This is a genomic window from Sphingobacterium sp. UBA6317, assembly GCF_002440385.1.
Taxonomy (GTDB): Bacteria; Bacteroidota; Bacteroidia; order Sphingobacteriales; family Sphingobacteriaceae; genus Sphingobacterium; species Sphingobacterium multivorum.
The window spans coordinates 1-57,671 of the sequence record NZ_DJTD01000045.1 but is presented as its reverse complement, the minus strand read 5'-3'; the positions used below and the strand labels follow the sequence as shown (position 1 = coordinate 57,671).

Annotated in this window: 59 protein-coding genes (1 of these 59 running past the window's edge); 12 read left to right on the top strand and 47 right to left on the bottom strand. The window is 37.7% G+C overall.

The window, feature by feature from the left end:
* From B3E92_RS14845 to B3E92_RS14825, 5 genes are all read left to right on the top strand, one after another.
* Positions 1–752, top strand: partial view of a hypothetical protein gene (locus B3E92_RS14845; protein WP_286897453.1) — the 3' portion only. It extends 469 nt beyond the left edge of the window; only the last 752 of its 1,221 coding nucleotides appear in the window; the start codon falls outside the window, past its left edge; the stop codon is at positions 750–752.
* 1 nt (position 753) lies between these two features.
* Complete coding sequence (locus B3E92_RS14840; protein ID WP_286897451.1) at positions 754–1,221, top strand: three component ABC system middle component; 468 nt, start codon at positions 754–756, stop codon at positions 1,219–1,221.
* Entirely contained in the window at positions 1,218–3,149 is a 1,932-nt protein-coding gene (locus B3E92_RS14835; RefSeq protein WP_286897450.1) for a DUF3732 domain-containing protein, read from the top strand. The genes B3E92_RS14840 and B3E92_RS14835 overlap by 4 nt, the downstream gene beginning before the upstream one ends.
* 137 nt (positions 3,150–3,286) lie before the next feature.
* Positions 3,287–6,547, top strand: a complete 3,261-nt coding sequence (locus B3E92_RS14830) for a hypothetical protein (RefSeq protein ID WP_286897448.1) — start codon at positions 3,287–3,289, stop codon at positions 6,545–6,547.
* 210 nt (positions 6,548–6,757) lie between these two features.
* Positions 6,758–7,990: an IS256 family transposase gene (locus tag B3E92_RS14825; RefSeq protein WP_286897446.1), complete on the top strand. Its 1,233-nt coding sequence runs from the start codon at positions 6,758–6,760 to the stop codon at positions 7,988–7,990.
* Between the two features lie 186 nt (positions 7,991–8,176).
* Here the strand turns inward: B3E92_RS14825 and B3E92_RS14820 are convergent, their stop codons facing one another.
* The 30 genes from B3E92_RS14820 to B3E92_RS14675 form a co-directional block, all read right to left on the bottom strand.
* Positions 8,177–9,085 carry an abortive infection family protein gene (locus B3E92_RS14820; protein WP_286897443.1) on the bottom strand — a complete coding sequence of 303 codons (909 nt, stop codon included), beginning with the start codon at positions 9,083–9,085 and terminating at the stop codon, positions 8,177–8,179.
* Between the two features lie 92 nt (positions 9,086–9,177).
* Entirely contained in the window at positions 9,178–9,795 is a 618-nt protein-coding gene (locus B3E92_RS14815) for a hypothetical protein (protein WP_286897441.1), read from the bottom strand.
* A gap of 75 nt (positions 9,796–9,870) precedes the next feature.
* Positions 9,871–10,482, bottom strand: a complete 612-nt coding sequence (locus B3E92_RS14810; RefSeq protein ID WP_286897440.1) for a hypothetical protein — start codon at positions 10,480–10,482, stop codon at positions 9,871–9,873.
* Positions 10,482–11,288, bottom strand: coding sequence for a DUF4099 domain-containing protein (locus B3E92_RS14805; protein WP_286897437.1), 807 nt, complete (start codon positions 11,286–11,288; stop codon positions 10,482–10,484). Before B3E92_RS14805 ends, B3E92_RS14810 begins: the two co-directional genes overlap by 1 nt.
* A 12-nt stretch (positions 11,289–11,300) precedes the next feature.
* Entirely contained in the window at positions 11,301–12,488 is a 1,188-nt protein-coding gene (locus B3E92_RS14800) for an ArdC family protein (protein WP_286897435.1), read from the bottom strand.
* Positions 12,478–12,642, bottom strand: a complete 165-nt coding sequence (locus B3E92_RS14795) for a hypothetical protein (RefSeq protein ID WP_286897434.1) — start codon at positions 12,640–12,642, stop codon at positions 12,478–12,480. Before B3E92_RS14795 ends, B3E92_RS14800 begins: the two co-directional genes overlap by 11 nt.
* Entirely contained in the window at positions 12,635–13,039 is a 405-nt protein-coding gene (locus B3E92_RS14790) for a M23 family metallopeptidase (RefSeq protein WP_286897433.1), read from the bottom strand. The genes B3E92_RS14795 and B3E92_RS14790 overlap by 8 nt, the downstream gene beginning before the upstream one ends.
* 182 nt (positions 13,040–13,221) lie before the next feature.
* A complete protein-coding gene (locus tag B3E92_RS14785) occupies positions 13,222–15,231 on the bottom strand; it encodes a type IV secretion system DNA-binding domain-containing protein (RefSeq protein ID WP_286897432.1) in 2,010 nt (669 codons plus the stop codon).
* Between the two features lie 11 nt (positions 15,232–15,242).
* Positions 15,243–16,088: a conjugative transposon protein TraN gene (gene traN, locus B3E92_RS14780; protein ID WP_286897430.1), complete on the bottom strand. Its 846-nt coding sequence runs from the start codon at positions 16,086–16,088 to the stop codon at positions 15,243–15,245.
* Between the two features lie 19 nt (positions 16,089–16,107).
* Positions 16,108–17,271 (bottom strand): conjugative transposon protein TraM, encoded by a 1,164-nt coding sequence (locus B3E92_RS14775; RefSeq protein ID WP_286897429.1) that lies wholly within the window; start codon positions 17,269–17,271, stop codon positions 16,108–16,110.
* A 58-nt stretch (positions 17,272–17,329) separates the two neighbouring features.
* The gene (locus B3E92_RS14770) at positions 17,330–17,554 is read right to left on the bottom strand and encodes a hypothetical protein (RefSeq protein ID WP_286897428.1); all 225 of its coding nucleotides are present in this window, start codon (positions 17,552–17,554) and stop codon (positions 17,330–17,332) included.
* Between the two features lie 184 nt (positions 17,555–17,738).
* Positions 17,739–18,353: a conjugative transposon protein TraK gene (gene traK, locus B3E92_RS14765; RefSeq protein WP_165308865.1), complete on the bottom strand. Its 615-nt coding sequence runs from the start codon at positions 18,351–18,353 to the stop codon at positions 17,739–17,741.
* 15 nt (positions 18,354–18,368) lie between these two features.
* The gene (locus tag B3E92_RS14760) at positions 18,369–19,487 is read right to left on the bottom strand and encodes a plasmid transfer protein (protein WP_286897427.1); all 1,119 of its coding nucleotides are present in this window, start codon (positions 19,485–19,487) and stop codon (positions 18,369–18,371) included.
* Positions 19,488–19,501: 14 nt separating this feature from the next.
* On the bottom strand, positions 19,502–20,281 hold the full coding sequence (locus B3E92_RS14755) for a hypothetical protein (RefSeq protein WP_286897426.1): 780 nt from the start codon (positions 20,279–20,281) through the stop codon (positions 19,502–19,504).
* A 3-nt stretch (positions 20,282–20,284) separates the two neighbouring features.
* Positions 20,285–20,956: a hypothetical protein gene (locus B3E92_RS14750; RefSeq protein ID WP_286897425.1), complete on the bottom strand. Its 672-nt coding sequence runs from the start codon at positions 20,954–20,956 to the stop codon at positions 20,285–20,287.
* Entirely contained in the window at positions 20,953–21,609 is a 657-nt protein-coding gene (locus B3E92_RS14745) for a hypothetical protein (protein WP_286897423.1), read from the bottom strand. The genes B3E92_RS14750 and B3E92_RS14745 overlap by 4 nt, the downstream gene beginning before the upstream one ends.
* A 4-nt stretch (positions 21,610–21,613) precedes the next feature.
* The gene (locus tag B3E92_RS14740; protein WP_286897421.1) at positions 21,614–22,276 is read right to left on the bottom strand and encodes a hypothetical protein; all 663 of its coding nucleotides are present in this window, start codon (positions 22,274–22,276) and stop codon (positions 21,614–21,616) included.
* Complete coding sequence (locus tag B3E92_RS14735) at positions 22,269–24,755, bottom strand: TraG family conjugative transposon ATPase (protein ID WP_286897419.1); 2,487 nt, start codon at positions 24,753–24,755, stop codon at positions 22,269–22,271. Before B3E92_RS14735 ends, B3E92_RS14740 begins: the two co-directional genes overlap by 8 nt.
* On the bottom strand, positions 24,739–25,038 hold the full coding sequence (locus B3E92_RS14730) for a DUF4133 domain-containing protein (RefSeq protein ID WP_088162661.1): 300 nt from the start codon (positions 25,036–25,038) through the stop codon (positions 24,739–24,741). The genes B3E92_RS14735 and B3E92_RS14730 overlap by 17 nt, the downstream gene beginning before the upstream one ends.
* Positions 25,035–25,340, bottom strand: coding sequence for a DUF4134 domain-containing protein (locus B3E92_RS14725; protein ID WP_286897417.1), 306 nt, complete (start codon positions 25,338–25,340; stop codon positions 25,035–25,037). Before B3E92_RS14725 ends, B3E92_RS14730 begins: the two co-directional genes overlap by 4 nt.
* Before the next feature lie 44 nt (positions 25,341–25,384).
* Positions 25,385–25,693, bottom strand: coding sequence for a DUF4134 family protein (locus tag B3E92_RS14720; protein ID WP_286897415.1), 309 nt, complete (start codon positions 25,691–25,693; stop codon positions 25,385–25,387).
* A gap of 6 nt (positions 25,694–25,699) precedes the next feature.
* Positions 25,700–26,020 (bottom strand): hypothetical protein, encoded by a 321-nt coding sequence (locus tag B3E92_RS14715; protein ID WP_286897413.1) that lies wholly within the window; start codon positions 26,018–26,020, stop codon positions 25,700–25,702.
* On the bottom strand, positions 26,017–26,346 hold the full coding sequence (locus B3E92_RS14710; RefSeq protein WP_286897411.1) for a hypothetical protein: 330 nt from the start codon (positions 26,344–26,346) through the stop codon (positions 26,017–26,019). Before B3E92_RS14710 ends, B3E92_RS14715 begins: the two co-directional genes overlap by 4 nt.
* A 5-nt stretch (positions 26,347–26,351) precedes the next feature.
* Entirely contained in the window at positions 26,352–26,978 is a 627-nt protein-coding gene (locus tag B3E92_RS14705) for a division plane positioning ATPase MipZ (protein WP_286897410.1), read from the bottom strand.
* A gap of 30 nt (positions 26,979–27,008) precedes the next feature.
* Positions 27,009–28,181: a relaxase/mobilization nuclease domain-containing protein gene (locus B3E92_RS14700; RefSeq protein ID WP_286897408.1), complete on the bottom strand. Its 1,173-nt coding sequence runs from the start codon at positions 28,179–28,181 to the stop codon at positions 27,009–27,011.
* Entirely contained in the window at positions 28,178–28,588 is a 411-nt protein-coding gene (locus tag B3E92_RS14695) for a plasmid mobilization protein (RefSeq protein WP_286897406.1), read from the bottom strand. Before B3E92_RS14695 ends, B3E92_RS14700 begins: the two co-directional genes overlap by 4 nt.
* A gap of 894 nt (positions 28,589–29,482) precedes the next feature.
* On the bottom strand, positions 29,483–30,418 hold the full coding sequence (locus B3E92_RS14690; protein WP_286897404.1) for a toprim domain-containing protein: 936 nt from the start codon (positions 30,416–30,418) through the stop codon (positions 29,483–29,485).
* A gap of 14 nt (positions 30,419–30,432) precedes the next feature.
* Complete coding sequence (locus B3E92_RS14685) at positions 30,433–31,296, bottom strand: hypothetical protein (RefSeq protein ID WP_286897402.1); 864 nt, start codon at positions 31,294–31,296, stop codon at positions 30,433–30,435.
* Positions 31,297–31,311: 15 nt separating this feature from the next.
* Positions 31,312–31,587 (bottom strand): hypothetical protein, encoded by a 276-nt coding sequence (locus tag B3E92_RS14680; protein ID WP_286897400.1) that lies wholly within the window; start codon positions 31,585–31,587, stop codon positions 31,312–31,314.
* Between the two features lie 243 nt (positions 31,588–31,830).
* Positions 31,831–32,103, bottom strand: a complete 273-nt coding sequence (locus B3E92_RS14675; protein ID WP_286897398.1) for a hypothetical protein — start codon at positions 32,101–32,103, stop codon at positions 31,831–31,833.
* A gap of 290 nt (positions 32,104–32,393) precedes the next feature.
* Between B3E92_RS14675 and B3E92_RS14670 the strand changes: the two genes are divergently transcribed.
* A complete protein-coding gene (locus B3E92_RS14670; RefSeq protein ID WP_286897396.1) occupies positions 32,394–32,612 on the top strand; it encodes a hypothetical protein in 219 nt (72 codons plus the stop codon).
* On the opposite strand, the gene B3E92_RS14665 is transcribed toward B3E92_RS14670, so the two are convergent.
* The 5 genes from B3E92_RS14665 to B3E92_RS14645 all read right to left on the bottom strand — a co-directional run bounded on the left by B3E92_RS14665 (position 32,607) and on the right by B3E92_RS14645 (position 36,999).
* On the bottom strand, positions 32,607–33,794 hold the full coding sequence (locus B3E92_RS14665; RefSeq protein ID WP_286897395.1) for a hypothetical protein: 1,188 nt from the start codon (positions 33,792–33,794) through the stop codon (positions 32,607–32,609). The genes B3E92_RS14670 and B3E92_RS14665 overlap by 6 nt on opposite strands.
* 30 nt (positions 33,795–33,824) lie before the next feature.
* A complete protein-coding gene (locus tag B3E92_RS14660; RefSeq protein WP_286897393.1) occupies positions 33,825–34,682 on the bottom strand; it encodes a LytR/AlgR family response regulator transcription factor in 858 nt (285 codons plus the stop codon).
* Entirely contained in the window at positions 34,612–35,715 is a 1,104-nt protein-coding gene (locus tag B3E92_RS14655) for a hypothetical protein (RefSeq protein ID WP_286897392.1), read from the bottom strand. The genes B3E92_RS14660 and B3E92_RS14655 overlap by 71 nt, the downstream gene beginning before the upstream one ends.
* 112 nt (positions 35,716–35,827) lie before the next feature.
* Positions 35,828–36,760, bottom strand: a complete 933-nt coding sequence (locus tag B3E92_RS14650) for a hypothetical protein (protein ID WP_286897391.1) — start codon at positions 36,758–36,760, stop codon at positions 35,828–35,830.
* 101 nt (positions 36,761–36,861) lie between these two features.
* Entirely contained in the window at positions 36,862–36,999 is a 138-nt protein-coding gene (locus B3E92_RS14645; protein ID WP_286897389.1) for a hypothetical protein, read from the bottom strand.
* A gap of 320 nt (positions 37,000–37,319) precedes the next feature.
* Here B3E92_RS14645 and B3E92_RS14640 point away from each other — a divergent pair, with 320 nt between their 5' ends.
* From B3E92_RS14640 to B3E92_RS14630, 3 genes are all read left to right on the top strand, one after another.
* The gene (locus tag B3E92_RS14640) at positions 37,320–38,294 is read left to right on the top strand and encodes a helix-turn-helix transcriptional regulator (protein ID WP_286897388.1); all 975 of its coding nucleotides are present in this window, start codon (positions 37,320–37,322) and stop codon (positions 38,292–38,294) included.
* 167 nt (positions 38,295–38,461) lie between these two features.
* Positions 38,462–38,983 (top strand): MauE/DoxX family redox-associated membrane protein, encoded by a 522-nt coding sequence (locus tag B3E92_RS14635; RefSeq protein WP_286897387.1) that lies wholly within the window; start codon positions 38,462–38,464, stop codon positions 38,981–38,983.
* Between the two features lie 176 nt (positions 38,984–39,159).
* A complete protein-coding gene (locus B3E92_RS14630; protein WP_286897386.1) occupies positions 39,160–39,501 on the top strand; it encodes a hypothetical protein in 342 nt (113 codons plus the stop codon).
* A 28-nt stretch (positions 39,502–39,529) separates the two neighbouring features.
* On the opposite strand, the gene B3E92_RS14625 is transcribed toward B3E92_RS14630, so the two are convergent.
* Genes B3E92_RS14625 through B3E92_RS14615 form a run of 3 tightly spaced genes read right to left on the bottom strand, consistent with a single transcriptional unit; the run spans position 39,530 to position 45,532 of the window.
* The gene (locus tag B3E92_RS14625; protein ID WP_286897385.1) at positions 39,530–40,888 is read right to left on the bottom strand and encodes a RagB/SusD family nutrient uptake outer membrane protein; all 1,359 of its coding nucleotides are present in this window, start codon (positions 40,886–40,888) and stop codon (positions 39,530–39,532) included.
* A gap of 10 nt (positions 40,889–40,898) precedes the next feature.
* Positions 40,899–44,051, bottom strand: coding sequence for a SusC/RagA family TonB-linked outer membrane protein (locus B3E92_RS14620; protein WP_286897384.1), 3,153 nt, complete (start codon positions 44,049–44,051; stop codon positions 40,899–40,901).
* A 17-nt stretch (positions 44,052–44,068) separates the two neighbouring features.
* Positions 44,069–45,532 carry a TlpA family protein disulfide reductase gene (locus B3E92_RS14615; RefSeq protein WP_286897383.1) on the bottom strand — a complete coding sequence of 488 codons (1,464 nt, stop codon included), beginning with the start codon at positions 45,530–45,532 and terminating at the stop codon, positions 44,069–44,071.
* Positions 45,533–46,506: 974 nt separating this feature from the next.
* Between B3E92_RS14615 and B3E92_RS14610 the strand changes: the two genes are divergently transcribed.
* A complete protein-coding gene (locus tag B3E92_RS14610; RefSeq protein WP_286897382.1) occupies positions 46,507–47,205 on the top strand; it encodes a hypothetical protein in 699 nt (232 codons plus the stop codon).
* A gap of 181 nt (positions 47,206–47,386) precedes the next feature.
* On the opposite strand, the gene B3E92_RS14605 is transcribed toward B3E92_RS14610, so the two are convergent.
* Positions 47,387–48,010 (bottom strand): hypothetical protein, encoded by a 624-nt coding sequence (locus tag B3E92_RS14605; RefSeq protein WP_286897381.1) that lies wholly within the window; start codon positions 48,008–48,010, stop codon positions 47,387–47,389.
* 383 nt (positions 48,011–48,393) lie between these two features.
* A complete protein-coding gene (locus B3E92_RS14600) occupies positions 48,394–48,654 on the bottom strand; it encodes a hypothetical protein (protein ID WP_286897380.1) in 261 nt (86 codons plus the stop codon).
* Between the two features lie 220 nt (positions 48,655–48,874).
* Here B3E92_RS14600 and B3E92_RS14595 point away from each other — a divergent pair, with 220 nt between their 5' ends.
* The gene (locus B3E92_RS14595; protein WP_286897379.1) at positions 48,875–49,153 is read left to right on the top strand and encodes a transposase; all 279 of its coding nucleotides are present in this window, start codon (positions 48,875–48,877) and stop codon (positions 49,151–49,153) included.
* Positions 49,154–49,176: 23 nt separating this feature from the next.
* Complete coding sequence (locus tag B3E92_RS14590; protein ID WP_286897377.1) at positions 49,177–49,992, top strand: IS3 family transposase; 816 nt, start codon at positions 49,177–49,179, stop codon at positions 49,990–49,992.
* A gap of 389 nt (positions 49,993–50,381) precedes the next feature.
* Here the strand turns inward: B3E92_RS14590 and B3E92_RS14585 are convergent, their stop codons facing one another.
* From B3E92_RS14585 to B3E92_RS14555, 7 genes are all read right to left on the bottom strand, one after another.
* Positions 50,382–50,702, bottom strand: coding sequence for a hypothetical protein (locus B3E92_RS14585; RefSeq protein ID WP_286775065.1), 321 nt, complete (start codon positions 50,700–50,702; stop codon positions 50,382–50,384).
* Positions 50,703–50,846: 144 nt separating this feature from the next.
* The gene (locus tag B3E92_RS14580) at positions 50,847–51,053 is read right to left on the bottom strand and encodes a hypothetical protein (protein WP_286897376.1); all 207 of its coding nucleotides are present in this window, start codon (positions 51,051–51,053) and stop codon (positions 50,847–50,849) included.
* A complete protein-coding gene (locus tag B3E92_RS14575; protein ID WP_286897375.1) occupies positions 51,050–51,397 on the bottom strand; it encodes a hypothetical protein in 348 nt (115 codons plus the stop codon). Before B3E92_RS14575 ends, B3E92_RS14580 begins: the two co-directional genes overlap by 4 nt.
* 216 nt (positions 51,398–51,613) lie before the next feature.
* Positions 51,614–52,714, bottom strand: a complete 1,101-nt coding sequence (locus tag B3E92_RS14570) for a TlpA disulfide reductase family protein (protein WP_286775063.1) — start codon at positions 52,712–52,714, stop codon at positions 51,614–51,616.
* A 172-nt stretch (positions 52,715–52,886) separates the two neighbouring features.
* On the bottom strand, positions 52,887–54,923 hold the full coding sequence (locus B3E92_RS14565; protein ID WP_286897372.1) for a TonB-dependent receptor plug domain-containing protein: 2,037 nt from the start codon (positions 54,921–54,923) through the stop codon (positions 52,887–52,889).
* A 744-nt stretch (positions 54,924–55,667) separates the two neighbouring features.
* Positions 55,668–56,036 (bottom strand): hypothetical protein, encoded by a 369-nt coding sequence (locus tag B3E92_RS14560; RefSeq protein WP_286775061.1) that lies wholly within the window; start codon positions 56,034–56,036, stop codon positions 55,668–55,670.
* A gap of 72 nt (positions 56,037–56,108) precedes the next feature.
* A complete protein-coding gene (locus B3E92_RS14555) occupies positions 56,109–57,227 on the bottom strand; it encodes a TlpA disulfide reductase family protein (protein ID WP_286775060.1) in 1,119 nt (372 codons plus the stop codon).
* Positions 57,228–57,671: the final 444 nt, after the last annotated feature.

Genomic DNA, 57,671 nt, shown 5'->3' with positions numbered 1-57,671 from the left:
CATTTATAGATCGATTCCGAGGGCTAAAAAGTCAAATATTTAATTCTTTTATTTCAAAAATCGGTTTTGAACTCAATCAGGACGACCTAATATCAAAAATAAAAAGACGTTTACTTGAAAAAATTCATATTAGCGAAAGAATTGAGGATGTTTACAGGAATTTACATTCTGAACTTCGTGATACCAACTATTTTAATGTTAAAAAAGGCGAAAAGAATGTGATAAGTTTTGAGGATTTCAATATAAAATTCGCAAAGTGTTTTAAAGTTGCCATTAGTACAAAACTGCCTATTAGAGAATTACCTTTCATCTTACCTGATAACCCAGAACACCAACACTTTATAAAGCAATTAATTGATATTGGAGATATATCAGAATCTGACAAAGATGAAATAATAGCTTATACAACTCAAATGTTACAACTATTAAATAACCTCAAAGATTGGGAAGAAAACGGAGACTTTCTTTCATCTGATAGAGAAAAACTGAATAAAGAAACCATTTTAATCCAAAAAAACTCTTTTAGAGCTACATATCGAACCATAAAAAAGAAAATTGAACAGGGTTTTACTATTTCAGATTTAGATGACGAAATCAAAACGTCTGCTTTATCTCTGTTAGACGAAATGCGAAAACAAATATTGCAATTTGATGAGACATTATTTTCTATGGAACTGAGTAATGGCCATTTCTATTTACTAACAGAAGAAAAGGGTATAGGTTGGCATATAGATTGGAAAAATCGCTACTAAAATGAAATTAATTTCCGCATCAATTATTAACAATGAGGCTCTAGCGACTGTTGCGTTAGGTTACTTTTTTAAAATTACTGGCTCTTTATCAGCTGCAAAAGCTATCCTTGTACTACCGTTCATTTTTCACCCGCCTACGGTGAGAAAGTTGAGAAACCAATCTCAAAAAAGAAGTTTAGAAGAATTTATTCTAAAAAATCCAGAATGTTTCTTCAGCTTTAATGCGAGGTTTATTGATCAACTTACTATTTCAATTAACGCTATTACAATTTTAGAAAAAATGAAAGTAATTACAATTCTAAGGGATGAGATAAGTTTCAACGACAATTCGAAGTTTCAACCTGAAAATTTTCAACGAAAGATCGGTAAAAGAGCCAGTAATCTATTAACTGCCATTGAGCAACTTTCAGAACTGATGAAGGGACAAAATGAAAATTCTTTGTATTTAAAATTGAAGATTGAATTATGAAATTTCACATTAACAAAATAGTACTTTGGTTTAAAAACAATGCTATCCCAAGGACAATTGATTTTCTACCAAATAAAGTCAACGTAATAACAGGAGGAAGTGGAACAGGCAAATCTAGTATTTTATCAATATTCGATTATTGTATGTTATCTACTAAAGCTAATATTGCTGATGAGGTAATTAATGAGAATATCGCTTGGTATGCTTTGGACTTTAAAATAAACGACAAAGACTTCTTAATCGCAAGAAAAGCACCAACATCGAATATTGGATCCGGGGATATTTATTTTTCGAGTGACGGTACTTATCCTGAAAAATTAGTTAAGAATAATGATATTAAACAAGTTAAGTCTGTTCTAGAAAAGGAATTCGGTATAGACGAAAATTTGAAAGTTCCTTTCGGTGGTAAACATATTTTAGCAGGATCAAAAATTTCATTTCGTTATTTTTTGTTGTTTAATACGCTTTCTGAAGACACTATAGCACATACTAAAGAGTTCTTTGATTATCATTTGTATGACAGAGATAAATATATCGAAGCGCTTGAAAGAATTTTCTACTTAGCAATTGGTGTTGATGATGTAAATAATGTATTGGCCAAAGAGAAAATTGATAGTTTAGAAAAGGATCTTAATAGAATTGAAAAAAGAAAAAAAACATTAGATAAAGAGGAGAAGCTCTTCGGGAAAAAAATAATTCAACTTGTTTCCCAAGCACAAGAATACGATCTAATTGAACGAAAACTTTTTACATTTGAGGAAGGACACGAAAGGTTGAAGCAGCTTATCAACCAGTATCGTACGGCGAACTACTCAAATAATATGCATCAGGTAGATGAGTTGAACAAGCGTAAGCGAACAATATTCAGACAAATACGAAATTTGGAACGTTTCAATCATGAGTATGATCAGTACAAAAAAAATCTTAACGAAGATTATGAAAGTATCAAACCTATTGAATATTTAAATGAAAACTTCAACGATCTAATCCCTACATTGGAAGTTAAAACTTTCTTGAATTCTTTAGAGTTAACAATGCAAACTATCAAGAATGAAATATCAAAGAAGAAACCAATTTCTATAAATGTAAAATCTGAAATCAACGCTTTAAGAAACAAATTATCTAACATAGAATCTGAACTCTCGCTTTTACCTACTTCTACTAAAGATTATACCGATGAGGCTCAAAAATTTATTTTTATAGGCGAACTCAAATCTCAGTTAGCATTTTATGAAAATAAATGGGAATTAGATTTGGAAACATCTGACGAGGAAAATATTAAAGAACAAATCAATGATTTACAAGCAAATATATCCAACACAAATGAGAAAAGGAGAATAATACTTTCTGATCTTGAGGAATTGATACAGAATTATTTTAATTCAGTTGGAGACTCCATGGGTGTATACAAAGAATATAAAGTTTATTTGGATGTTCATGAAAAAAGCCTAAAACTGAGAAAGGCTAAAGAAGTTTTAGCACAATCAAAAATTGGAAGTAAATCCAACTATATGTTTTTACATTTATTTCTGTTTTTAGGACTACATGAACATTTTATAAGTTTAAAGCATAGTTATGTTCCTCAGTTTTTAATTTTGGATCAACCAAGCCAACCTTATTACGAAGGGGCACGTGAGAATACCTTAGATATTGAAGAGATACAAAAGGACGATGATAAAAATAAATTACAGTCAGCATTTAAGTTATTGAATGATTTCATTAGCTCAATAAACAAGGAATATAATACGGACTTCCAAATCATACTTTTAGAACATGCGCCTGAGAGATATTGGAAAGAGATAAATCTAGAGAACTTTCATCTGGTCGAGTTGTTTAGAAATGGAAATGCTTTAATTCCAGAAAGAGGAATTGGAAAAGAAACTATTGACAAAAAAATTTCGGCAAAAAGTGACATGCCTAAAAGCTAAATGTAAAGCACATCACCAAATATTGAGCATTATGGAAACAGAGTTTGCGGCCCATTAATACCAAATTGTTGCGTTGACCACGGCGCTACTGCTTAAAATAACGTCCCAGCTTAATACCAGCCAAACAAATTATCGCGATGAAGATCAAATCACTCAAAGGATTGAGCAATGAACAGGAAAAGATATATCAAGGTCTATGCCAGATAGGTGAACTAATCGGCGCATTCTATCTTGATGGGGTGATGATAGCCCGGAAGGAATGTATGTTACAGACCAAGCTCAACCTGATCGCACATTGTGCCAGGGAAATTGATGGGGGGATCAGAGATGTGTTTGCTCCAGAGAAAATGAAGATAAAAAAGGAGGAGTCCATGGTGGGGAATGAGAATGGGCATTACGCATCTATCCTAGTAGCTCTGGGCTTTACCAATAATACCATCACCGATGAATGGATGGAGGTTGCTGGTCAGTTTCACAAACTAGCTCATCGCTATGGGGTCTGGTTGAAGACCAAAGATCACACCGAAATTTGGGAACTTTGGAAACGTTACGAAAAAATTCTTTATATACTGGCTGGCTCAGTTTATGCTTTTAGGGACCGTATCGATCATCTGTTGAGTATAGAAACGCCTACCAAAGAAATTCTCGGTGCGATGAGAAATCTATTTCGAGATGGACAGAATGAATTCCAGTTCTTTAATTCCCTTAACAAACCAGCTTGGCTCAGACCGATGTTCGAAAATGGTTTTTTTACAATTCTTTTAGATAAACTCCCCTCTGATGGTCAGGGGAGACGGGTACTGCAGGACTGGCTGCCGCTACGCTATCTGGTGGCAATCGCGCCTAAGACCGACAGACACGAATCATTGCTCATTTCGAGAAAAATTCTTGATCCATTGAGAGAACGAGTGCTCTCAGGAGATTTGTATTTTGATTCTCACAGCCTATCCAACTATTGTCTAACCATTGCTCATCTGCAAAACTATGTTTTAACAGGTGCCGATGTGGAGCTGTTAAACTATTGTCAGAATTATTTGCAGCAGCAATATCCAACGCACGAAAACGTACTGATGGAAGACATGCTGAACAGATATATTAGCGAAAAACAATATGATGGGCTGATGTTACTACTGGGATATGCTTTTGGTTTCAGTCATTATGAAGAGCAAATCGAAGGTTTTGAGGACCTGGGAATGACCTCACAGAAAAGAACTGAACCCAATCTTCAGAATACTCTGTATCAATATTGGACCGATGAGAAAATAAAAGAGATAATGACCATCACTGGAATTTCATTATCTCGTCGGCTGGTCGAAATTCTTGCTGCGCTCTATGAATATAGAGTCGACGAACTTAATTTGATACCTTCGGTGGAACCGTCATCACAGACTCCGATGTATGCATACGAGTGGGTAGGTGGCATTGTGAATTTTCTAAGGAGGACTTCGGAGACTTTAAGCTGGGAGGAATGTGAACCTTTGGTACGTGAGTTGATTACTTCTGAAAGGGAAATCTGCATACGTATAGCTATACACCTGATTCGGGTCAACCTTCCGACTTCGGGCGCTTACTTCTCTACCCTAATGGAAGGTTTTAGGCTTTACGGACATTTTCCGGTGCATGAACTTTATCTTTTGATCCATGATATTTCTCCAAAATTGAAGAAAAGGGAACTCGCTCAGTTGTTCAGTTGGTTGGAGAATATCGAATATTCCCATAATATTTATGGAGATAACGACACGACGCAGATTCGTGCCTTTCAGATTCGGAGGTATGCCAATGCATTCCAGCTATCCGATCCGGCATTAAAGGCGATGCTAGTTAGTTTTAGAGCCCCCTTTGATGATATAAACAAATGGGAATTGGATCACGCAGAATTCGACTTCTATTCAACTAGCACGAACGGTTTCGATCTGCCACTTCCTATTTCGGAGTTTGAGACGATGTCGGTAGAGGATCAGCTCAACTATTTGGAGAAGTTCCCTCCGGAAGAAGAAAAATTGGATACTAATGCTAGAGGTCTGGGGCTGGTATTGAACAATACCATTATCAACGATCCAGAGAAATATCACGCTCATCTATCCTCCCTATTTTCCCTAGACAACTTTTATCTCGCAGAAGTACTCGGGACTTATGCGCATGTTGCGAGAAACGGAAATCTTTATTACTGGAAGGAACTTTTGAAACTTATCGATGCAGATATACTAAGTTCACAGGATACCTCATTTCCTGGATCTAGAGACCGTGACCATCTGCTCTATAACGTTGCTGGCCTGCTGCTGGTGATCTCCGAACGGCCTTCCTTTATAGAATTGTCTCAAGAAGATGTTTCTTATTTGATTGAGTTAAACATCAGATTACTATCAACCAACCGTACATTGCCAACTACCCTGATGACCAAATGGGAATGGGAAAGCGCAAGGTTGAACTCAACGGCTGGAAAGGGATACGAGACCGTAAAAAATCTAAACAGTTTATGGAATACTTGGAAGGAAAACAATGGACTGCACCCTTTGTTCAAGGAATTTTTTGAAGGAAAGTTGAAGCGTACGGGGGTCCAAGAACAGGAATTCTCTCTAGCTTTGGGTCATTATTTCCCCTATTTGCTTGCTACAGATCCTGCTTGGTGCCAGCAAGAGAAAGAAAAAATCTTTTCATTAGGTGATCTTGTGCATTTGAGGTTGACTACCGCATCACTGCTTTGGGCTGGCGAAATGATATACGGTAATGTGATCAAGTTTTTGCGTGTCAATGAACTTAATCCTGTTTTCTTAGATCTTTACTCCAACGAGGGTGCGGAAATAGACCGGCTTTGCCGTTACGCACTAACCGACCTCTTCCATTTTAACCAGGATGCGATGGAACATCAGGATTCCCTGATCTATCTGTTATTTGCCCGGGCAAGTTCGGTACAGCTATCTGGTCTCATTCGTGCGGCCAATCAGATGAAATTGGTTCCGAAGCACGTGTTGATCAGGGTTTGGAAAAAAGTTCTAGAAATTGCTCTAGAGGATCCGGCAACCTTTAAAAAAACACTTTCACAGGTTGCCGAATTTGCACTTTTGGGATTGATAGGGAATGAACAACTTGAACTGTTGGAACTTAGCTTGGAATTTTTGGAATCAGGGCCGCTGTCTTATCGCTTGTGCGAAAAGATTGCAGAGAGCGATGCGGACCCCAAACACGCCGCGCAGGTACTTTTGGATATTTGGAAACGGACGCAAATGCAGGTGGCAAATAGCAAAGCTTTGACCGATTTTGTAGAACGGCTATACCAACAGCAGGAATGCAAGGAACTTGCCGACGAAATTGCAAACTATGTGGCCTCTAAGGGTGACGTCGGTCTAAAAGCTGTTTATGACAGAGTTCAAATCGATAGACTTCCAAAGAAAAAATAGCCGAGCCAAGTTGGAGAATACGGTCATCGAGACCATGTAATTCCGAGACGAAATGACTACTTTGAATAAACTATTAAAACTAATCAAAATGAATTGGGACTTATTAACGTAATATTCAAATTGCCAAAATTAGCGAGACTGTAACGTAAACTGTGTCAGAGGAATAATTCAATAAGATTATTTATATTCAATTATTCAAACGACACGGTCATGAAAGAAAAAGACCCATTCGACTTTGAGCGCTTCAAGGCAGAAGCCATGCAAGGTCTTTACGAAGGTAAAAGTTTGTCTCCCAATGATGGCGTCCTAGCGCCGTTAATGAAGCATCTGTTGGAATCAATGATGGATGGAGAACTGGAAAACCATTTGAACGAAGAGAAAGCTTCGGGCAATAGCAACCGTCGAAATGGCAAGACCAAAAAGACTGTCCGTGGCCTTAACACTGGAACATTTGAGCTGGAAACAGGCCGGGATAGATCGGGAACGTTCGAGCCTAAAGTAGTACCTAAGAGACAATTAATCATCACTGAACAGCTTGAGGGACACGTGTTGAGCATGTATGCCAAAGGAATGAGCACACGGGCGATAAGCGAGTTTATACGCGAAATGTATGTAATGGAGATCTCTGCCACAGAAATATCACGTATTACAGAAAGTGTGCTTCCAGCGGTAAATGAGTGGCGTAGCAGGCCTCTTGAAGCTGTTTATCCCTTTATATTCCTAGACTGTATGCACATCAAAGTTCGCCAGAATGGAACTGTTGAATCGAGGGCTATCTATAATATCCTAGGAGTTGGTATGGATGGTAGAAAAGATCTAATCGGTCTTTATAGCTCAGAAAATGAGGGAGCTAAGTTCTGGCTTTCAGTTCTTACAGATCTAAAGCAACGTGGCGTTGAAGACATCCTTATTGCTTGTATTGATGGTCTAAAAGGGTTTCCAGAGGCCATAGAAGCTATTTTTCCAAAAACAAAGATCCAGTTGTGTATTGTTCACCAGACCAGAACAAGTATGCGCTATGTCACTGAGAAAGATAAAAAGCTTGTTATGGAGGATTTAAAGCCAGTCTATAAAGCCGTGAACGAAGAAATAGGTTATGAGAACCTCTTGTCTTTCGAAGAAAAATGGGGCAAGAAATATCCTCTTGCTGCCAAATCCTGGATGGATAATTGGACCAATCTTTCTACTTTCTTTGAGTACGAGGATCAGGTTCGCAAGATTATATACACCACAAATCCGATCGAGGGAATGCACCGTCAGATACGAAAAGTCATTAAGTCTAAAGGAGCCTTCAGTTCCGAACAGGCACTAATGAAATTGATGTATCTGATCATAAAGGACATCTCTAAAAAGTGGACAATGCCAATGCATAACTGGGGCTTGACCATATCCCAACTTTATATTAGATTTGGGGATAGGCTCAAGCTCGAAAGAGGTTTTTAAGTTTTAACCCTATGACACAGTTGGTGTTACACTCCCAAATTAGCCGAGTCGAATGATGATTGTTTTCAGAATCTCCATTGTCCATGGTATCAAAATCTAAAATGTACCAACCGTAAAAGCTCCGCTGAAACATTACATCTTTTCCATTAGAATTTCACTAATACTATCAAGGAAATATTAAGGCTTTTATAACCTTAATTGATGAGTTTCAAGCAAATAAATTGCAAGGGTAGATGCAGATCCTACTGCAAGTTTAGCATGTCGGGGTTGTAAACCTTTAAATTTCCCACCTTTACCGTGTCCACTGCCATATTCATTTCTAATTTCTCCAATTCCCTGAACTACAGAGCACAAACTTCCAAGTATCTGTTTAATAGAAGTCGCTGCTTTTGATTCATTAGATATATCTTCTGGAGTTAATTTTAAGAGTTTTGTGGTTTCTTTCATTAATTTCGTTAAGTCCCAATTTTTATCATAAGATTGCGATCTTTCCTCAAAAATCGACTTACAACATGTTTCTATTAATTCTTTAGCTAAACCTATTGAAATATGAGGAGCATTTTCAATTGAACTTTCCATAAGTGTAATTTGTTGTGAAACATACTGTTCATTTAGAATCAATTTAAGCTCGTTTCCTTTTCTTTCGATTGTTTCTTTTCCCATTAGTTTTTGACGACCAATAAAAATTGGCTTTCCAGAAATTTTGGTCTTTTCAACAATTTCAAAATTGTCATCACTTAAATTGTCATTATATATTTGTAGCATTCTATTTACCTCTGTGCTATCTGCCCTTACGATAGGATGAATCATTTCGCAGAGAAAATTTAGGAAAATAGCATCGTCTCCTCGTAATAAATTAAATCGTTCATCATTGAAAATCCAATTGTCCGTCCAGTCATTAGGATTATTTACTCGATGTTGCCAAATATCCCCTTCTGCATTATCAAATCGGTGGTCATTTGATGGTATATTTTTGAGATCAAAGATTCTACTTAAGAATTCTATTTCATCAAGTCTTCCTGGCCACCATAAATTTTCAACTTGTAAAAAATCAAAAATATTCCTTCTTGTAATCTCAGATATTTGAGTTTCCATAAAACAAACTATAAATTTTAAATGAATATAAAATTTATAATCGAATTCCCGTCTTACAAAAGGTTATCATTTGATAAATCCAATTGCTTCTATTACGACCTACCTCTTTTAATTTGTTCATTTTGTGAATTCAAATTGGTTTGAGCAGTAATATTAGTTTTAGGTTGAGCATACTGACCTTTTTTTAATCCAGATTCCAAAAGGATTTTTTCAGGAATATTTGTATTTAAAATAACTTTATTGGTCCCTAGTTTTGGAATAATTTTATCCCTTATTAAATTCTTAATATGTTCAATCCCTTTAATATTATTTAGGAATTTTTCCATCGAGTGATTGAAAATATAATAAGAATACGAATCATTTGGAATACCATAGGCAATTCCATTTTCCGTTATTTTAGCAAGTTTCTTATTAAATTTTTCGAGGTCCTTTTTCTGTAAATGATCGTAAAGTAGCTCATCTATTTTCTCTTCTAAAGCCGTATTAATAAAATGATCATCAGGTTTCTTAAAAGATTTTGTGTGTTCTTCGGCCTGTTTTATAAGTTCTTTTCCTTTTGCATCTTTATGATAATAATCAGTTGAACCACCATGGCCTGCATTTTTGGCATAACCAGCATGTTTTCCGTTGATATATAAAGACGCTGTGAATGCTTCTGTTTCTTCGCTTAATGAAGGAGAATGTTTAATATTTTTAAGTTCAATATTCATAAAATATAATTTTAAAAGTGAATAAATCCATAAGTTAAAACGCAGATAATAGTCAGCCATCATGGGAACTAAATACTATAAAGCAGTAAATAATTTATGGAAATTCAGGAAGCCCTTAACTGGTTTATGGGTTCGAATGGAAAACCGTTTATTAGAAATCACCTCAAAGTAGTTTAGTGAAAACCTCTCAATCGGTAACTCAAGAGCTTGCCCATGAAATTCTATTTCAATAAAATTCCCGTTGATCGAAATTTTAGAATCAATACCATGCTTCAAAAGGGCAATCTTACAGTCAAAAATTCGTCCTAACAGACTATTTTCAGATATCAGATGAATTTTTGCATTAGGGAACTTACAAATAAGTTCCCTAAAAATCTTTCTATTTGGCAGATTACCTAATGAAGAGAAAGCAATGCCAGACCTTTTTTCAACATATTGTGGAAAAAAATGTGCAAAACACAAAGTATCTGTACAACTCGAGGCTATAAATAAATGAGTTATTGAAATCGGTAATTGATAGTAAGCTGTCCAAATACCTTGGGCAACTTCATCGACGAATCCTGACCTTTTCCAAATTTCCTTTTCCTTAGTATTACATCCATAACTAAACTCTAAACCGTTGTTGGATTCTACAAAAAATGGTTCAAAGAATCGGAATACTTTCTGATTCAGATTATCAACATTCACTAACGGGATGATGAGCGTCCATATCCCCTAGATTCCTGTTTTGGGATATGTTTATCAATTAATTGCTGGATGGTGACATTAGAATCGACTACATTTCCCTTTTGTTTCATATCAGCGACTGCCTGATTATACCCATTAGTATAACCTTTCGATTGAAATTTAGCAGCACGGTTTTTCAGGGCCTGAATTCCCCTATATACCAGATAAGAGATGCCAGCATCAAACAGGATCGAAAGTGCGAGTCTTTTATTGTCAGATTTTAATCCCTGAGGGTTAAGCGCTGTATGCTGAAATTTGGTACCATCAGATAATTCCACAATCTGACCATTTTTAAACTTTTCCTTTTGCTCTTCGGTAAGCGTCTCTGAATTTACCGTTAAAGGAACGTTTACCTTTTCAGGATCATAGGAAATAAACTCTTTGGTCTGTTCATCGTATTCGATGATTATTTTCCTGACCTTGCCTTTTTGTACTTCTTGTTCCTTTGAAATATTGTCAATCTCTCCATTTTGAAGTTTCTGGCTTTCGTTTTCATCGAGAAGCTCATGTGCTTTTGCCACCTTATATATTGGATGAACGTTCAGGCTCACACTTCCATCCTGATTCTTCTTTAGGGATAGTTTCGCATCGATTTCGGGAATAGAAAGCCCATCAAATTTAAGATCCTTAAAATTTTTCATTTCGGTCCTTCTACCCGTAAGAAGTGCATTGATATTGTCCCTGGAAAGAAGTATTCGTCCCTGAATATATAGTCCTAATTTTTCAAGTTCACCAAGGGGAAGTTCGTTGTCTTTAAATTGATTCATGCTATTATAGTATTAACGTTTTAAACCATAAGAAGCTTTTTGAACTTCTTCATTACTATTAGAAATTGCTAGAGATTTTATATCATTGCCGTTTTTGACATCCAGCAGGGATTGGTAGAGCCTGTCGTTTTTAGAGAGTACAAATTTCTTTCCGGTGTCCTCTACTTCCATCTGCAGCCTTCCTCTTTTCAGTTGACTGGTTACTTTATAAACAGACTCCTTGTACGGAATGATATCGCCAATAAAGAGCTTGGATTCATTTTTTTGCTGGCTTTTATTAGTGGTATGCTGGTTAAGTTCACGTTTACGCTCAAAATCCAGCAGATAAGAAAATATCTTTTCCGCATCCGTTGCCGCCGCATGGATTTCATAAGGATTATTTTTTAAAATTTCGATCCACCCTTTTACATAAGCAACATGCTGGCCCGGATCATGACCGATCTTGAACTCATCACCGATCAACATCGAGGCAATCTCGGCCCTTAATTCTTCCCGTGCATAGCCTTCACTCCCAAATCTGTTAAAAAGGGACCTGTTGAGCCTGTCCTGATGTCCAGTCCAATGTCCAAGCTCATGAAGGAGAGTAGCATAATAGCGGTCAGGAGAGGTAAACTGTTCTTTTAAGGGCATCGTTATACTATCAGAACGGAGACTATAATACGCCTCATCACCTTTTCTGTGATTGACCACCGCACCGGAAAGGATAACCAGATCTTCCGCACGGACTATTGGGTCCCAATCAGATTTCAATTGGGGCTTTAACTCTAATTTGGGAATTCCACTGACCTGTTCAGCGTTAAAGACCCAAGCCGCTGTGACAATGGCACGTTCCAAAGGTGTCCTTACTTTTATGCTTTTACCGTTTTCATCAAGGACTTTTTTCCCGTTTTCATCTAATTTTGGGATAAGATCGTGGGTTTTAACAAATTGAACCAGCGTACCCTTTTCACCCTTGTTTATTTGCCAGCCTTTGGAATCTGCTTGCTTGAAAGTCAGCCACCTGGGATCTTCCCTACTTGAATTCAGCAGTGAAAAGATATTGATTCCTTTATATCTATTTCCCGTAATTGCATTATAAGGTAGACTGAAATCGGTTGAAGCGGAATTCCAAGGTTTCTGCCAGGGAGCTGTTCCTTTTTCCAGTTTTTCGATGAGTGTAGCGGCAACCTGTTCGTGCAGTGATTTTACCTTATTGTTCATCCTCCTCTCCTTCCTCGTTATTTTCCTCGTCAAAAGGAGATTCGTCACCATAAGATATACCATATATCACTGCCTCTTCGGGCGTAAGCCCAATTTCTTCGCCTTCTTTCAGAATTCTAAGTTTCTCATTAAGGCTTTCAAAAGATTTATTCATTTTTTTTCTCGTTTAAAGGATTTAAGCTGAACTCATTGAGCTTTTTAAGAAAAAGAATGGGGTCAATAAATTGACCCCGGATTTTGACTGAGAGATGGAGATGCTCTCCGGTCGTCAGACCTGTTTTACCACTTATACCAAGAAGATGGCCGGGCGGTACACATTCGCCTTTTTGGACCAATAGTCGAGATAGGTGCCCGTAAATAACCTGGATATCATCACCTGATTCTATTACCAGAAATTTACCCAGCGTAGGACTTTCCCTGGCATTCACCACATATCCTGAAATTATATTAAAGATGGGTGAACCTCTGGCCGCAAGATCTACACCGTTATGATGAATAGGTTTTAATTTTATAGGATGTACCCTAAAACCGTAAGGAGACGTGACCCTCATTTTTTCAAGCGGGAGACTAAAATCTATGGATTGCCCAACTGCATTTAAGGGAATAAAAAGCAATAAGAATATCCAGATTATTGGACTACAGTAAACTGGATACACGGGGCAGCGAATATTATGCATAATGAAATTAAACGGGTGATCTGAAAATTATTCCGATGATTTTTTGTATTTATCCGTTAAGGATTCCGTTTCGGTAGCTGCGTATACCGAAATCCGGTAACCGCTTCGACAACTGAATTAACCTCCTCTTTGATCTTTTTGAAATTTGACAGCAGTATCTGTTCTTTTCTCTCTCCAAAATCATAGAATATGGGCAATTCTCTATAATGCTGCTCTTCCTGTTTTATCGCTCCAACATCAACATTTATCCGGCAGTTAACAGCTGAGGTCCTGAATTTTCCCGTAAATTTCTCTACTGCATCAGAAGCGACGAGTCCTACCATCTGGCCAGCAGGAAGTGCTGCGATTTTACCTGCAGGGATAAGAGGTTCGAGTTTTTCTGACAGGGATATGGAAGTTTTATTCCTGTCGATACTAAGGCTTTCGCTCTGCTGTTTTACTTTTCCAAAGATCCGTTCCAACCACTCAAGTGTATCTTTGTTCTGTACGCTTCCTGATAGAACGTTTCCCACGACTGAAGTAATCGTCGCGGATGTTTCTTTGCCATACTGCTGCTGGAACTGCTGTAAGCTCTGGATACCCAGGACTGTCGCCACAAGATTACTTCGTGCCTGGCTAAGGACCTGTTCTATACGGTATAAATATAAACTTGGAGCCTCATCAACGACTATTCCAACAGGAAGGTTTCCTTTGGAATTTACCAATTTTGTAACACGGTTCACGACAACTGATAAACATGCGGAATTGATGCTCTGGGTAGCGGGATCATTAGCCAAGATCAGTATTCCGGGATATTTGGGATTACTGACCTTTAATTCAAAGTCATCTCCCCCAAACACCCAGAACGTTTCTTTTGTCGCCAGCCTGCTGATAAAGATTTTTAATGTTCCGACCTGTCCCTCCAGCTGCTCAAAAGCACGAGCCTTATAAGCTGTCATAAAGGGAGACAGAAGCGAATTAAGTTCGTCGTTGCTAAAGAGCGTGTCAAAAACATCTTCATAGGACAGGTTCAAAAATGCCAGAACATGTGGCAAAGTTGAATAGCGTCCATTTTCATACTTACAAAAGAAGTAGATACAGGCCGTTAAGAAATTTACAGCAGATTGGGTAAAAAACTGGTCGCTTCCTCCACTTTTATCACCCTTTTTAAGGGCCTCTACCAAAGCCTCGGCAGTTTCGTTTGCATCAGCAAGGGTCTGCAAATATTCCGGCTTAAATGGATTTGCCCGGCGGCTTCTGGATGGGTCATTCAGGTTAATGACATGGAATTCATAATCCAGCATTTTTCCTTCCTGTTTGGCCAGCAGGTAATGATAGTAGGCAATCTTTCCAAGATCAGGATATTTTAGATCATAAATACACATAGTGAATGAATTGGCGATCATCTGCCTGATAATTGGCATAATGACCCCAAAACTTTTACCGCTTCCCGGAACTCCGCAGACCAAACAGCCCCTAAATAAGTTTTCCAGTGGAATATAGCCTTGATTAACCTTTCCCTTATAATAAAACAACATTGGAATATTGACAGAATAGGGTGTGATTTTCGCCCGGGTGGGCTGCATAAAGGATTCTTCCTCGATATTCCATTTATCTTTCCCTAATCTAGAGCTGATAATCTTTGAAATGTTGTCTAGTGCAACATGGATCAGGACAATCCCCAAAAGAGAGCTGAATACATAACCAAGATCATAATAATTCAGCCCATATAGAATCGGTTTCCCCTGGTGACCGTGCAGCCATACCGCAAGCGCAATTATTATGAATCCAAGCGTGAGGGGATAAACAATTTGGTTCTTGGGGTTTAGATCTTTCTTCTTTTTACTCAGGGTACCTATAGAAACCAATACGACCAAAAAGACAGTAAATAGCTTACTGGCCAGCAGCCCCGAATAAAAAGGCATCCTTGCCAACTTGGTTGCAAAAAGTAAATTTGTCTTGTTTAGAATCCCATATTCAAGGGATTTCTCAACATAAAGAAAGAGATAGAACTCTAGAAAAATGGAAAGATAAATGGCAAACTGGAAGAATCTATAAAGGCCCTGCTGCTCTTTTGTTTCTTCCATATTTTTATTGGTTATAGAGAATCGGCATTCAGAATATCCTGGTATTTGATTTTCAGGTCAATTGCCCTGCCCGATAGCTGTTTTTCAGTGAGACTTATCCGCAATATTTTACTGCCCGGAAATGTTACTTTTTTAAGAACATAAATATTCCGGTTCTTTTTCTTTAGAAGGCCGAATGGCTGAAATTGCCAGATGGGTTCTATCTCAACCGACTGGACATTTGTTGCCTTGGTGATTCTTTTATCTTCCACAAAAAAACGTAGCTGATCTGGCCTAAATGAAAGGTTCGTTTTATTGACAAATGAAAGATCAAGAAAAATGAAATCACCGATCGTTCTGATACCGTTCAGATAGATCCCTATTCCAAACTTCTCTTCCTTCCTCTTTGGACGGTTTCCGGATTGGGTTAAAAGAGTATAGGATAAGGACCTCATCTGACTCCTGCTTAGGTTGTTTTCCAAAGGCTCCAGCGGGACCGTAGATAAAGGATTTATTTCATAAAGGACGGGCGACTGTGCTTCAATGTCCTGACCAGATTTCAAGGCTCTGAACTGTGTCATGAAATTTTCTCCGACCACTGTAATGCTGCCGAGTTCTGTCCCTGAATCATCTAGATCCACGCTGTCCGGAACAATTTTAAGCCGAAGCAGATTATCAATAGGAAGATCTGCCGCTACTTTTTTTGAAGATATATCCACGTACTTGATCGGTTCCGGTGAAAGAATGTGAATTGTATTTCCTTTGGAAAACCTGATAGATTTAAGGTCGCCAAGTAAATGGTCACCTCCTGTCTGTGCCATTGTCGGGGTTACGGCGAACAGAAATATTGCCGATAAAAACAGAAATAGATTTCTCATAATTGAAAATGATGAATGATTATTTGTATTGTTTTTGATTTTCACGAAGTGCTTGTGGGTCTATCAGATAGACCAGCGTATTATATTTGATTTTCGCCCTGTTTTTTCTGATATACCTGGAAACTGCGGTAGTAGTTGACTGGAACATCCTTTGGATCACGCCCATAATAATCTGGTTCTGGTTTTCTCCTCCCTGTATTGAAATTCCTTGAGAAGAATTTGCGCCAAGTTCTTTGCTGAACTCCCTGAAAGCGGATGCGGGTACATAAAGGCCCTGAAGACCATCATTATCATACAGATCAAGTTTTACGGGCAGGATCTTATCTCCCTGCATAATTGAGGTAATGCTCAAAAGGACACGCTGGCCGGTAAATCCACTTATCATTGCGTATAAATAGGTGCCTTTGTGGATCAGATTACTTCCCACCGATAAATCATCCATGAGCCTGATCCGCAACCTGGAATCCACATAACCGGTCATATTCTCGTCAATTATGGCCTGAATAAAAGAATCGTTCGGATTGTCTCTTACCGTATTGAAAACGGACTGGGTATCGTCGGCCTTTCTGACTTTAAGCAATGGCATTTCAGCTTCCGCTTTTTTCGCCATTTCAATCCGCTGCCTCTCCTCTCTTGCTGCTCTTTCTTCCGGATCATTTGCCTTTGCCAGACTATCGGCAAATTCCATCTGCCGGCGGAACAGGAGCATCGGATCTTCTTCTTTCCGTTTTGGTTCTTTTCTGGATTCTGGATTGGATTTAGGGACAAGGGACCCCAGTACATGGTCCAGGTCTTCATTTCCATGCACAGCCTTTGGTGCATCAACTGAAATCAGCGATTCCTGTTTAAGCTTTTCCCTTATGGAATCTAACTTGCGTTTTTCTTTATCATTGTACATTTCATCAAAACGGAATCCATCTACTTTGTCTTCCTGCAATTGATTCACAGCAGTATAGCCATCTCCTCGTCGGTACATTTCCCGGTAAGCATTAAGCTTATCTGTTAAAGCTTTATTTTTCACCTCTGGGGAGACTTCCGAAATATGTTCTTTTAGCTGGGGCCCATTATCTTTTACAGCACTCTCTTTTGAAAATGCGGATTGGTAAACGTAAAAGAAAATACAGATAAAAGGCAGGGCGATAATCGGTATGATATATTTGGGCCTTTTTAAGTCTAATTTCATAATATAATTTGATTTTGAATTGAGAAATACTAAGCGGGTCTAGGGAAAAAATGCTGGATTAATCTTTGGTTATCGAATCCTTCGCATTATGGTTTTCCAGCGACAAAAGCCTATCCTTTATCTGGATAAGGATCATACTATCCTGTTTATCCAGGTGATCCTTTTTTGAAAGCCCTTCTAGGACAGCCTGGAGTTCAAGTACTTCTTTTAGATCGGAGATTGAACCAAATATATTTCCCATTCCATCCGCAATAGGCGCCGATAGTTTCGCATTTTTTTCCATTTTTACTTCCTTTTGCCTTGGCAGCATAAAAAAACAGCAGATTGAAATCACGACACATAACACCATGAACATGAAAACCTGTTTAGGATATGTACTCAATTTTGACCTTACAAATCTTCTAAGGTGGACTGTATATCTGGAAAATTCTTTGCCGATCTCTTTCCAGACACTACTTTCGGATTTATTAGAGGTTATTTTTCTGAACATAACTGAGGTCTTTGTTTTCCAATGTTTTCCATCTCGTTATCAGAACTGCGTGTGCGTTGTTGTCTGTCCTTATTTTAAGGTCCCTTAGGTATCCTTCTGTAATGAGACTTCGAACGACGGTTGAGCTCCGACGGTCTATTGTCTGTTTACCATAAAAGCGAAAATAATTTCCTTCAAGGTGGATCGAATCCGTCTGGACCGTTAGTACCGCACTGGAAGATAAGATAGAATTAAAAAATCCTTTCTCACGGAGGTTATTGTATTGTAAAGCACCTGATTCATCAATCAGATACATCGCCCGCTTCATCTGGTATTCTATAAATTTCTCGTCCGGTGTCAGGGTAAAAAAAAGACTATGGAATAAATTTATATGCGTTCGGTACTCGGCTGAACGGTTCATTTCAACACTGGTCTGCTGCGCGGCCAGGGGCACATTATTTATATCCAGTACATATACTGACTTTCTTGCGCTTTCCACTTGTTTAAAGGCAAAGAAGGAGACAATGGACACCAGCAGAAAGGCAGTTATTAAACTCCCGACGGCGATTAAGGTCGCCAGACGAATCTTTGATTCTATATTTTTGATAATCATGTTCTTTATTTAAGTTTAGAATTTTGCGATCACTCTTCTAGCGGTCCTGGCCATACCGGATGCCCCACGGCCCATTGTACCCGCGGCGGAGGTGATTCCAGAAGTGGAGACGATCCATGTACTGATACTTGGCACCGTGAGCATGGTAAGCCCGCCAATCAGGAAGGTAACTATGACGATCCCAAATGACATTATCCCATTTCCAGCTAGCCAGCCAAGTTTTTCCAGCCTATCACCTGAAGTCGATAATAATTCCTGATAACGGGTGATTTCGGCTTCAAGGGCATACTGCTGAAAAAGGCTGGCTATATGCATTACCAAATAGGCAATCCCAGAATATAGATTTACGGAAACAAAGCGTGCTATCCAGGTTCCGAAGGAATCCCTGAAAGCGGGAAGAATACTTATCGCAACGGAGAATGGCCCTAAAATGATCAGAATGGTCGAATAGAGTATCTGGATCATGAATATGATATAGACACAGATCCGAAGTACCCAGACTGCTAAAGTTTCCAGTGTATAGGTTGCCCACAATTGCAAATTGATCTGCATCCTGTTTCTTAGCTCCACAACATTGTTCCAGACGGAAGTAAATCCATCTTTCACGGTTGAGGTGACCGCATCCCATGCCTTTCCGTACCATGTATCCGCCTCGTTTTTTGCCACTTCGGTTTCCGCCTGGATCTGGGTCAAAGAATTGGCTATGTCATACATGAGTTTTGCACGTTGGAGCCGCAGGCTATTGACTTCGGTCTGTCCGCTATCAAAGAGGCTTTCCGTTTTGGCAGCGACAATATCCGTAGGATAAGCGATCACTCTTGTGAAAGCTCCCCACCAGATAATGACCATAACTAGTCCAAATGGCCTGAGTAAGGGCATAATCTCCATTTTTTTATCACCGGACATCATTTCATAGCTCTTAATAGCAAAAAATATGAGCATAAAAATTGCCGCAAGTGCCTGTGCATCCGTAATAAAAGTATCGTAATGGGTCCATATCGTATCTTTCATCCCTTTCAGGAAATGCATTACCCCTTCCTCATATACCCCATTTCCCTGCAGGAAAGTGAAAGTATCTTTAAATGAATCAGGCACCCCCACTGGAGATGCCTGTAAAAAAAATGTGTATGTCATAAAAAATTAATTTATCATCTGCTCTTATTTAGGAATTTGTCCGCAATTTCTATATCAGATTTTCCAGTATGTGGGAACGGCATGACCGGATCTATCTCCTTAATGGTAGACAGGTCACTTGATAGGGATAGAAATTTCAGGGCATTGCTTTTCTTGGATTCCCATCCCGATTCAAGAACTCTATATTCCGACAATAGACGATGATAGCCCATAATCCTGCTGCCTCTTTCAAGGTCTGCTGTTTTAAGGATTTCCAAACGTTCTATGAGTCCCGATCTTTCACTGGTATACCATTCATAAGTACCTTTATTTATCAGATATTCTTTTACCTCTGAACTGAGCCCTTGAAGGATTAGGGATTCATCCTTTTCTAGGGGGGCGAACTCATGTTTATAGTATAGCATCCAAAGTGGATCTGCGGCACTCACAACCCCTGAATAGTTGGTGAGTTCCTTTATAGCTGTATTTCGGATGGTATCGGACTGCTTTTTATAGGAATCATTGGTCTGCTGCATGGCCATCACCAGCCCCATTCGCACGGTTTGGGGCCCGGAACCTGAAAGGGGACGCCTGTCCAGCTTGGGATAATTGGGATGAAGGCCCCAGGTGAGCCAATACTGATAATTCAGTCCAAGAAAGCCAGAAGTCGGGGTAAATTTCTTTCGGTCCCATTGTTTATGTACCATACGCTCCTGCTGATTGACAATATGTTTATCTGTTTGGCGCTTGATCCGCTGGCCAATGACAGGTTTAGATCCAAGCAGTAAAATAACAACAGTTAATATTCTCCACATAATTCAATGTTTTACAGCTTCATAATTCCTTAATATCTCGTTTGCTTTTTGGATGTCCTTATTGACAAAATTTTTAAAAGGATTCACCGTTTTTAATAATCCATTTATTTTTGTCCAATAAACCGAACGTTCCATACTGAAAAGAAGCGCGCGCATCACCTTTAGTTCGATAATGATCTTCCGCAATAGAAAATCCCGTTTTTCATAATCCATTAAGACATTTTTGCCTTCCTTGAGAACAAAATCAGAAACTTCCGTAGCAAGATTTATCCCCCTTTCTTTTAGTTGCCTAGCTGTTCCTTCCGCTACTAAAAGCAGCCAGGGTTCTTCTTTTGAAATCTCGATAAGGCTATTGGACTGTTTAATAATTTCAGCTATCAGAGAAGAAACCTGTAACACGGATCTACTGGACTTCAAAGCATTGTTTACCTCCGTTAGAGACCTATGGATCACCTGCTGAACGATTACCAGGGAAGACAGGTTGAGATTGATGTCTTCAACATTTTGATTGATCTGCTTTAGCATACTGTTATGCGCCGATTCGGAGGCCAGCCTGACCGCACCGTTTTCATTTACGATTGCCAGATGTTTGGTATCTGAAATTATTGTCACATAACTTTGCCCATACAAAAAATCAAAACAGAAAATAATCAGTGTTATGAGATAATACTTCATGGTTTCTTTTCTAATTGTCTTAATATATTTTCTACAATTCTTCTGTCGGTGTTTATATACTCGCTAAATGGATTTAGACCATCCAGTATTTTCTTCTTTGTGGAGTAATAAAGGGCAGATGCCAGTGCCCTGGATACTCCTTCTATCTGTCGAAGTTCAGTCAGTATATGCGCATAAAGCAAACGGCGATCACTGGCTTTCATCTGGTTGAGTTCGCCAATTGTCAAAAACAGGCCGGCAATATATCGTCCCAATTGAACTGACCTATCTACGATTTCCTTTTCGCTATTTAAGGCCAGTGGAATAAATTCAGGATGGTCAGATGCGATACCTATTATTCTGTCCTGATGGGCAATAATCCGTTCAATGATCGGTCTGGATTCAATTCCCATACTCAGTCCCTGTAATGCCGTATGCAGGATACTGAACCTGTTCTGGATCTCCCGATACCGCTTTTTGAGCTTTGTCGTGCCTGAAGTATTTACCTGCTCATTTGCCGTGGTCACGCCCTGACGGTCACGTGCCCCTTTCTGCCGTTCATACTCATCCTTGCTGTGGTCTACCAGCTGGTGCAAAAGCTGTACATTCAGCTGGCAACTTGCAGTTTTGGATAAGCAAAGAATACAGAAACAAAAGATAATTCTCCATTTCATTGCATTATTTCTTTACAAGTCTAGAATTTCTGATTACATCATCCGCTATCTGTTTATCTATATTGATAAACCTCGCATAGGGATTTAAGGAATTGAGAACTCCCCGTTGTTTTGCCCAATACATATTACGGTGCATTCCATAAGCTACACCTCTGAGAATGGTCATTTCCGTCTGTATCCGGTTGAGTAATTTTGCCCGTTCACCAGAGTCCATCAGATTATCCTTCCCATCTTTGAGTACAAAAGCCCCTACCTCTGTGGCAAGGTTTGTCGCCCTGTTCTTAAATTCCCTTGCACCGGCTTCGGCAAAAAGTAAAAGCACAGGATTCCCCTTTGCAAGTACCATTGCTTTTTCAACATCCTCAATAATATCGACGGTAATTCCAGCAATCTCTTTTATGCTCAGCAGCGATCTGACCACAGAAGAGACCTCGGAGAGTCCTTTATAAATTTTATCCTGTAGATCATTGACGATCTGCAACTGCCCGGTAACAGCAAGCTGGCCCCGCTGGATCAGTGTCAGGTTATCGTTGACATGATCCAATTGCCTATTCATCACCGAGGCATGCGCTCCCGTTGCCGCTGCTACTGCCGGATCGGTATAGATCTGTGCTTTCACTGACAAGCTTGGCAATAAGATCAGCAAAATCATAATTAGTCTATTCATTGGCCATAAGATTTAAAGTTTGAATTCCCTTTCTGTTAACTTCCCCAACAAAATCGTTCAGGGCTTTGCCAGAATATTCCAGATCTTTGACGAATGCGGTAAGGCCATCTTTATAATTTCCAAAATGGTCCGCATAGATTTTTACGGCACTTTTTTCTGGTTTTTCGGTGGTAAATGCGAGATACTGAAATAAGGATACTTCCACGCCATATACTTCGCCCACCGTCCCCCTTCGGATGTAGACTTCCTTAAAACGAGACCTGTCTTCTTTATTCTGTAATTTATTTATGGTAAAGATCTTCCGTCTTTCTACATCGGTAATGGATAGCAGTTTTGCTATTTCATCATAATTGGACTGAAATTTAGACTGGTCAAGTAAACATATTGTATCCGAATTTGCCAGAATGCTGTCCTTGACTATTGGATTGCCTAAAATATCCCCTAGTTCTTGCGTAACGACCACGATTTCACCATAAAATTTTCTTACCGTTTTATACAGGTAAACTATGTAACCAGCCATTAAGGGGCTTGCAATGGCCTTCCATGCTTCTTCGATCACTAAGGCTTTACGTTGGAATGTCCGATGCCTCATTTTCTGTAGGAATAGATCCATAATAACCAGCGTAACGATAGGAAAAAGGGTCTTGTTCTCCTTCAGATTGTCGATTTCGAACACCACAAACCTCTCTTCAAATAGGGAGGAATCAGCACTTTTATTGAGAACGGTACCAAATTCCTGTCCGGTAAAGAATTTCTTCAATACATACCTGTATTCATCCAGATCAAACTTTAAGGATTCATCGTCCATTATATCCTTGATCTTGTCAACGGAATACACATAAAAAGAGTCGAAATTTAATTCGTCAGGACGCCCAGGGCTTTGCGGACCGGGATCGAGGTAAAAATATTCATAATAATAGGAGGATATAACGTTTGATAAAAGCGTGTCCTCTACCTGAGACAGTTTTCCGCCGGCTCCCTTCCAGAGCAGCGCTACCAAGGTTTTTAAGAAATCCTTTTTCTCTAGGTTAAACTCTTCCTGAGTCAGGGCAAAAGGATTCATGGATATCGGGTTTTCCTCAGTATAGGTCAGGTAAGTTCCGCCTAGAAAAGTACAGAGGCCCTGATAGGAATCGCCGGTATCGACGATGACAATATCCATGTTATACCTATAATACTGTTCCAGAAGCGCATTCATGAAGAAAGATTTTCCTGTACCGCTAGGCCCCAGCGCAAATTTCGAACGGTTGGAAATACGGTTTGTACTCAGGTCAGCAGGATCAAATGCCAATGGTATCCCCTGTCGGTCTGTAAACCGGATCAGAAAATCCGTTTTTTCATCGCAGGGCAGTGATTCCTTAAAGAAATAACAGAGCGCCGCATCTACCGGAGTCAAAAACCAGTCATAAACCTGTAGTTCCACGGCATTACCGGGTAATGAAGACCTGAATAATTCGAACTGGTTGTAAGCATTTCTGTTCGGAATAATCCCCTGCTGAAATAGGGACGATTCAATAAAATTCGATGCCCTTTCCAGCAGTTCAGAATCGCAGCCGATCAAAATCGAAAAGTGTGTATTAACGAGCAACTGATTGTCTTTTGCCACATCGGCCAATAAATTATCAATATCTTCAACATAGAGCTGATTGGCCGGATCGGGCATATTGGAATGTCTTTTCCTTTTAAGTTCCAGTTTGTTCAGTGTAAACTGCTGAGCTGGAATTTCAATCACCTGATTATAGATCATGACCTTATAATCTGGCACCCTGTGCAGAAAAAATAAATTGTCAACGGGAAAATCCATCAAGCCGTTTGTTTCATTCCGTATCGCATATGCACTGATCGTATCCGGCAATTCAACAATATCCGTATCTATGAGACTAATGCATCTGATGGATCTTTTCCCCAGATTTATCTGATTGTCCCGACACTGATAATTATCCAATACAGTTTCCGTACCCTCAAAATCAAATGAAAGTATCCTGTAATAAAGACGATTGATTTCTGTTTTTCCAAGAACCCTTGGATGAAGACCTGCACCACTTAATACCTCAATTACTTTACCAAGATCCCTTATAAATTTATGGAGCATCTTCTCATCGAAAGTATAGAATGTGCCTTTCTTTACCTGTTTGGTAAAGGTGATGTAGCTTCTGATTTCGGTAAATTCCCGACCGCTAAAATGTTCCTGATATTTTTGTTCCAAAAACACTTCCGATGGAACTGGTCGATACTTTCTACGGATAAATACATCCTGCTTTTGGATTATATGTCCTTCCCCAAAAAGTTTGACCACACTGGAGAGGGCATGGTGATAGGCGGAATACTTGGTTTCATCGGCATCAAATTGGATGACCGGATTGGTAATACCAAGGATAATTGAATAGTCCCCCTTATCCCCAAAGAGGATCGGGAAACCCATAAATTCATCAATGCCCGCAAAAGGTAGATTAAAGGCATGCTTACTTTGCTTTTTCATTTCTGAACAGTGTTTTGGAAGGATGGATAATAATTCCGTTGTGACGGGTTTTGTCGAATAGCCCCTTTTTCTGCTTACTGATCGTATACACCATTCCCAGAGTCATGAACACGAGGATGCCCAGACAGCCAAGTATCATGTTGGTAAATGCGCCAATAAGACCTCCGCAGAGCATGCCGCCCATGATGGATATGACAGCGTAATAGATAAACTTCCCTTTAAAACCCCTGTAAATAAGGGGCTTTTGGAGCCCCTTATAAAATTGATAGTTTTTCTGGATCATACGCCGAAAAATGCCTTGATGACCACACTGACCAGAATGAGAAATAGACAGGAACCGCCCCACGACATCAGTTCTTTCGAGATATCCTGGTCTCCGCTGTTCCATTTGATATAGACCCTGATTCCCCCTATCAGCCCGACGACAGCCCCGATACTCAGTATCAATGTCGATATGGGATCGACATAGGTATTTAACGACGATGTGGCGGCGTCAATACCAACTGTTCCTCCTTGGGCGAAGGAACGTTCCGCAAAAAGGCAGATTGCGGATAAAACAAGTAACTTGCTTGCTTTTACTCTCATAAGAAATAGGAATTAAAAAAGTGAATGGAAAAAAGATTGGCGTTTTAGCTGATTCCATAGAGTGCTTTTAGGGATGCACTCAGTAGGGAAAGAAAAAGGCAGGAGAGAAACCAGGCCATGACCTGGGCATCAATATGATGGTCTTTTCCGCTCTGCCAGTTGTAGAAGATCCGAACCCCACCTAGCAGGCCACAGATAGCCCCAAGAACCAGGGCGAAGTCGGAAAAATTAAAATACCAGCCCCTGATCTCGGAGCTGACCTGCCTGAATTCGGACAGGCCCGGCTGTGCGATTAGGTTGTGGACAAAAAAAAAGACGGCAATTGCCGTCCATATCGTTTTCTTTTTGTTCATTATTGATTAATAAGCAATTGCTTTAGTATATTCGATCAGGTCATTTTGAGCAAGGGAGAACAATTCTTTGATGGATACGCCACCAGAACTTTCTATCGGGCCACTTGTGATTGCACCTGCATTTTCGAAGCTGTCGTCCAGAATATCTTCCTCCGATAGGTCCACCTTCGTGGAGGAATGAAATTCAGGAAATAAGATTTCACCATTTCTTGCGTTTTTAGGTTCATTACCCGGCTTATTATTGCGATAAAAATCATACATGAGGTTCAGTCCGTAGTATCCAAGGTAAAGGGTGGAGAGATAGAGTGTAAATTGAATCCAGTTCATAGTTCGAGATTTTTTAGGGTTTCTTTGATATGATTTGAAATTTGGGGATGTTTTTGGAGGAAGTATTGAAGGGAATAGGAAATGATCTTGTTCATGTCAATTCCTTGGGTAACCTTGAGCTGTTTGAGAAGAAATATGGTTTTATCGTCGAGCCTGATCAGCAGCTTTTCTTTTCCGATCAGTTTATGGACCCTTATTTCCTCAACGATAGGATCTAATGTGTTATTTTGGATAGATTTCTTTTTCGGGACTGTTTTGCCTGTTCCTTCATTATTATCTTTCCTAATGGTTTCCCTCAGTTCATCCGCTAGCGTTTTAATATTCATGGGCATTAGTCACTTTTAAGAAAATGGTCATAGATATGGGAAAGCAACGGATAAGATACCGGACGGATCGTTTCGGGGGTATGCACGGTAGAGACCCGTTGAAAATCTATCCTGTCCGAAATCTCCGAAAGGACTATTCCAAAATTTCGTAGGACCTTCTGGACCTGTTCTTTGGTTTCGTATTTTACATTTGTCTTGATCCTGTTGGGGATAAAAAGAACCTGTGCCCGGCTGTTCAGTTTTTTGACGACCATTGAAAAGAGCACCGTTGAATCGACTGAAAATTCGTCATACGCAAATGGGCACAGAAAAAGGTCGGCAGAAGTGAAAATTGGAACGAGGCCATCATCATCCATCTTTCCGGGAAGATCAATTAAAATGATGTCCTTCGGAGATTTTAGAAGTCTCTTCTTCATTAATGGAAAATTTTCAAGCGCGGCGGGAACAATTTCATAAAAAGGGTCATTTTCCAATATTTTAGCTTTTTGCGATTTCGCAAATAGGGACTGTTGATAATCCATATCAAGAATGGTCAGGGGCTGACGTTTCTCTATTGCCAAAAAATTGGCGAGCAGAAGCGCAAGCGTACTTTTACCGCATCCTCCCTTCTGGTTTCCGATAAGTACAAGCATAATGTTAGAGTTTGGTCAATAATGTTTTTGCTAACGTGTATTGGTGCGGGATTTTCTTTTACGTCTCCGATTTCTTCCATGAATTGCCTCATCATCGACGTCATCCCGGATGTCGATCTGAAAATCAGGTACAGGAAAACTGTCATTTTCCGGTATGTCATCGAGGACATTTGAATTTTCAGTGCTAAATGATTTATTAGCCGGCGAGGTAAAACCATCTCTCTCGGAATCTTCCGACCTGACAGGTTTTAGCGTTTTATCACTAATATTTGCGGAGATAAATTCTGAAAGTGGCATCAGGTCACCACCCTTATATATGGACCTGCACGCATGGTCAATTACCGTATATCCATAAGGAGGTTTTCCGGCTTTTCCATGAAAATGGATCTGAATACCAAATTTTGATTTGAACAGTTCTGCCAAATCGGATGTGTAACCAACATCAAAAGTTCTTTCCCCACCGGGGTTTTCCTGATACAAAGTTCTCACAGATGGATCATGCGCCAATTTATAGCGGTGGAAAATTGCTCGAATCCGGGATAATCTATCAAGGTCTTTCTGAAACTGTCCGATCTTATTGTCAATAACATCTAGGGGTACTTCACCAAGATTTTTACCGAATTTGGAAACCTGATAATTTCCCGCATTAAGCGTAATGCTGTAACCCTGATTTTCCAATATCATCATAAACTGTGCCCGTGTGGAAAAGCTGTATTGAAGGGCATTTTGTATAGATTTCGAAGCTTCGATTTTTTCGTCGTTTCCCATCACCCGGTTGAGGACCTCATAGGAACGAAGTTTCTCAAAGCTATCGCTGATTTTTTTCCCGTCCCTGCCGACACGTGTTGAGACGATATGGATATGATTATTTTTAGTATCCTTGTGAAATATCAGCAAATAGGGTTGGTTTTCATACCCCATTCCTTTTAACCACTTCTCAGCGATTTCTGTTAGTTCTTCTTTACTATGGCTGCGGCCCTTACATGAAATCGCAACATGAAATTGTGGGTTCTTTATTTTTTTGCTCGCACTGGTCTGTAGCTCCAGATAGTTGATATAATCAGATGGGCGTAAGCTGGTCATGGCTCCAAGCGCACCGAAATTTGCCGCTTTTACAAGTTCACCTTTATCCTGCTGGATCTTGTCCGTATTATAACGGACACCGCCAAAACTTTTAGCAGAAGATAATATTTTAACAATCATCGCTGCCCTTTGATCAACCGCATTAGATTTCTGAATTCCTGTTCAATCTGCCGCTGATATTTAATATAATCAGCAATCAGGGATGGAAACCGTGATAGTTCACCGGGTTCCAGGCGGCCCTGCAGTTTCAACGTATTGATATGCCGGGCCAGCTGATTGATATTATTCCCTGATCTTCCTAGCTCAGAACCAAGCGTGTCGAGCATCTGGAGTATGGTTTTAGAATCGACCAATATCTTGGACGAATGGGACAAAACCTTATTTCGGACAATCTCCGACCGGTTCAGACCCGTGGACTTTTCAAGGGAAAGGAACTGTGCCTTTTCGGCTTTTGTCAACCGAAGTTCGAACCTATAGATCCTATTATCCTTGGTTGATTCAGCTCTGGAAGCTTTCTTATTTCGCATAATGTTGTTGTTTTAGGTGCTTACGGATTCTATCGCCTTAAAAATCTCATAGGCCACCTGGGGACTATGGCAGTTTCGTAGGCTCTCAAGCTTTGCTGCTGCCAGACAGAAAAGGAGATTCCATCCATTTCACTGGAAATCCCATTAACTCCGCCAAAAAACGGGGGCTCACAAGGCCAATGTTCCCTCAAGGGAATTTTGTACCTAAAACTGGTCTTTGCTGGGCAGCACCTAATGGATTCTTTTCACAGGAAAAAACATTCTCCCATCCCATCCAGGAAGCAGCCAGATCAAAGCCACCTATTCCCGTAAATAGGCTGCCGTGTTTTTTAACATGATGTTGGGATTAGATATAGAAAAATGGAGTTGCGACATTTTTCCTTCCCTGATATGGATCAGCCCAGCGGGAAGATCTATTTCAGGGCAAGTTCGTTTTTGTGGGTACATGATTTGAGCAGCAAATCTGTACGTACAAAAACACAACTTGCTCAAAACAAAACAAAAAACTATTTGAGTGGAGTATCACTACGAAATCCATTCAAAACTTTGAATTGAATCAAGTATTAGCGCTCTTCAGGAGTAAGCCGAGAATTAAAACAAAGATTGACGTTAGGGCAACCTATGATATACAAATATTTAATTTAGACAGACAAAATTTATATTCACTGAGGTACCCTGTCAAATATTGGAATATGCAGATATAAAGATTAACTACTATTTTTATATTTCTATGTTCGTATAATGGTCTAGATACATAAAGGGGGAAAGAATAGAACATATATTCAAATATTTAAATAATCGCTATCCGATATATTTTGAAAAACAAATAGCTAGCCGGTTGTACATCCCGATAGTCATATATACAGAAATATAAATATTTGCATATAAAAACAGCTATCTATTTATACGACTATAGCCGTTTCTCAATAAGTGTATTAACATTTCATTATAATCTTTAAAACCAGTATATATATTGGACCGATCATTGGCAAAAGGATAAGACTCTTTTATTAATGATGTACAATGTTTTCCGACTTCATCGTTATCTAGATAAAGATCGATCTTATTAAATTCACGCATGGCTTCAATAGCACGATTTACCAAAGAAACTGAGTTAAGAACAATTATGGTAGGTGAAATTTCTTTTTTTTTAAATTTCAGCCAGCTTAAAAAATCGAAATAACCTTCAAACAAGACTAGATGATCAGGCGCTCCACGAATTATTGAAATATCTTTATTACCGATACTTGCTTTAAAACCCTTAGGGCTTGAAATTTCCCAATGCCCTTTTTCATTCCTCCATCCAAGTGTATAAAACAATTGAGAAGGATTGTTAAAAGCTTTATTTTTATAATAAACCTCCCTAAGCAACCCCGAGGCAACAGATTCCACACCACGTTTCTGTAGGTAACTGGAAAGCACATAATTTCTACCGAGCTGTTGACTATGGGAAAATTCTAGGATACTATCAATCTCCTTATTCGTAGACTTAAAAGAATCAAAAAGCGGGATTTTAGCTTTTTGAAAATGTTCAAAGGTAAATTGAATCTTTTGCAAAACTTCGAAATAGGAATGATTCGGCCAGTATGCTCTTGCCAATTGCACTATTCCGCCCCCTTGAATTCCTGTTTGATTAGAACCACCATGATCCATCCATTTTCCTCCTTCATCCCATACAGTTAAGGATGGAGTATTTTTCCCTGTTTCCCTTAGCATACTGTGATAAAAAAATTCCCTGCCAGATTTTTTGACAGGAAAATAGCCTAACCTTCCAAGAAAATCAACAATTGATCGATCTTCGAGATCTTGACGCAAAATGTAATTTGACATTTAAACAAATTGATTTAAAGAGGTTGAATGATACAATTTTGTAGGGTACTTTGTATTTGCAGTTTAGCTTCCTCATATCCTTCCCTTTTCTCATCAATATAGAAGGTTATATTTTTATACTTACTCACTCTTTTAATTGCCGCAGAAAGAAATTGCGGATAATTAAGTACTAAAATAGACGAATAAAGTGCATATAATTTATCCCTATTTTTCAGATAATCTGTAAACTCTTGAAAGATGGTGATATTTCTAGTTGAAGCTTGAAAAATACTCATTCCTTTAGAACCAATGCAGGATTTAAAGTTTTTAGCGTAAACTTCCCAACCACCGTTTTCATTAGGCCATCCCGCCGCACAAAAATCTCTTCTTTTTCCTTTTTCATCCCTTACGTAATAATGCACCTCTACTAAATTTGAATCCGCTATTTCCCATAAGCCTGCTTCCTGAAGAAACGCGGAGACTTCACTTGTTATACCTAATTGCCGGATGCGCTCAATCTGATAATGCGGCAATTTTACTGGCCTTCTTTTCCTTCTTGGTTTCTCATTCACGGGAAACATGTAATGAAATTCCTTTTTTTCAGAAAATGAACTTAGCTTTTCATGCAATGCATGAACTTCCAAATTCGGCCAATAAAGTTTTCCAAAATCAATTATATTACCACCTTTTCCTATTGATTTATCAAACCATACATCTAATGCATGGTCCAACTTAAAGCTTTTTGGTTTTAAACTGTTAGAGATAAAAATATTTGAATAAAAACTTTCTTTTTCATTTGATTCCACTGGGCTAAAACCCAAGTGATTCAATAGTGATTTGATGGAAATAATTTCTTCTCCTGATTTTAATCCATCTGATACGACTGTATTTAATTTCATAACTATATATGTCTTTTATAAAAACTTCATGGCTAATTTCGCCTTGTATAGGATTTCAATTTCGATTCTGTCGATACGCCATGCAGCAGAATGGTTACCGTCTTTCCTTGGAGTAATTAATCCTTGGACAATCCATTGTTCTACATTATTTCGTCCGAATCGTCTGAATGCTTCTGATTTTTTTAGATATGGTTTAATTTTTCCAACTTTTGCCAAAGCTTTAAGTGCTCCAAGCTCTGAGGCATCAGCTAAAAGCATTTGGAGTTGATGAGATGTAAGTAAAATATTCATTGGTTAATGGAATGCTTGACAAGTAATTTGGATATATGGATATTCCGTATTAAATAAGTCAAGTGTTAAATTGGTCGGGACTACTCACGTCAATCTGTACAGATCGGGCCATTTGCCTGCCTATGCGTTCTCGAAAAACAATTTTGGAAAATGTTTTTCTTCGCATAATTTCCTTTTTAGTAAGGATAATGCTTCATCCCCGAATGTCAAAGAACAAGAACGCCTACCTCACGGCACGCTTAATTACCTTTCTGCTACTTGCAGATAGGTAATTCGGTTATTGGAATTAGAGATAGATTCCAACTCCGCAGGGTCAAACAAAATCTGGGAAGTTTGAACTGATATAGGGCGTAGGATACCTTCAAGTATCCATCTATCAATGTTACACCGACCGTACAGGCGGTAAGCCTGGGTCTTGTTGATAGATGTAGGCGCTGCAGCAGTTGCTAATAATGCTTTCGATGCACCATTTTCGGTTGCTTGCTTCATAAAAAAAAACAGTTCCCTTGTTTTCATAAATTCCCATGGGTTTATTGTCCCAATGGTTGCAAAGCACGAAAAATGAGATAGACGGAAACAGTGAAAGGGGGTGAAAAGAAACCTTTCACCCCCTTCAATAAAAATTAGTTCAGAGCCAGTAAATGTTGTTTTATCGCTATTTAATAATTGTTAAGTTCCAGCAAAAAAAACACTACTTTTGGAAAATTTAGCTGGTAATCAATGGCAATATTTAAAGAATGTTTATATTTAACATGGTGATTTCTATTGGTCAATTTGCGGCTAATACTTCTTAAAATTTTTGCACTATGACTACGCAGACAACAGACCTATCTACATTGGTTATTGATCGTGAATTTTTAGACCGGTCATATAATTTGGGAATTATAACTGTAGAAGATATCATGAAAATCAATCTTCCAAAATTGCGTAAAAAAGAGTACTTTACTTATTTGTGGTATTTTAACTTACTTGCCTTATTAGAAGCAAATGGACTATTGGATGAATTTGAGGAAAAACATCTATGAGTCTTTAAAATTTGAAGTGTTATAATGTTCATTTAACCAATTCACCATGCCTATTAATTGACTTTTCATTTTTTTCGCCGTGGCAAATTCCACATCTGAAGATTTTTTCTGCAAGCTTTCCGCCGAAATAAAACTGGTATGTGGCGTTCTAAAATGCTTTGCATAATAATTGAAGGTTTTACCAATATCTTCACGAGGAATAATTCCCTGTTCCATAAACAGCCTGATAAAAAGCCCCATTTGTGGAACAGAAAGATTTAACATCGCTTTCTCATTGTCCTGCCATAATTTTGAATCCAAAATTTCATTCCTTCTTAATTCCAGTCTTTCTTTCAGACTCTCTTTCTTTTCTTTATAAAAAGTTTTCAATTGTTGCCGGATGGATTCATCTTCAAAAGTAAGTCGAACAAAACGTTTCTGTGGAATAATATTTAATCGCTCTTCCAAACTTATTATGTTTTCCATTTGACTATGTAGACTCGTATTTTCAACCGTTTCATTTAAGCATTTTTTTGCACAATAATTAAAGAACTTAGGAGTATTAAAATCATATTGAATTAGAATATCTTCCATCTTTTCTGTCGAAAGGTCATCCAAATCCAAAAATTCTCCCAAAATCATCAGCGCATATTTTAGTTCACCCCTTTTAATTTCTTTCCTATCTATAACGTTTCGGAGCGCTGCTAATACCAGTTTGATTAGATCATTATTTATAGAAAAACCATATATCCTTGATTTCAAAATATCAAGATTTTTCTTAAACAAATCTTTGCCTACAAAAGAAGAGTATTTTGTCAAAGGTAGATTTCGAAGTAATTTCTCATTCAGACTTTCGCAATCATCTAATAAGGATTCTATAACAGATAATATCTGCAGATAAATTCTTTTTAATGAACTTCTTCTTTCGATTGGTATTTTCGATTTTATAATATTAATCAAATGGTTATAAATCTTATTACTAGTCAAAATAAGCTGAGATAGCGCGATCTTAGCTTTCTTTGCAGACGCTCCCATTATTTCTGTAAAACTCGACAGAAAATAAATCATATTTGCTTTTAGGAATTCTAAAAACTCTGTCACAGAAGTATATAAATGGTTTGAATACTCCAAAGGGCAAAATACCTGTTCAATTTTATATAACCATTTACTGGTGGACCAATTGGAATATCTTGTCGTATTCAAAACAATTCGTTTAAAATAGTATCACCCCCTTTAACCAATTTCTACATTAGGTTCATGATCATCTCTGGCTTTTAGTCTTATTTCCCTTGATGTATTTAGGTATCCTGTAATTACATTATCTTCAATCCACTTATCAAAATACTTGTATTTGCCTTTTTCACCTCTATTAAGTTCTATTTCCGAGAGGTAGACGTGTTTAGCCGTGATCCCGGTTATATGATTAAGTGAAACAGCAAAACTACGATGTATCTGAGCAAACTTTGATTTTGGTAATCTCGTCAGGATATCTCCAAAAGATTCATTAACCTCTATAAATGTTTTATCATCTAGCCATATCCAACTTTGTTCATTTTTAGCCTCAATACAGATTATATCGTCAAATTGCAATCTTTGTCTCTCTTTACCTCGCCGTCCATAAAAGAAACAATTGTTCTTTTCATCAAGGTCGTTAAGTCCAAGCCCCATGAGTTTTGTTTTGACATTTTTAATCGCCCTCCAGTAACGGTCCATTTCAAACGGTTTTAAAAAATAATCGGCTACACCATAAAGGAACATTTTATCACCAACGTGCCCATTTGTACTGCATACAACAACCTGCATGTTAGCAATGCCGGGATTGCGAAGTTTCAAATCTTCCAGTTGAGGTAAAATATCCAGACCGCTGATAACGGGCATTTCTATATCCAGAAATAATACATCGAGTTTAAGCGTTCTTAATGCCATCAATGTCTCCTTAGGATTAGTTGATGAAAATACACATTCAAAGTTAACTGTCAGATCAACATATTCTTTAAGCTCTTCTACCATTTCCGGATCATCATCCAAAATGCCTACTCTGATCTTCTTGAGTCTCTTCTCCTGTTTTAATAATCTCTTTATCGTTTCCATTACTATATTGTATTTCAATATTTAGGTTAAACATTCCATCTACTAATTCTTCCGTTAAAGAAAAATCATCCTTATATTCCAAACGTAATAACTTCCTAAGTTGTCCCAAGCCAGTGCCTCCCTCTTTATAAATCCAAGCGGATACAGGAGCTATTTTATTGCTACAATTAATCGAAAGCTGATTTTCGAATGTTGAGACAGACATAATAGCGGTTTTGGTACTATCGCCAAAATCACCGTGCTTAACCATATTTTTATACAAGCTTAATAACATCATTGGGATTACTGGTAAGCAATAATCTTCAATATTCAGTTGAAGTTTTACATGCTTTTCGTTATATAGATGCATGATTAATCTTAAATATTTTATCTCGTCTTCGAGATTACCTAAGAAGCTTTTTCTAAAATTTAATTTTCGGACTGCATATCCTTCAATCTTTAATAAGGCATCTACTCTAGTAATAGCTGATGGCGATTTTCTTGTCAGTCTAATAAAACTTTGGGTTAGGTTGCCTATGAAGTGGGAAATCCAATCCTGGAAAACTTGACTCTTTAAAGCGCCTTGAGAGTTTAACCGCACTAACCCTAAATGTGTAAAGATCCCTTCAGTTAGGTTAAATAAAATTTCAAAAATTAAAATAAAAACACCTTTAAGAGCAAAAGTGAAGTAGAATGTTAAAATATCTATACCGAAATCAACGAATCTAAAAATTTGAGGGTTTTTGAGCACCTTTCTACTCAGCTCTGTCGGAAATTGATATAATGTCAGATATGTAACATAGGAAGCCAATAAAAAATACAAAATTGCTTTAATTGTTTCACTTAGATCGATTTTCTTAAATAACAACCTACGCAACCAATTTCTATTTGTGTAACTGATTGACAATATAACTGGTATCAATCCAATCATAACATAGAAATGTCCCCAGCCAAACTTATATATGTTTACTACAATTACCCATAAAAAATAAATAATCCAAAACGCAAAATGAATACGTCTTGACAAAGGTTTAAGAAGGTTCTGCTTTATCATGACAAGTTTAGGCAAAAAATAAAACTTCTATTAATTTCAGCAACTATAAAATTAATAAAAAAAACATTTTATAAATATGAAGAGATTTTCACATGTTATATACAAAGCATATTTAATCAACAGCAAGCAACACCTTAAACTTTTTGGAAATTATATCAAATTCATTTTCTTTGATCAGGACCGAACGACCTGTTGTAATATCAAAAAGCATCTCCTTATCCTGAACATGCAATGGTAACCAGATTGCCGAATCTCTATTGGTTTTATCATTAAACACTTCGCTTTTTTCGAAAATAGTAGGTAAATATTCCCACTGAATAAGTTCTTCAATAGATAAGCAATGCATGAGACTAAAAATATTTTGAAAAGCACTTTGGTAATCAGCTTTATTCTTGATAATCTCATTTTGTATAAATCGGAATTTAATCTTTTCATTAAAGAATGAGAGAATTAAAGCATTGATCGGTGTATTGGTCCAATGACTTAATGCTGCTATACCTTCCCTTAAATTTACAGTAGATCCATAAAGTTTAACAGATTGCCATCCTTTCGCATTTCCATCTACACCAATTTGTCCATCGATAAAAATTACAACCTGATAACCTTTCAAAATTGCGTCCTTCAATCTCAATAAAGGATTTCCCACATCAGATTTTATAAATAATAATTCACTCTCGTCAGCTTCCCTACCAAACGAAAGTTGATATTGCTTTTTGTAAATATTCTTTTGCTCTTCAAATACATCTGAACGAAGCAAGATTGCAACTTTATATTCCATAATTATCAACACTCTGACAATAATTGCATAAGGTCCAATATGCATGCAGGCCCAGATACGAACTTCTTTATTTTTAAATGGCCATTTATTTAAAAGATCATTTAATAAATCTGTGTCATTTTGAAATCGAGTTTGTTGTGACCATTCTAGATAGACTTTCAGTAATTTTATAATTGAATCATAATTATTAATGAGCTTCCATTGGTATAGTAGAGAAACACATTTTAAACTTCTATACCAAATTTCAGAGCGAAAACATAATTTCATATAGGGTGGTTTTAAAGCTTTACTAAGACTTTTGTTAATGAATCCGTATTTTTTAAATAAATTAAAATGCTAGAAAGGGTGTCCGGATCACCCTTGGTATTTTACAGATAGTATAGACTACATTTTTCCTCTGCAGAATCGATCATGAACTTTATTGTTTCCGAATTGGAAAATGTATAGAGCGCCTGGTCCGCCAATCGCTGCATATCATAAAAAAGCTGTTCCATTATCTTTATCATCTTTTTTGTTCCACAATAGCACCAAACTTGCCTTGCTTGGTCACTTTGCTTTGGGTCCCTAAAGCATGTGATCACAGAGCTAATTTGAAAGAAAAAGGAGACAATAGATTCATTTTTGAATACTTAGGTTCAGCCAACCTGTGAAACCAATATTTATGATATCTTCAAAAATTCACAGTGTCCAAAAACCGATTCACCTGCTCATAGAACCCTTCCACATTTATTTTTTGTCATAAAAATATTTTTTTGTACACTCACAACCTTAATTAAATATCCAGTAAATCAGAGTGTTAGCCAAAACCTCGTTAAATTATTAATATATGGAAAGGAGCTATGATTTCACTTTACCTCAGGATTACAAACTTGTTGATTCATTAAAGCATACAGTAGCATATCCTATTCGAAATGCTCAAGTACGGAATTGGGAATCGAGGAATAACTGTATTTGTGAGCAAACATTTGACGGCCGCTATGGCTATCTCTATTATTACGAATTTTGGATGGACTATGAGGAAACGATTCCAATATTTACGGAATTTGGTGATTTACATCTTAACTATACACTACTTAGTGATATTCCTTTAAAACAAATGCATCATGGGCAAGATTTCGTTATGGACTTTGTAGAAGAACGAGGTGTTTATCTTTATTTAGCCAAAGGAGAATATTCCTTAACTGTTCCTAAAGGACACCATATTTTAGTTGGTTTCATCTTGGATGCGGGTATTTTTAGACCTCCTGCCAATCGTAATTTTGACTTTTTACATCATTTAGTGATTGCTAAAAAAGAACAATCATCAAAATCAGCAAAAAGTATTACTTTCAGAGTGGGCGATATTACGAAAAAGCAATTGTGTCTTCTTTTCAGCAAGCTTAATCCTAATATTCTCGACAATGAACATATGCTATTGAAACATTTGATTTTCCTGATACAACTTAGCCGTTTTAAAGTATTAAAGGAAAAACAAACATATTTAAGTCGAATTGATCAGGCACGCTATTTATTAGAGATTAACATTTTGCATCAAGGCGCAAAAGCAAAACTATCAGATATTGCACATATCCTATCTGTCAGTAGGAACTATCTCAATAAAGAGCATAAAAAAAATTATGGATGTAAATTTCATGATTACCGCAACCAAATTCTATTGGAGCATATCGCAACTGTTATTGTCGGAAATGAGAAACTAGCAACAACTGCTGAAGAATGTGGTTTTAGCACTGTTTCAGAAATGAATAATTTTATAAAAAAAAGAACGAATCTCACAGCGTTAAATTTCAAATTAAAACAATAGCCGTTTCATTTCGAAGATTCAAATCCTCAAATCCATTATTCTAATCAATTATTTAACCACCAGTTACTTTTCTACCAATCTATAGTACCCTTTCTCCCTAACGCTCAGCTATGTTTTGAAGTAATTTAGCATTGTAGAATTTAATAAGCAATCAACTAATAAAGACGATGAAAAAAAGAGAAAAATATATACGGCATGAGGGGACTACAGCATTAGCTGCACCTGGACAAAAAGCTAGTAGAAAAAAATGGAAAATCTTCATGGAGATCTATGTACTGAGTGCTTTAGTCATGCTAATCTTATTGTTTTTCCTTACAGGTCTTGGTAAAATATCTAATCATTCTGCTTTTATCACTCAGCTAAGTAAACAACCACTTCCGACATGGTCTACACCTGTCCTTGGCTATGTATTGCCTGTATCGGAGCTGGGAACGGTAACCCTGATGTGTATTCCTAAACTACGTTTTTGGGGTTTAGGATTAGCCGTTCTGCTGATGGCAACCTATACATTATATGCCTATTTGGCTTTCATTGAAATCTATGGCTATGTGCCTTGTGCCTGTGGTAAAGTATTTGAGAAATTGAGCTGGAAACAGCATTTCATTTTCAATCTTGCTATTACTCTACTTGGCGCCTCAGCATTGATAATCGAATACAAATTAGAAAGGAGATTAAAAAACTATGCATAAGCACTTCGACGGGAGTTCAGTCAACAGGGAAAGTAGTCAATAGTTATTTGATATGTTCTTTCGGGATTGCGACAATTCAGATATAAGATAACTTACGACCGGGCATATCACTGAGACAAGATATCGAAATACTAGAAACTACCGACCTATTTTTATAAACTATAAATATCAATAACATGAAAAAAGTAAAATTAATTGTCCCAATTTTGGGAGCATTTCTGGGATTAGGCATTTACATGGGACACGTAAACGCAGAAGAAAGCAAAAAATCGGATACTCTTGCAAAAGCCGATCCTGCATGGACACTGAACAGTCCGAATGCTGATCCGACAAATCCCGCAAACTATTCACCTTACTCTGGTGATCTTTCTACTCTTTGTCCAGGTACTCAAAAAATTTGTGGTATCGTGGCACCAAATGATGGAACAGATCATCCTGTGATTGAAGAGAATAGTGATCTTATGCAACGCATTCAAGATAAAGACACGTCGGCGTCTGATGTTTTTTTGCAAAATTAAAAGCAAGGGGGCGCCAATGCCCCCTCACTTATGGATTCTGCTCCAACTTCCCGATCGAAACGATTTCATCCGGGATTTTGAATGTATATCGTATATCGTTCGGTTCTAGTGTATAGACTTTCTCTTTATATAATCGCGTAATTTTCTTTTTGAAACGGTCCTCAAGATTTAGCCGCCTAAGGTCCATCCATCGAATACCAGCGCGAAAAGCCAGTTCTCTCTCCCTTTCCTCCAGCACAAATCGAAGTACAATAGCTGGATCATTGGAACTAAAAATGGTAAAACTCTCTTTAGCAATTCTCTTTTTACGGAGTTCATTTAGCCTATCCAAAGCAATATCCAACTTTCCCGATCGAGCAGCGCACTCCGCTGCAATCAAATAAATTTCATCCCTTGCAATACCACTGAATACCGCTGAGGAGACATTACCGTCATAGCTTCCATAAAACCCTAAGACTCCATCAACATTCTTTCTGTAAAATAAGCTTTTTCGGAGATCATCCATCGCATATTTGTTGTATAATTGACTGTCGACTATTGCTTGAGAACTAGAAGACATTCCCGAAAAATCGCCTTTGGTCGCATGAAAAATAACCTCTTTGTTCAAAATCGGAAACTGTGTTCCTGAAGCTATCGGATCAAGCAAATTGTAGTCCATAAGTTCTCCATTAAACTGCAAACATGAATCTGCGTATGCGAATGCCTTTTCATAATTTTGAGTCACTAAATAAAAACGGGCCAATGCAGCCCATGCGGCTTCCCGGCTTGGTATCGTCTTGGCTTTGTTATGATCTGGCAATAGGTTGCCCGCCATGATCAATAAACGCTCAATCTCATTATAGCAATCATCGAGCGATGGGCGAATAGATTTTTCCTCAATATTGGCAGAAGGACGAATTGGAACGCCAAGTTTTCCCATATTATTTCCACGCTCATAGGGTGGTGCGTACAAAGCAGCGAGCTGCATCAATGTAAAACCTTTTGAAAATGCAGCTATTCCCTTAGCCATTTTGCGATCCGATTCAGTTCGATTGCCCAATTCAGCATGATCTATGCCCTGTAACACGACATTCGTATCATATATCCGGGCATAGTTTTGATTCCAATTATTTGCGTGGCATGGCTCAGCTATCCAAAGGTATGCATACCGTCCAGTCTCATCGAGCGCATCAATATTCTGCTCTGACAAATAGAAAAAATCGCTGGCATAATCGTATGAGAAGGGATAGTTGGCGTTCATCCGTGTTTCGTTTTGCACGACAGCCAAATAATCATCAACCGTTTCTACAAGTGCTAAGGAACTTTCAGGCTTTACATCGAGGAAATTGTTACAGGACGACATCCCTAATAGGCCGATAACCGCCAATAATAATCTTGTTTTATTCATGGTATTCGATTTAAAATTGAAAATTACATCCTAGAGAATATGACCGAGATATCGGAGTACTATCACCAAATAGCGGATCGAGTTCACTTTTGCTCTTTTTCCAAATAATCCAATTGAGATTATTGACGAAAAGCTGAATCCGTACGGACTTGATAAATTTAGATTTTACTGCAGGTGAGTAAGCTAGACTGATATCCTGAACTCTGATATGATCTGCAGGTTCAATTGTGGCATCCGACAGTCTATAAAAATTGTCTCTGGATGCTAGTGCCGGATATTGTAATGATGGAATATTGGTGTGAAGTTCATCACCCGGATTCTGCCATCGCTTTTCATAATCAGCATGCGCGGCAGCTAAACCAGTAGACAACATCTGCGCATATAATATCGTATTTCGACGATACACATAACCAAACTTACCACTCATATTTACAAGCATTTCCACCCCCTTATAATGCCATGAATTTCTTAAATTGGCATAGTATCGAGGTACGACACTTCCCTGATAGATCAGATCTTCCAATTTAACTTTGGTCGTACTGATCAATGCGGTATAGTCTTCGCTCAATTCTCCATTGAGAAAACCCTGCGGTGCTCCAGTATTGGCATTTAGTCCAGCAAAACGGTATGAAAACATCGAATTCATTGGATAGTCAATAGCTGGCGGCACAAAAAACTCGCCTGCTGTCAATGAAGTTCTCGTGCGGTTGAGTACAGCCATACGATTACTATTGAAACTTCCCAGCAAATCAGCCTTCCACTTCCAAGTTCGATCTACAATTAACGTCCTTAATGTGAGGTCTATCCCTTTTGTTATTAAGGTTCCACTATTACGTGTAAAGGATGCAAAACCTGTTGTCCTATCCGCATCTTCATTTGCAATGAGGTCTGTTGATCTCTTATTATAATAATCTATCGCCAGCGAAATCCTATTTTTAAGAAAAGAAGCATCCACCCCGATATTCCATTGGGCTACATCTTCCCAACGTAGATCAGGATTGGGTGCATTTCTTAGATTAGCATACGGTAATCTTGCCAGTGGACTCAAAAATGAATTATAATCGATTGTAACCACGGCAGGCACCGCATTGTTCACATTTCCACTATGACCATAGGATGTACGTAAAACCAGCTGATCCATCCACGGCATATGGAAAAAACGCTCCTGATTGATGATCCATTTAGCACCGACAGACCACAGCGGTTTCCATTTATTGTTGGTATTTACACCAAAGAGATTAGAGGCATCGCGTCTTGCCGAAGCAGAAAAGGTGTAACGCTTTTTGTAACTATAACCTCCATTGAAGAAAAATGAAACCATTCTGTCTGCCGAGGAAGTGTACTGATCCATAAACGGAATCGCCATACTCGAATAAAGATTACCAAAATTGGGAAAGAGGGTAACATAATCAACCTGACTCGACAGTTTAAGGTTATCGTTATATCCATAAGACCGTCCAATATGTGCATTATTATCTATCTTACGCCATTCCGCCCCGAGCAGTGACTGTATCTCATGTTTATCTGACCAAGCACGACTAAAGTTTAACTGCGTTCTGAACTGATGACTAATGCTTTCGTCGTTACCATAGTCCAAAATACCTCCTTTGGGCAAGTTATAAGTCACCGCTCCATTTTTTATTACGCTGAACCTATTGATTAAATCCCGTGTATAAAACAGGGCCTCGGATTGATAATTTTTTTGCTCATCCGCCTGTCTACTATATTGGTATTTCAGATCAAATGAAAGACCTTTCCATAGGTTATAAGTAGCGCCGATATCCATGATCATATTTCTACGCAATGTCCTACTATCGCGCTGTTGCATTTCCTTCAAAGGATAATAACGCCAGTCCATCAAAAGTCCCTGTCCGACGGTATCGATGTAGCTGTATCGATACAAGTTGTCGACAGGTAATGGTAGGCCATTGTCATCTGCAAGACGGGCGTAGGGATATATGGATGTCAGCTCTCCGGGATTATTGTTGTGTGCTTGCGCTTCCGAATACTGCAATCCCATCTGGAATTCCAAATATTTTGACGGCCGCCAATGCTGGTTCGTACGAATCGACAATTTATTCTGATCGTTGGCTTTCAGTGCATTCAGATCCCTATCCCATCCAATGGCAAGCCTATTATTCCATTTTTCTCCGCCCAATTGAATCGCGATATAATGCTGTTGATTGATACCCTTACGGTATAGATAACGGTCATAATCATTCCTCAGATCATATGACCGATACCTATCTATCTGTGCCATAGCGTCCGTCTCATTTAGATTGCCTTTCTTCACGGCATCTAGTAATTCGACTACTGGAGTCACAATCGGACGTTTGGTATTATTGGAAAGATTCGCATTAAAAACTCCCTTTTCAAAAAGAAAAATTTCATTGTCTATAAATTCGCTACTGCTGATTCTCGGCGAATAGAATAGATCCGGCTTATCTATGATGCTGACATTTGAATTCCACTGCACCGACATTGGGCGATCCATCTTTCCCTTTTTGGTCGTTATGACCAATACACCATTTCCAGCCCTTGCCCCCCATATTGCAGCAGCAGCGGCATCTTTTAATAGGGAAACATTTTCGATATCGTTCGGATTGATCGCTTCAATATCGCCGTCGAAAGGAAAGTTGTCTACAATAATCAATGGCTTAGCAATCGTCGAAGTCATGGTACTATACCCTCGTATCTGAATATCTTTCATGTATCCTTTCCTGCGATCAAATGTTAGCCCAGCGGCCAATCCATCCATACGTTCCAATACGCCAGTACCGATCTGCCTTTCATAATCCTTGTTGCCGATAAGATCTACTGCACCTGTGGTCTGGTATTTAGGGATTTTTTGATATCCCGTAGAAATTAATACTTCGTCCAACTCATTGATAATCGGAGATAAGAGAATGACCTGATTTTTCTCCGTTAATAACGAGCCACTGACTGTATCGGTCTTATACCCTAGTCGTCTAAAAATATAACAAGATGCCAAGTCGATAGTCCCAAGACTTGCATAGCCACTACTATTCGTCACCGCTACATACTTTCCAGTGCAGGTCAAGATCGATACACCTTCTAAGGGTGTATTATTTACCGCATCTCGTATCTCGACCGGTGATGATTGGGCTAGCGTTTTCGTCACCATAACAATTATTATAGCCATTACTAAGAGTAACTTTTTCATTTGCTTCCCTCCTTTCTCTCCGAATAAACATATCCGTTCGAAGTGAGCATCAACGTTCGATTGTTGACCTTAAACTTGTCTGATGACAATACAAAAACATCCAATTCACGTTGTTCTAAACTTAAGCGAAGTCCCTGCCCTGCGAACGAAGCTTGGAGGCTTTGCAAATCATCTACTTTCTGAGGTAATTTCAGATCCAGTTTACCCTGAAAATTGGTTTCGTCAATCATAAAGGGGAGATTTGCTCCCAATGATTGGTTAAAAGCATATAGCATATCCTTCATGCTATAATTACGCATGAAGTTCTTCGTCTGATTATTGTTCAATTGAACACGCTGTTCAAATCTACCATCGCCAGTACCATCTCCACCAGATAACCCATTCATTATCAAACTTGCGTACGGTGATCCAGATTTATTAATGGGGAGAAGTTTTTGATTCGAGACAGTCACGACAAGGCAAGGAATCGTTCTTTTTTGATACGAAGCTTTCATTCCTGTCAACAGATCTAGGTCAATCTTCATTTTGGCAAAAATAATGGAGTCTAGTGTATGCATTGGGGCTACAGACTCATAGGTCACTTTCGCATATTTTCCATTCGTATCAAAAACAGACAAAAATTCTTCACTCTGCGGATCAGCTTCAATAATACATCGTGATGGCATCGTGTTGATATTTCCTTTTCGAGGCGATTGATGTTGTATCCAATACGCAAAAAGGCGCTTTAAGCCCAAGTTAGGATACACAAAATGTTTGATCTGATGCAGGGAATCTACTTTTTTCATCACCGGTACAGGAAGTGTGGGATCATAAGGCAGTACAGCACTATAGTAATAACCATCAGCGCCTGTTGAATTAGCCAACAAGGGGCCATCTATCGTCATTTTTCGTGTTAAAATAGGTTTAGCTGTTTCGTCTGCTATCATCAAAGCAAGCCTATCGGCCGTTAACTCCACTGGAGTTGTCAATGCCCTTACTATCCCTTTTTGATCTATGACGACATTGAAGGGAATCGCATCTTTTTCAAAATATCTGGGGAGTATCTTATCGTTGACAACTGAATAGAAAGTTTTATCAAGATGATTTTCTTTTAAAAATTCACTTTTAGCGATAAACTTCTGGACTGCCGCAGCATCCTGATGGCTTATGGAAAGGATCTTGATCTTTTCGTCCATTTCTTTTTCCAGCTTATACAAGCTTGGAAATGCTGCTATACAGGAACTGCAATATGTTGCCCAAAAGTCTAGAATAATAAGGTCTCTATCTCTATAATCTTTTAATGTCAGCTTATTGGTTCCAGCAGGATGCCCTACGACATCAAGTTTCAAATCCCAAAGGGACTCTGGGATGGTATCCCCTATTTTAAGAGGTTTTATTAAGAGCCCATCGGCCCCACTGTTCTTGCGGGGCGTCTGAGCTGATAAACTAAATATAGAAACCGTACAAACCACTATCAACATAGCTCGCTTGTTCTTTAATGCCTTCAAAAACCAACTAATAATATTGGTTAATATATTGGTAGGGAAAAGGGCATACCTCTCCCATTTGCATAAATTTTGCATTCAAAAAAGCGTTAATCAAAGACTGATAATAGTCTCTGTGTTATAAAAAAATAAAATGCTTCCGAAGGCCGTCTCAAACTGGTTACAAGGCATCGACTAGGGGACATTATGACGCTTCTTTTCGGAAAAAGGAAAAAACTCGACATGCTTTTATTGCAATTGAATAAAAGGTTTAATTGCTTACGCTTGAAAAAAATGCTTTTATTTATTAATTTTAGGTTTCGAATCAGTAATTAACAAGTTAAAGCATCCATATCAAGTATTCAAACAATACATGGCGAGAAAACAACGAGTAAATCATGAATAAGCTTTTAGCAAATAGTAGCTTTCTACTTTTAGTAACTTTCTACATTATTGCTAGAGGCTAGACATTGCACTCTCTCTGTTTTTTTGATTTTTATGACCTGTTATTCTGGTGGCGATATAACTTTTTGGTATTGAAATAAGAAAAATCTCCAGGGGAATTGATTTTTTATTCCGGGGAATTTTTTGATGGATGTAATTTTTGTTCTCATAATCTTTTTTGGTTTATGAAAACGAAAATCACCCTCTAAAGCAGGCGCTCTTTTGTTGACAAAACAATAGAGCGAATACCAACGCTTTGATAGAGGTACCGCTAGGACCGCTTTAACCTAAGTTAAAGTTCCACAAAGACTAACATGGTATCCGCTCTATTGGAGAATGTACAAATATACATTAAATCCAATAGAAAGCGAATCCACGATCAGCTCATGTGGAAAGTTAGCGGTTTTCTATCATGAGTGATTTCGTTTTGCAAGCAGTTTAAAACTGCTAGACATTTCGCAATCATAATATTTACAAGACAAATATAATAATAATACGCACCAAGTGCAAATATTTTTTTTCTAATTATGGGTAGGGTTAAAGTTGCAGATGCAATTAAAATAAATTTAATTGATGAATTTATTAAAGAATATGAAGTCTCGAACCGATTGATTGCAGTTTGGGCAGACGTAAACTATTCTCAGGTGAGTTCCTGGAGAAGTAATACTTCTCAACCCAGTGAAGAAAATTTAAATCAGTTGGGTGAATTGTTCGAACGGGAGAATACTCTATTAAGGGTAACTGGTCAAACCAGAAGAAATACCGGCCTCGCAAAAGCATTAGATCAAGAATTAAAACGCTTGATGAAGGTCGAAAAAATTCCTTTTGAAATTGAAAACAATAAAGAAGAAAAGCAAGGTGAGCATAAATCGACTAGCGATTCAAATGAGGACAGTACACAAAGTAAAAAGTCTACTAAAATTATAAACCCACTCTTAGTAAAAAAAATAAAGGCATTTGCAGAAGAGTACAAAAAGAAAAATCCACCACCATCGCTAACCTATTTTGATAAGCCTTTCGCTGAATTAACTAAAGACGAATTAAAAGGCTTAAATGTATTTATATGCAATTCTACCATGAATCCAGGTTTGGTTGAAATGGGTTATCACGTGGTCACTGCTGAAAAGGAAGATCTTCAGCTAGTTGCCAGCTTCGTGAAATTTGAGGATGCTAAAAACTATATTGATTTAATTGAGCGCGGATATATTGATTTAGGAGGAAAATAGCTTAAGAAATTTCCAAGATTTAATAACGTAGATAATCTTATTGTCGGGGCTCCTCCCGCCAATGTCGAGCTGTAATGTCTTCTCATTTCAGCTTTTAATTATGCTAAAAAATGAGAGGATCTATCCAATTTAGAAAACGCGATCACTGATATTAGAAATGCAATTTCATGTACTCTTATAATTACTTTACTTTCTTATATTTTTTGCCATAGGCAGTGATTTCTTGATCACCACTGCGCTTTATGATAATAGTTGTTATCCCCATTTGACCAGTCATCAAATGTTTTTTGTCATCATAAACCAATCGTTGTTTTCCAAGAAAATCACTCACATAAAAATAGGTACCCTCTTCCTTTATAATTTTTAGAGGCTTTTCCTGCTCCACTTCACTTTTCCATTCGCCTACAAAAAAGTTAGGATCATAATAAGTATCATTGGCTTTTTTATAATCTTCGGCTTTCTCCTTAGACACTTTAGAAAAATTAGCCGCTTTGCTCCCAATACTCATTTTCATTTTATCTGGATCTTCCACGATATTCATCAAAATATTTGCCGAAGCAAGACCATTGGTAATCTGTGCACTGAGGGTATTATCATCTTTGTTGTACGTTGCAGGCACATCTAAATCTTTACTATTTAGATAAAGTTTATCGCCCTCTTTCTTGATTTCCAAAACTTCTGAATGTTCTTTTCCATCTTCAATCCAATAGCCAATAAATTTATCTTCTTTTTTCTGCGAACAGGAATAAAAAAAGAATAATGTAATTAAAGAAACTGCCAATATTAAAACTCTACTTATTTTCATAATTAATTTAAAGGTTATTTAATACTTGAAAATACTACATTAAAGAGATAACTCAAAATCAATCGGTAATAATTCCCAAATAATAATGTTTTTTTTAAACACTTTCACAAAAAGTTATCGCTCGGTAACGAAAACTTAAGATTACATATTCAATAAAACATATTTCTTTACTGGTAGGTTTAAATTGAAAAACACTCTAGAATAGGTATGAATTTCGAAGTTTTTTATAGAATTATCTATAAAAAAGATTTAGGATAATTGGAAGGGGAGAACGTAGCTGAAGGAATTTAAAAAAATTATAGCGTTAAGTTGATATTATTTATTCTATATCTGACGCTTATATTTAGAATTCATCACCAAAAATTCATTTTGGACGGTCCTTATCAAATCCGAAAACGTAACGAGATATTTCTCCATATTTCATTTGCGAAGAGATGATCTGATTTTATATTTTCAAAGAACCATCCTTTCTCCCTTTTAACTAATTTCTGAACAATGCCATCTAATAATATTTTTACTTCAGTACTGTTTTTCGACAACGACTTTTCTAACAGAACTAACTGATAATCTTGCCCTTTATAAGTCAATCGAAATTCCTGAGATTTATGTGTTTTTTCACTTCCCAAGCCAATAATGTCCTCCATACAATCTAGATAAATATGATATTGTGTGATTCAAATATTATATATTTTTAATTCTACCAATATAGATTAAAATAGAATTTATTCAAAAAATCTTTAAAAATTTTCGAATACATAACTCATAACTAAATAGAGTATAGAATTTTGAATAATAATTATGCTGCTCCCCTAAAACTAGACATAAATTTAAGGTATGAAATAAATAGATTAAATTAGCAATATTATGTCACGTACACGGAGAACATTTAGTAAAGATTTTAAGAGCAGAGTTGTATTGGAGTCACTTAGAGAGAAGGATACGATAGAGGTTTTAGCGAAGAAATATGAGTTGTTGCCGACTCAGATTTCGGCATGGAAAGCAGAAGCCATCCGGAATATGAGCAAAGTTTTTTCAAAGGATGCAGGAGATTCCAAAGATAGCAATATACCGACGGAAAAGCTCTTTGCTCGTATTGGAGAATTAAGCCTAGAAAACGAATTTCTAAAAAAAAAGCTTTACTAATTCCTTTATCGGAGCGTTTGACTATGGTCAGCAAAAAAGATGTATTAAGCTTTAGCAAGCAGTGCAATGCGCTTGGATTGAACCGTAGTACGCTTTATTATAGGAAAAAAGACAAATCAGAGCAGGATAAGGCTATAGAGTTGTTCATGCAGGAGCAATATGTCAGGACGCCATTTTATGGTTACCGAAAGCTTACGGTACTTTTACGGGAGGCGGGTTTTCAGATCAATTCAAAACGTGTTAGGAGACTGATGAAAGTAATCAACTGGCGTACGATTTACCGCGAACCAAGCACCACCGTTGTAAACAAGGCGCATAAAAAATATCCTTATTTATTGAAGGGGCTGGAAATCGATAGAAAAAATCAAGTCTGGGCAACCGATATTACGTATATACCTATGAAAAAGGGGTTTATGTATCTATCGGCGATCATTGACCTGAAGACGAGATATGTCTTAAATTGGGATATCAGCAATACAATGAGTGCGGAATGGTGTACAGATCTATTGAAAGAGACCTTGCATATGCATGGTAAACCGGAGATATTCAATACCGATCAAGGTAGTCAATACACGAGTGACCTGCACACCAAAGAACTGTTAGATAACGATATATCTATCAGTATGGATGGAAAAGGCAGGGCCTTGGATAATATTTTTGTTGAAAGATTATGGCGGTCTGTAAAATATGAAAACGTATATTTACAGGCCTACGATAGTCCAAGGTCTCTCCGTGCTGGGTTACGGTCTTACTTTGAATTCTACAATCAGGAACGCTTCCATCAGGGAATAAACTATAATACTCCGCAAAGCATGTATTTGCAAGCGGATGCGGCATAAAAATAGAATAACTTTTTTAGGCTTTCAAGAGCCAAAAAGTTATTTCCATTTTCAGCCCTAAAACAGAAAATACTATATAAAAATTAGAAATTTCTGTCTAAACAAACGGGCGCAGCTTACCACAATCCATCATGTCAATCTGTTTATAATATGGAAAACGTTATATCACTTAGAAGTCTTATATGGCTTATACAATCAATTTACTATTTTACACTAATAAACGGATGGTTAAGATATATCTCATGAATTATATCCACTCTAATGATAGCAGATTGGATAACATGCTGTAGGTGTCCATTTAGGTTATATAAAGTCGTGGTGTCTGAGTAGTCAAATTTCTTTTGGATAGAAATCATAGGGTACATAATAAACTTATTGCTGGTCATTTCTTAAAATTTTCCGTCCGCTACATCCTCTTCTGAAAAAGGTTTGATCAGAATAGTTTCAAAAAAAGATCTGAAAACTACGACAAACTGCGTTCCCCAGAAAGTGTCAATTAATGCTAATCCCGACTGAAGAGGAAGAATATTACTGTACCCTCCAATAATTCCACCAAGCAAAAAATTAGCAACTAAACGATGTGCTTCGTAAACAGCGGACAGATATTTTTCAATTTCATGATACGGTGTAAACTGGTGATCGCCCTCACAAAGAATAATGACATCTTCATCACTTTCAATAGCCATTTGAATAACCCTACAGATACTCATTCACAGCCCAACTGCGCCATTAGCATGCACGGAAGCCTCCACTACTTGTACATCAAATTCATTCCTCCCTTCAAATTGGCTAAAATGTGCTTTAGTCTATCCTTTCGTTTAGGAATATTGATAATATAAGTAGGTATAATAATGTTATTTTCCATTGTCTATTTTATGATGAAGATTTTCGAAATGAGTCTTTAGATAGGATAGTGCTACCAATCTCTTCTCGGACTTAACAAAATATTCTTCAACAATTCTAGTTCCTGCGTTTTTTACTGTTACATCTGAATAGCCAAATTCTTCCTGAATAAAAATAAAAGGAGACATACAATACATATTATCACTTACTCCACTCATTTTAAATCTATATTATCATCATTACTACATTCCAAAGAAAGAAGTCTTTTAAAGGCTCTTTTATAAATGATCGTAAATTGAAATCCTGTAAAATGGTTGATCCTGAAAAGTTCTTGTTCCACCTGGACAGCATCTTCAAAATGGCTCACTCCGCCAAATAAAATATCACTGCACAAACCTTTTGCTTTCGCTATTGTATTTCTTAATTCAACAACGTTGTAATGTGGTGTAAAACAATGGTCGTCTTCACAGACAATGATATATGGTAATTCCTTAGTCTCCGCTTGCTTTATAATGTTATATAGAGTTCGCAATAAGACTACTGCATCTATTTTATGTTTCACCGCTTTAACAAGTTTAAATGCAAATTCCGATTTACTGACAAACTGCTTAATTATATGGTTCTTCCGGTCATCCCTGTCCTCTAGATTAATTTCAAATACTGATTTTTTTTCTTTTTATATTAAAAACCTTAAAATTGCAACGCCGTATTCTTCATAATTTCATCTAACAAACCAGTATCAGCATAGCAATCAAGCTAGCCCCGAGAATAAAAAACATCAATAACATTTTTTATCTTTCAGGAATTGGTACAATTGTTCAGAATTTATATTAACACGAACGATTTGCCCATTCTGATCAACTAAAAAATTATGCGGGATTGACCTGATACCGCATTTATTAAAAAAATCACTGCTCGATCCCATTAAATCTGACACCTGCACCCAGTGATATTTATATTTTTCCAATGCCGAAATCCAGTTTGACCTATCCACGTCCACAGAAACACCAATGATCTCAAAGTTTAAAGAGTTTTCTTTATTGTACCATTTCCCTATTTTATTCAGTTCTTCAATACATGGGGCGCACCAGCTTGCCCAAAAATCAACCAACACATATTTTCTATAACTGGCCGATAATATAACTTTTTGCCCGCTTACATCTTCCATTGTAAAATCGGGTAAATAATCTCCCACTTTGAGACCACCCCTTATACGAACATCAAGTCCTTTTTCTATTCCTATTCCTTTCATTCTAGGACTCAATAAATTAAAAGCGGCTCTTTGAGTTGAATCGGTAAGCATTTTCATACCCGCATACGAATAAAGTTCATCAAGACCAATAAACATATCTGAGTTTTTTTTTATCCAGCTTAAAAAATCTTGGTTAAATATTCTCAATAGATTATTTAATGAATCTTTATACAGTTCGACATTCTTATTTTCTTCAATCTTTTTCCGATAATAAAAATATTTTTTATTAAAAGGTTTTTCAACCCTAGTTTTATAATCAAGATAAGCTGATTGTTGAGCACCTCCCTTAACTTCAGCTCGATTTAAAGAGTCTATTTGACCGGTGATAGTATACTCGGCATTTTCTAAAATAAAAGTTTGCCAACCAATATTTAACAATGGAACTTCTATGGAATAAAAATTCGGTTCAGCAATAATCCCTTCGAATACGAAAGTATCATTTTTGCTGTAGCAAGAATCTACAACTTTAAGTTTTGTGGCATTGCTATACCCCCCTGCTTTATTGCTTAGATAGACCATCTGATTTCCTAAGCCTTTTAAAGTACCTTTGATTGAATACCCCGGATGTTGTGCAAAAAGCTCTCCTGCAATAAGAAAGAGAAGGCCTAAAATCGAAAAACCTTTCATAATTTTATATTTAAATAAGGGATCGTCAGTTGTTACGACGACCCCTCGTTAATCAACAACTAACTGGGACAAGTTTCAGCTTTTTTCTCCTCCGCAATATATATTGCTCTTATCTGTAGAACATGAAACTCCATAACCACAATCTTTAGAAAATTTAGTTTTCTTCGCATCATCACATATTAATGTACAGGAAGGGAACCCTACCAACCTCAAGACCTGATTTATAATTTTGGGTATAACCAGATTCTTGCGAAACAGGCACCCCTATCAACTGATTCTTGTCATTTCGATTGTAGGCCGTTAAGGAAGCATTCAGCCGATTATCAAAGAAAGATCCATCCAAATTGATGTTTGTTCTTTCAGCAATAGGCATTTTGATATTGTAACCGATAAAGCCACTGTTATAAGGACGGTTCATTCCCAACACAGGACCATAGCCCGGAATAGTCGGCTCTTCATCCCAGCCATTTTCAGTTCGATATTGAGGGCCTGCTGCATATCGATCGTCTAAAAAGGTACGTACAGTTTGTCCCCAACCTGCAGTAATATTCAAGCTATTAACGGTCGAATTAGATTTAAGAAATTGATTCTTCAAGCTATACTTGACATCGAAGGCAGGGGTCGTAACCCAGCGACTATTAGGTTGTCCATTGGACGAACCATCACGTCGTACCAAGGCACTGAATGTCAAAAAATCTTCATACTTAAATTTCGCTGAAGCATAGACAGAAAATAAACCGTTAACTTCTTTATCTATATAGCGAAAAACCTGCCCAAAGCCACTCGAATTTAGAAAACCGTCTCCTGTTGCAGTCGCCGACACTTTGTTTAGTTTAACAAAGTCACTCGGTCCATCGTACGCCCTTGTATAATTGTATTTGTAGGTATCTTCTTGGTAAGTTTGCCCAGCTTCTATCTGTAGTTCACTTTTTGGTGTAAAATCAAATTTATAAGTAGCGGCATTATTCCAAATCATACGTTGGTTATAACCAAAATAACTTGAAATATAACTTATCCCGTCCATTAGCGTGGATGGTGTAAAATAATCCCTGGAACCTTCATTATAGTCAAACAATAATGAGGTGGAAAGGGTTAATTTATCAATTTTTGCACTTAGTGTCAGATTACCATTAAGGGTTGTGACGCGATTGTTGTCAACACTTTTATCAAATTCCTGCAAATATGATCCATACACCGCAGCATTAGGAGAAAGTGGAGTTGAAAGATCCGGGATATAGCGCGCTTCAGCATAACGATCTCTTAAACTCCGGTTACCAAATCGATCCAATCGTGCGGCATTTACATTTGATGAAACGGTCAACCATTTGAATGGAGCCATATTGATTCCAAAGAATATATTATAACGGTTTATACTCGTTTCGTCAGCGCTGTTTGCATTTTTGGTTCCGGATCCAAAAAACCTAAAATTGGCCCGATCATTACCTCCGGTGATCCCCAAATCGGCCGTATATGTCGGGGTATTTTTGTAATAAAGATCATTCCAATTGGAAGGGCCAAAGAAGGCCGCATTCGTTGAATCTCTTAAATAAGGTGCATAATCATCATAATTTTGCTGCGTTGCATACTTGTCAAAAAACTGTTTACGGAAGGTATTTTCATAGGCACCATTTGTTGTATATACTTTTGGGTTTGATGCAAAACCATAATATGCATTCAAACTGATGTCTTTAACTCCTGCCCGCGCATTTTTTGTCGTTATATATATTGCTCCATTCGCAGCATTCGGTCCGAGTTTTGCCAACTCAAATGGATCTTTGACTACAGCAATCGACTGAATGTTGCTAATATCAATTTGGGATAGCAAATTCGTTGCAGGCCCAACACGATTGTAATCATATTCCTGTACATCAAACGCAAACGGATTTTCCTGCACCATTGGCACACCATTCAGATAGACAGCGGGCTGTAGCGCATAGTTGTCACGTTTCGTGAACATCACCCCAGATGCACCCTGCACGATCATACTCTGAACTGACCCAGGCTCTCCACTCGGTTCCTGAACGTACACACCCGCCAGCTGACCTTTTACGATCTGCTGCAACGAAATATTTGGCTGCAGAGAAACTTTTCGCACATCAACAGTATCGCGAATGTGTCTAAATTTCTGAAGTGATTTCACCATTTGCCCAATAGTATCGGTCTTGGGGCTGGAGTCTAGTTTATCTGTTTTGACAGTGTCCCTATGCATTGTAGAAATGAGATTTTCTGATCTAAAAAACAATCCAGTATTCGCAGAAAGCGACTTTGTCCCAACAACAGATAAAAACAAAGCAAAAGAAAGGCTTGTGTAATTTTTAACCATTATTTCAATTATAATTTAAGTTTTTATACCCACTTCGCAGTCATTAGCCGGTCCGAAGGCATTAATTATATTACTATTTAAGAAAATACATGAGCATAAATAGCATATTCAATCTATTCTATTGATTAGCTAAGGCTTTTAAAAAAATTGGCACTATTCCGCTTTGACTAAATTCCGTATTCGGCTTAAGAAAAATATATTATACAATTAAGTCGGTTATAATTGATAGTACTAAACAATGATATAATAATATTTTTAAAGTAAGACATAAAGCGACAACGAAATCGATTGCGTAAATTAAACAAACGATTGCACTGTAACGATAGATTATTATGTATCACATATAATAATTTTATAATAAAATAATGATGAAGTTATAATATTCGTAAAAGTGTGTGATTTTTGCAAAGAAGCTCGACCAAGTTAGAAGAAACACGAATTGAAGAGAAAAAATCAGAAAACCGGTCTAAATAATAAGATTTTCACTTGAGAATACTTATAAATCTGGAGAAAGGTCACTCTCTCCAATTGTTAAAACATTCCTCCAATACACTTCACAAATTTTATGCATCCTTAACATTGTATACTGGATAATAGCTTCCAAATGTCCGCCTACACCATTTATTGACGTTATATCGGAATGACCGAATTCTTTCTGAATGGAATCATAGGATACATAACAAATTTGTTGCTCGTCATTTCTGAAAACTTACCATCCGCAACGTGCTTCTCTGAAAATGATTCTGCTAAAATTGCTTCAAAAAACGAACGATAGACAACAACAAATTGAGTTCCCCAAAAGGCATCTATCCATATCAATCCCGATGGAAGCGGCAAGATATTCGTATATCCACCAAGAATTCCTCCAAGTAAGAAATTTGCTCCCAACCGGTTTGCTTCGTAAATAGCTGACAGAAAGTTTTCAGTGTTATAATCTGAGGTAAACTCATGATCATCCTCACAAATTATAATAACGTCTTCATCATCTTCTAGAGCCATCTTTATAATACGGCATACACTCATCCAAAGCACAATCGTTCCGTTCACGTGGACCGTAAAAATCCAACTCTCTTAATAGTTTTTAGCTAGATTTTCAAGAATAATTTTGTCATAGCATTTTATATTTCCCTTGTCATAACCTATGAGTTTGTTAATGATTTTACCTTGATTATTGACAAATAAAACCGCTGGGATACTTCCATCTAGCTCCAATATATCGTACAAGAAATTTATTTTTTCAGATGGTACGATAAACTGCTCCCAAGGCATATTGTTCTCTTCCAGACTCTTCTTCCAAGCAAGCTCATTGCGATCCAGTGAAACAGATACCCAATGGACTTTATTTTCATCCTTGTATTTTTGATAGAGCTTCTTCATATCGGGGATTTCCTGCAAACATGGTCCACACCAGCTTGCCCAAAACACCAATATATTAACTTTACTATTTCGATTAATAATCCGTTTTACCCCACCATCAACAGACTTTAGTTCAAATGAAACAATTTTCCCTGAAGAAACTTGTCGATTCAATATAGACGCTTTTATTTCGACAGCCTCCTTCCTCTCTTGCATATCCTCATCAAAAAGTGGCAGAAGAAGCTGTAATTGTCTGACACTGAAATTTGCTCGGTTTTCCAAAATCTGTTTCAGCAAATAGATAGAATAGGGATACTCTTTGACCTGTTGCTGTATAAAAACAAACGCAGAATCCGTGATACGGTTGTTTAGGTCCCATTTGACGCTATACATAGCCCGGGTCTGTTTTCCAGCACTCAGAGGTTCATCTGGATATACTAATTGTATATTATCGGCCATTTTAATCTGTCTTGAATGAAAAACCTTTAAGTTTCCCCCTAATTTCACGGTATCATCAGCCATAAAAAAATCTACCTGTAATGGCCCTCCTCTAAATGTTCTATCCGTCGGAAACTGAAAAATGGATTTCATGCCAATATCATCTATATGGCTTAAGGTATAAAAGTCATTTTCTGGATCCCTCTGCAATGAAAAGGAAAATTTCCCATCTTTTACATAAACGGAATCAATCGCTTCTCTTTTAGAATTTAATAAGTACACAGTACCCGGAGAAAGATTTTTAATATTACCCCCGATATATACCGAATCTTTTGGAGCAATTGTAGGGGTGCAACTCGCAATGAAAAGCAATAAATTTAAATAAATTAGCCTCATAAAATAAAAAATTAGAAGTGTTCATTCATATAGAATGAACACTTTGATTTAAATACTACCAATCTTTATAGCATCTACCAATACCACTATTGGAAGTTAAATGGACGTCTCCTAGCCCAGCATCACAATAACATCTGGACATTGAGCTTTCACTGTTTCTACAGGTGCCTGTTTTTGTTATCCATTTGCCATCATCACCTTGGATAGAAAGGGTGCACGATGTTGATTTACAAAATAAGCCACCCTCTGCATCACTGCCCGTTTCTCCACCTGTGATACTTTTCAATTCCTCGCTTGAAAGGAATTCCTCTCTTGGGATTATTTTTAAACTTATCTTCACTTGCGTCCTAAACGTTTAAAAAGTGGCGGTGTTTGGATATAGCAAAGTTGCTATATTTAAATTGCAAAATTATAACACACCGCCATGATAAATTTAAATGTTTT

What these genes read in the sequence shown, in the direction of transcription:
- B3E92_RS14630 (WP_286897386.1), top strand. Translation starts at nt 39,160, where the DNA reads ATGAAAAAAGTAAAATTAATTGTCCCAATTTTGGGAGCATTTCTGGGA.
- B3E92_RS14695 (WP_286897406.1), bottom strand. Translation starts at nt 28,588, where the DNA reads ATGCGAAATAAGAAAGCTTCCAGAGCTGAATCAACCAAGGATAATAGG.
- B3E92_RS14800 (WP_286897435.1), bottom strand. Translation starts at nt 12,488, where the DNA reads ATGAACAATAAGGTAAAATCACTGCACGAACAGGTTGCCGCTACACTC.
- B3E92_RS14700 (WP_286897408.1), bottom strand. Translation starts at nt 28,181, where the DNA reads ATGATTGTTAAAATATTATCTTCTGCTAAAAGTTTTGGCGGTGTCCGT.
- B3E92_RS14725 (WP_286897417.1), bottom strand. Translation starts at nt 25,340, where the DNA reads ATGAGAGTAAAAGCAAGCAAGTTACTTGTTTTATCCGCAATCTGCCTT.
- B3E92_RS14840 (WP_286897451.1), top strand. Translation starts at nt 754, where the DNA reads ATGAAATTAATTTCCGCATCAATTATTAACAATGAGGCTCTAGCGACT.
- B3E92_RS14715 (WP_286897413.1), bottom strand. Translation starts at nt 26,020, where the DNA reads ATGAACTGGATTCAATTTACACTCTATCTCTCCACCCTTTACCTTGGA.
- B3E92_RS14605 (WP_286897381.1), bottom strand. Translation starts at nt 48,010, where the DNA reads ATGAAAATAAGTAGAGTTTTAATATTGGCAGTTTCTTTAATTACATTA.
- B3E92_RS14680 (WP_286897400.1), bottom strand. Translation starts at nt 31,587, where the DNA reads ATGAATATTTTACTTACATCTCATCAACTCCAAATGCTTTTAGCTGAT.
- B3E92_RS14585 (WP_286775065.1), bottom strand. Translation starts at nt 50,702, where the DNA reads ATGAGTATCTGTAGGGTTATTCAAATGGCTATTGAAAGTGATGAAGAT.
- B3E92_RS14650 (WP_286897391.1), bottom strand. Translation starts at nt 36,760, where the DNA reads ATGAAATTATGTTTTCGCTCTGAAATTTGGTATAGAAGTTTAAAATGT.
- B3E92_RS14675 (WP_286897398.1), bottom strand. Translation starts at nt 32,103, where the DNA reads ATGAAAACAAGGGAACTGTTTTTTTTTATGAAGCAAGCAACCGAAAAT.
- B3E92_RS14745 (WP_286897423.1), bottom strand. Translation starts at nt 21,609, where the DNA reads ATGAAATGGAGAATTATCTTTTGTTTCTGTATTCTTTGCTTATCCAAA.
- B3E92_RS14600 (WP_286897380.1), bottom strand. Translation starts at nt 48,654, where the DNA reads ATGGAGGACATTATTGGCTTGGGAAGTGAAAAAACACATAAATCTCAG.
- B3E92_RS14720 (WP_286897415.1), bottom strand. Translation starts at nt 25,693, where the DNA reads ATGAACAAAAAGAAAACGATATGGACGGCAATTGCCGTCTTTTTTTTT.
- B3E92_RS14750 (WP_286897425.1), bottom strand. Translation starts at nt 20,956, where the DNA reads ATGAAGTATTATCTCATAACACTGATTATTTTCTGTTTTGATTTTTTG.
- B3E92_RS14615 (WP_286897383.1), bottom strand. Translation starts at nt 45,532, where the DNA reads ATGTTGATAGTGGTTTGTACGGTTTCTATATTTAGTTTATCAGCTCAG.
- traK (WP_165308865.1), bottom strand. Translation starts at nt 18,353, where the DNA reads ATGATTATCAAAAATATAGAATCAAAGATTCGTCTGGCGACCTTAATC.
- B3E92_RS14560 (WP_286775061.1), bottom strand. Translation starts at nt 56,036, where the DNA reads ATGGCTCTAGAAGATGATGAAGACGTTATTATAATTTGTGAGGATGAT.
- B3E92_RS14705 (WP_286897410.1), bottom strand. Translation starts at nt 26,978, where the DNA reads ATGCTTGTACTTATCGGAAACCAGAAGGGAGGATGCGGTAAAAGTACG.
- B3E92_RS14760 (WP_286897427.1), bottom strand. Translation starts at nt 19,487, where the DNA reads ATGACATACACATTTTTTTTACAGGCATCTCCAGTGGGGGTGCCTGAT.
- B3E92_RS14620 (WP_286897384.1), bottom strand. Translation starts at nt 44,051, where the DNA reads ATGGCTATAATAATTGTTATGGTGACGAAAACGCTAGCCCAATCATCA.
- B3E92_RS14635 (WP_286897387.1), top strand. Translation starts at nt 38,462, where the DNA reads ATGAAAAAAAGAGAAAAATATATACGGCATGAGGGGACTACAGCATTA.
- B3E92_RS14825 (WP_286897446.1), top strand. Translation starts at nt 6,758, where the DNA reads ATGAAAGAAAAAGACCCATTCGACTTTGAGCGCTTCAAGGCAGAAGCC.
- B3E92_RS14685 (WP_286897402.1), bottom strand. Translation starts at nt 31,296, where the DNA reads ATGAAATTAAATACAGTCGTATCAGATGGATTAAAATCAGGAGAAGAA.
- B3E92_RS14590 (WP_286897377.1), top strand. Translation starts at nt 49,177, where the DNA reads ATGGTCAGCAAAAAAGATGTATTAAGCTTTAGCAAGCAGTGCAATGCG.
- B3E92_RS14730 (WP_088162661.1), bottom strand. Translation starts at nt 25,038, where the DNA reads ATGATCCAGAAAAACTATCAATTTTATAAGGGGCTCCAAAAGCCCCTT.
- B3E92_RS14805 (WP_286897437.1), bottom strand. Translation starts at nt 11,288, where the DNA reads ATGAATCAATTTAAAGACAACGAACTTCCCCTTGGTGAACTTGAAAAA.
- B3E92_RS14790 (WP_286897433.1), bottom strand. Translation starts at nt 13,039, where the DNA reads ATGAGGGTCACGTCTCCTTACGGTTTTAGGGTACATCCTATAAAATTA.
- B3E92_RS14690 (WP_286897404.1), bottom strand. Translation starts at nt 30,418, where the DNA reads ATGTCAAATTACATTTTGCGTCAAGATCTCGAAGATCGATCAATTGTT.
- B3E92_RS14755 (WP_286897426.1), bottom strand. Translation starts at nt 20,281, where the DNA reads ATGTGGAGAATATTAACTGTTGTTATTTTACTGCTTGGATCTAAACCT.
- B3E92_RS14670 (WP_286897396.1), top strand. Translation starts at nt 32,394, where the DNA reads ATGACTACGCAGACAACAGACCTATCTACATTGGTTATTGATCGTGAA.
- B3E92_RS14645 (WP_286897389.1), bottom strand. Translation starts at nt 36,999, where the DNA reads ATGATAAAGATAATGGAACAGCTTTTTTATGATATGCAGCGATTGGCG.
- B3E92_RS14555 (WP_286775060.1), bottom strand. Translation starts at nt 57,227, where the DNA reads ATGAGGCTAATTTATTTAAATTTATTGCTTTTCATTGCGAGTTGCACC.
- B3E92_RS14770 (WP_286897428.1), bottom strand. Translation starts at nt 17,554, where the DNA reads ATGGAAAAAAATGCGAAACTATCGGCGCCTATTGCGGATGGAATGGGA.
- B3E92_RS14820 (WP_286897443.1), bottom strand. Translation starts at nt 9,085, where the DNA reads ATGGAAACTCAAATATCTGAGATTACAAGAAGGAATATTTTTGATTTT.
- B3E92_RS14565 (WP_286897372.1), bottom strand. Translation starts at nt 54,923, where the DNA reads ATGCATAGGGACACTGTCAAAACAGATAAACTAGACTCCAGCCCCAAG.
- B3E92_RS14610 (WP_286897382.1), top strand. Translation starts at nt 46,507, where the DNA reads ATGGGTAGGGTTAAAGTTGCAGATGCAATTAAAATAAATTTAATTGAT.
- B3E92_RS14735 (WP_286897419.1), bottom strand. Translation starts at nt 24,755, where the DNA reads ATGAAAAAGCAAAGTAAGCATGCCTTTAATCTACCTTTTGCGGGCATT.
- traN (WP_286897430.1), bottom strand. Translation starts at nt 16,088, where the DNA reads ATGAGAAATCTATTTCTGTTTTTATCGGCAATATTTCTGTTCGCCGTA.
- B3E92_RS14740 (WP_286897421.1), bottom strand. Translation starts at nt 22,276, where the DNA reads ATGAATAGACTAATTATGATTTTGCTGATCTTATTGCCAAGCTTGTCA.
- B3E92_RS14595 (WP_286897379.1), top strand. Translation starts at nt 48,875, where the DNA reads ATGTCACGTACACGGAGAACATTTAGTAAAGATTTTAAGAGCAGAGTT.
- B3E92_RS14835 (WP_286897450.1), top strand. Translation starts at nt 1,218, where the DNA reads ATGAAATTTCACATTAACAAAATAGTACTTTGGTTTAAAAACAATGCT.
- B3E92_RS14625 (WP_286897385.1), bottom strand. Translation starts at nt 40,888, where the DNA reads ATGAATAAAACAAGATTATTATTGGCGGTTATCGGCCTATTAGGGATG.
- B3E92_RS14660 (WP_286897393.1), bottom strand. Translation starts at nt 34,682, where the DNA reads ATGGAAACGATAAAGAGATTATTAAAACAGGAGAAGAGACTCAAGAAG.
- B3E92_RS14710 (WP_286897411.1), bottom strand. Translation starts at nt 26,346, where the DNA reads ATGAATATTAAAACGCTAGCGGATGAACTGAGGGAAACCATTAGGAAA.
- B3E92_RS14640 (WP_286897388.1), top strand. Translation starts at nt 37,320, where the DNA reads ATGGAAAGGAGCTATGATTTCACTTTACCTCAGGATTACAAACTTGTT.
- B3E92_RS14785 (WP_286897432.1), bottom strand. Translation starts at nt 15,231, where the DNA reads ATGGAAGAAACAAAAGAGCAGCAGGGCCTTTATAGATTCTTCCAGTTT.
- B3E92_RS14655 (WP_286897392.1), bottom strand. Translation starts at nt 35,715, where the DNA reads ATGATAAAGCAGAACCTTCTTAAACCTTTGTCAAGACGTATTCATTTT.
- B3E92_RS14795 (WP_286897434.1), bottom strand. Translation starts at nt 12,642, where the DNA reads ATGAATAAATCTTTTGAAAGCCTTAATGAGAAACTTAGAATTCTGAAA.
- B3E92_RS14775 (WP_286897429.1), bottom strand. Translation starts at nt 17,271, where the DNA reads ATGAAATTAGACTTAAAAAGGCCCAAATATATCATACCGATTATCGCC.
- B3E92_RS14815 (WP_286897441.1), bottom strand. Translation starts at nt 9,795, where the DNA reads ATGAATATTGAACTTAAAAATATTAAACATTCTCCTTCATTAAGCGAA.
- B3E92_RS14830 (WP_286897448.1), top strand. Translation starts at nt 3,287, where the DNA reads ATGAAGATCAAATCACTCAAAGGATTGAGCAATGAACAGGAAAAGATA.
- B3E92_RS14570 (WP_286775063.1), bottom strand. Translation starts at nt 52,714, where the DNA reads ATGAAAGGTTTTTCGATTTTAGGCCTTCTCTTTCTTATTGCAGGAGAG.
- B3E92_RS14580 (WP_286897376.1), bottom strand. Translation starts at nt 51,053, where the DNA reads ATGAGTGGAGTAAGTGATAATATGTATTGTATGTCTCCTTTTATTTTT.